At 73.8% G+C, this 56,668-nt stretch carries 49 protein-coding genes (1 of these 49 cut by a window edge); 25 read left to right on the forward strand and 24 right to left on the reverse strand.

The genetic code is table 11. The features are described from left to right. The 4 genes from H488_RS33675 to H488_RS33690 all read right to left on the reverse strand — a co-directional run. The coding region (locus H488_RS33675) for a glycoside hydrolase family 3 N-terminal domain-containing protein (protein WP_017834648.1) at positions 1 to 2,333 on the reverse strand (2,333 nt) is incomplete at its 3' end. Positions 2,334 to 2,362: 29 nt separating this feature from the next. Next, positions 2,363 to 3,277: a carbohydrate ABC transporter permease gene (locus tag H488_RS33680; protein WP_081615855.1), complete on the reverse strand. Its 915-nt coding sequence runs from the start codon at positions 3,275 to 3,277 to the stop codon at positions 2,363 to 2,365. Positions 3,278 to 3,281: 4 nt separating this feature from the next. Beyond that, positions 3,282 to 4,187, reverse strand: a complete 906-nt coding sequence (locus H488_RS33685; protein WP_017834650.1) for a carbohydrate ABC transporter permease — start codon at positions 4,185 to 4,187, stop codon at positions 3,282 to 3,284. After that, the gene (locus H488_RS33690) at positions 4,187 to 5,536 is read right to left on the reverse strand and encodes an extracellular solute-binding protein (protein ID WP_081615857.1); all 1,350 of its coding nucleotides are present in this window, start codon (positions 5,534 to 5,536) and stop codon (positions 4,187 to 4,189) included. Before H488_RS33690 ends, H488_RS33685 begins: the two co-directional genes overlap by 1 nt. 192 nt (positions 5,537 to 5,728) lie before the next feature. On the opposite strand from H488_RS33690, the gene H488_RS33695 reads away from it, so the two are divergent. Next, positions 5,729 to 6,769: a LacI family DNA-binding transcriptional regulator gene (locus H488_RS33695; RefSeq protein ID WP_017834652.1), complete on the forward strand. Its 1,041-nt coding sequence runs from the start codon at positions 5,729 to 5,731 to the stop codon at positions 6,767 to 6,769. Here H488_RS33695 and H488_RS33700 read toward each other — a convergent pair. The 6 genes from H488_RS33700 to H488_RS33725 form a co-directional block, all read right to left on the reverse strand. Continuing rightward, positions 6,756 to 7,973, reverse strand: a complete 1,218-nt coding sequence (locus H488_RS33700; RefSeq protein ID WP_017834653.1) for an MFS transporter — start codon at positions 7,971 to 7,973, stop codon at positions 6,756 to 6,758. The genes H488_RS33695 and H488_RS33700 overlap by 14 nt on opposite strands. Before the next feature lie 127 nt (positions 7,974 to 8,100). Next, the gene (locus H488_RS33705) at positions 8,101 to 9,078 is read right to left on the reverse strand and encodes an AEC family transporter (protein WP_017834654.1); all 978 of its coding nucleotides are present in this window, start codon (positions 9,076 to 9,078) and stop codon (positions 8,101 to 8,103) included. 19 nt (positions 9,079 to 9,097) lie between these two features. After that, entirely contained in the window at positions 9,098 to 10,426 is a 1,329-nt protein-coding gene (locus H488_RS33710) for an enolase C-terminal domain-like protein (protein WP_017834655.1), read from the reverse strand. After that, on the reverse strand, positions 10,423 to 12,048 hold the full coding sequence (locus tag H488_RS33715; protein WP_017834656.1) for an aldehyde dehydrogenase (NADP(+)): 1,626 nt from the start codon (positions 12,046 to 12,048) through the stop codon (positions 10,423 to 10,425). Before H488_RS33715 ends, H488_RS33710 begins: the two co-directional genes overlap by 4 nt. A 49-nt stretch (positions 12,049 to 12,097) precedes the next feature. After that, the gene (gene kdgD, locus H488_RS33720) at positions 12,098 to 13,045 is read right to left on the reverse strand and encodes a 5-dehydro-4-deoxyglucarate dehydratase (protein ID WP_017834657.1); all 948 of its coding nucleotides are present in this window, start codon (positions 13,043 to 13,045) and stop codon (positions 12,098 to 12,100) included. 132 nt (positions 13,046 to 13,177) lie between these two features. Next, complete coding sequence (locus H488_RS33725) at positions 13,178 to 14,062, reverse strand: LysR family transcriptional regulator (RefSeq protein ID WP_017834658.1); 885 nt, start codon at positions 14,060 to 14,062, stop codon at positions 13,178 to 13,180. 163 nt (positions 14,063 to 14,225) lie between these two features. Between H488_RS33725 and H488_RS33730 the strand changes: the two genes are divergently transcribed. The 4 genes from H488_RS33730 to H488_RS33745 are packed head-to-tail and all read left to right on the forward strand — an operon-like array spanning position 14,226 to position 17,844. Further along, entirely contained in the window at positions 14,226 to 15,227 is a 1,002-nt protein-coding gene (locus H488_RS33730) for a Bug family tripartite tricarboxylate transporter substrate binding protein (RefSeq protein WP_017834659.1), read from the forward strand. A gap of 14 nt (positions 15,228 to 15,241) precedes the next feature. Next, complete coding sequence (locus H488_RS33735) at positions 15,242 to 15,850, forward strand: tripartite tricarboxylate transporter TctB family protein (protein WP_229587592.1); 609 nt, start codon at positions 15,242 to 15,244, stop codon at positions 15,848 to 15,850. A gap of 39 nt (positions 15,851 to 15,889) precedes the next feature. Beyond that, the gene (locus H488_RS33740) at positions 15,890 to 17,443 is read left to right on the forward strand and encodes a tripartite tricarboxylate transporter permease (protein ID WP_017834661.1); all 1,554 of its coding nucleotides are present in this window, start codon (positions 15,890 to 15,892) and stop codon (positions 17,441 to 17,443) included. Then, positions 17,440 to 17,844: a universal stress protein gene (locus tag H488_RS33745; protein WP_017834662.1), complete on the forward strand. Its 405-nt coding sequence runs from the start codon at positions 17,440 to 17,442 to the stop codon at positions 17,842 to 17,844. The genes H488_RS33740 and H488_RS33745 overlap by 4 nt, the downstream gene beginning before the upstream one ends. 74 nt (positions 17,845 to 17,918) lie before the next feature. Here the strand turns inward: H488_RS33745 and H488_RS33750 are convergent, their stop codons facing one another. Beyond that, positions 17,919 to 18,917 (reverse strand): LacI family DNA-binding transcriptional regulator, encoded by a 999-nt coding sequence (locus tag H488_RS33750; RefSeq protein ID WP_031283663.1) that lies wholly within the window; start codon positions 18,915 to 18,917, stop codon positions 17,919 to 17,921. A gap of 153 nt (positions 18,918 to 19,070) precedes the next feature. Between H488_RS33750 and H488_RS33755 the strand changes: the two genes are divergently transcribed. The 9 genes from H488_RS33755 to H488_RS33795 all read left to right on the forward strand — a co-directional run bounded on the left by H488_RS33755 (position 19,071) and on the right by H488_RS33795 (position 29,247). Then, the gene (locus H488_RS33755) at positions 19,071 to 20,273 is read left to right on the forward strand and encodes a Gfo/Idh/MocA family protein (protein WP_017834664.1); all 1,203 of its coding nucleotides are present in this window, start codon (positions 19,071 to 19,073) and stop codon (positions 20,271 to 20,273) included. Further along, positions 20,270 to 21,535: a dihydrodipicolinate synthase family protein gene (locus H488_RS33760; RefSeq protein ID WP_017834665.1), complete on the forward strand. Its 1,266-nt coding sequence runs from the start codon at positions 20,270 to 20,272 to the stop codon at positions 21,533 to 21,535. Before H488_RS33755 ends, H488_RS33760 begins: the two co-directional genes overlap by 4 nt. Next, a complete protein-coding gene (locus H488_RS33765; RefSeq protein WP_017834666.1) occupies positions 21,532 to 22,431 on the forward strand; it encodes a sugar phosphate isomerase/epimerase family protein in 900 nt (299 codons plus the stop codon). Before H488_RS33760 ends, H488_RS33765 begins: the two co-directional genes overlap by 4 nt. A 13-nt stretch (positions 22,432 to 22,444) precedes the next feature. Beyond that, positions 22,445 to 23,641 (forward strand): glycerate kinase, encoded by a 1,197-nt coding sequence (locus tag H488_RS33770; protein WP_017834667.1) that lies wholly within the window; start codon positions 22,445 to 22,447, stop codon positions 23,639 to 23,641. Between the two features lie 163 nt (positions 23,642 to 23,804). Continuing rightward, on the forward strand, positions 23,805 to 24,761 hold the full coding sequence (locus H488_RS33775) for a carbohydrate ABC transporter permease (protein WP_017834668.1): 957 nt from the start codon (positions 23,805 to 23,807) through the stop codon (positions 24,759 to 24,761). After that, positions 24,754 to 25,698: a carbohydrate ABC transporter permease gene (locus H488_RS33780; RefSeq protein WP_017834669.1), complete on the forward strand. Its 945-nt coding sequence runs from the start codon at positions 24,754 to 24,756 to the stop codon at positions 25,696 to 25,698. Before H488_RS33775 ends, H488_RS33780 begins: the two co-directional genes overlap by 8 nt. 110 nt (positions 25,699 to 25,808) lie before the next feature. After that, a complete protein-coding gene (locus H488_RS33785; RefSeq protein ID WP_017834670.1) occupies positions 25,809 to 27,197 on the forward strand; it encodes a Gfo/Idh/MocA family protein in 1,389 nt (462 codons plus the stop codon). Then, positions 27,194 to 28,159 (forward strand): NAD-dependent epimerase/dehydratase family protein, encoded by a 966-nt coding sequence (locus tag H488_RS33790; RefSeq protein ID WP_017834671.1) that lies wholly within the window; start codon positions 27,194 to 27,196, stop codon positions 28,157 to 28,159. The genes H488_RS33785 and H488_RS33790 overlap by 4 nt, the downstream gene beginning before the upstream one ends. Continuing rightward, positions 28,156 to 29,247, forward strand: a complete 1,092-nt coding sequence (locus H488_RS33795) for a mandelate racemase/muconate lactonizing enzyme family protein (RefSeq protein ID WP_017834672.1) — start codon at positions 28,156 to 28,158, stop codon at positions 29,245 to 29,247. The genes H488_RS33790 and H488_RS33795 overlap by 4 nt, the downstream gene beginning before the upstream one ends. A gap of 79 nt (positions 29,248 to 29,326) precedes the next feature. Here the strand turns inward: H488_RS33795 and H488_RS33800 are convergent, their stop codons facing one another. The 4 genes from H488_RS33800 to H488_RS33815 form a co-directional block, all read right to left on the reverse strand. Next, a complete protein-coding gene (locus H488_RS33800) occupies positions 29,327 to 30,391 on the reverse strand; it encodes a M24 family metallopeptidase (RefSeq protein ID WP_017834673.1) in 1,065 nt (354 codons plus the stop codon). Further along, positions 30,388 to 32,412: a DUF6807 family protein gene (locus H488_RS33805; RefSeq protein ID WP_017834674.1), complete on the reverse strand. Its 2,025-nt coding sequence runs from the start codon at positions 32,410 to 32,412 to the stop codon at positions 30,388 to 30,390. The genes H488_RS33800 and H488_RS33805 overlap by 4 nt, the downstream gene beginning before the upstream one ends. Positions 32,413 to 32,511: 99 nt before the next feature. After that, entirely contained in the window at positions 32,512 to 33,786 is a 1,275-nt protein-coding gene (locus tag H488_RS33810; RefSeq protein ID WP_043739617.1) for an ABC transporter substrate-binding protein, read from the reverse strand. A 148-nt stretch (positions 33,787 to 33,934) separates the two neighbouring features. Next, positions 33,935 to 35,068 carry an L-talarate/galactarate dehydratase gene (locus tag H488_RS33815; RefSeq protein ID WP_017834676.1) on the reverse strand — a complete coding sequence of 378 codons (1,134 nt, stop codon included), beginning with the start codon at positions 35,066 to 35,068 and terminating at the stop codon, positions 33,935 to 33,937. A 215-nt stretch (positions 35,069 to 35,283) separates the two neighbouring features. Between H488_RS33815 and H488_RS33820 the strand changes: the two genes are divergently transcribed. The 3 genes from H488_RS33820 to ligM are packed head-to-tail and all read left to right on the forward strand — an operon-like array spanning position 35,284 to position 38,495. Beyond that, a complete protein-coding gene (locus tag H488_RS33820; RefSeq protein WP_017834677.1) occupies positions 35,284 to 36,156 on the forward strand; it encodes a methylenetetrahydrofolate reductase in 873 nt (290 codons plus the stop codon). 17 nt (positions 36,157 to 36,173) lie between these two features. Beyond that, positions 36,174 to 37,028, forward strand: a complete 855-nt coding sequence (gene purU, locus H488_RS33825; RefSeq protein ID WP_035923823.1) for a formyltetrahydrofolate deformylase — start codon at positions 36,174 to 36,176, stop codon at positions 37,026 to 37,028. Between the two features lie 57 nt (positions 37,029 to 37,085). Next, a complete protein-coding gene (gene ligM / locus H488_RS33830; protein WP_017834679.1) occupies positions 37,086 to 38,495 on the forward strand; it encodes a vanillate/3-O-methylgallate O-demethylase in 1,410 nt (469 codons plus the stop codon). Here the strand turns inward: ligM and H488_RS33835 are convergent. Genes H488_RS33835 through H488_RS33845 form a run of 3 tightly spaced genes read right to left on the reverse strand, consistent with a single transcriptional unit; the run spans position 38,492 to position 41,756 of the window. Next, complete coding sequence (locus tag H488_RS33835) at positions 38,492 to 40,609, reverse strand: bifunctional anthranilate synthase component I family protein/class IV aminotransferase (RefSeq protein WP_017834680.1); 2,118 nt, start codon at positions 40,607 to 40,609, stop codon at positions 38,492 to 38,494. The two genes, ligM and H488_RS33835, sit on opposite strands and share 4 nt — an antisense overlap. 7 nt (positions 40,610 to 40,616) lie before the next feature. Continuing rightward, positions 40,617 to 41,327, reverse strand: a complete 711-nt coding sequence (locus H488_RS33840; protein WP_017834681.1) for a FadR/GntR family transcriptional regulator — start codon at positions 41,325 to 41,327, stop codon at positions 40,617 to 40,619. Between the two features lie 45 nt (positions 41,328 to 41,372). Further along, positions 41,373 to 41,756, reverse strand: coding sequence for a hypothetical protein (locus tag H488_RS33845; protein WP_017834682.1), 384 nt, complete (start codon positions 41,754 to 41,756; stop codon positions 41,373 to 41,375). A 136-nt stretch (positions 41,757 to 41,892) separates the two neighbouring features. Between H488_RS33845 and H488_RS33850 the strand changes: the two genes are divergently transcribed. Both H488_RS33850 and H488_RS33855 read left to right on the forward strand, forming a co-directional pair. Then, a complete protein-coding gene (locus H488_RS33850; protein WP_017834683.1) occupies positions 41,893 to 42,213 on the forward strand; it encodes a putative quinol monooxygenase in 321 nt (106 codons plus the stop codon). Positions 42,214 to 42,295: 82 nt separating this feature from the next. Continuing rightward, positions 42,296 to 43,093, forward strand: coding sequence for an IclR family transcriptional regulator (locus tag H488_RS33855; protein ID WP_017834684.1), 798 nt, complete (start codon positions 42,296 to 42,298; stop codon positions 43,091 to 43,093). A gap of 21 nt (positions 43,094 to 43,114) precedes the next feature. Here H488_RS33855 and H488_RS33860 read toward each other — a convergent pair whose 3' ends face one another. Continuing rightward, positions 43,115 to 44,713, reverse strand: coding sequence for a GMC family oxidoreductase (locus tag H488_RS33860; RefSeq protein ID WP_017834685.1), 1,599 nt, complete (start codon positions 44,711 to 44,713; stop codon positions 43,115 to 43,117). Continuing rightward, the gene (locus H488_RS33865; protein ID WP_017834686.1) at positions 44,710 to 45,324 is read right to left on the reverse strand and encodes a hypothetical protein; all 615 of its coding nucleotides are present in this window, start codon (positions 45,322 to 45,324) and stop codon (positions 44,710 to 44,712) included. The genes H488_RS33860 and H488_RS33865 overlap by 4 nt, the downstream gene beginning before the upstream one ends. Before the next feature lie 130 nt (positions 45,325 to 45,454). Here H488_RS33865 and H488_RS33870 point away from each other — a divergent pair, with 130 nt between their 5' ends. Next, positions 45,455 to 45,892, forward strand: coding sequence for a GNAT family acetyltransferase (locus H488_RS33870; RefSeq protein WP_017834687.1), 438 nt, complete (start codon positions 45,455 to 45,457; stop codon positions 45,890 to 45,892). Between the two features lie 7 nt (positions 45,893 to 45,899). Here the strand turns inward: H488_RS33870 and H488_RS33875 are convergent, their stop codons facing one another. Continuing rightward, the gene (locus tag H488_RS33875) at positions 45,900 to 46,826 is read right to left on the reverse strand and encodes a DUF5996 family protein (RefSeq protein ID WP_017834688.1); all 927 of its coding nucleotides are present in this window, start codon (positions 46,824 to 46,826) and stop codon (positions 45,900 to 45,902) included. 207 nt (positions 46,827 to 47,033) lie between these two features. Between H488_RS33875 and H488_RS33880 the strand changes: the two genes are divergently transcribed. Then, positions 47,034 to 48,494, forward strand: coding sequence for an MFS transporter (locus tag H488_RS33880; protein ID WP_017834689.1), 1,461 nt, complete (start codon positions 47,034 to 47,036; stop codon positions 48,492 to 48,494). A gap of 187 nt (positions 48,495 to 48,681) precedes the next feature. Next, positions 48,682 to 50,262, forward strand: a complete 1,581-nt coding sequence (locus tag H488_RS33885; RefSeq protein WP_017834690.1) for an alpha/beta hydrolase — start codon at positions 48,682 to 48,684, stop codon at positions 50,260 to 50,262. Positions 50,263 to 50,472: 210 nt separating this feature from the next. Here H488_RS33885 and H488_RS33890 read toward each other — a convergent pair whose 3' ends face one another. Beyond that, complete coding sequence (locus tag H488_RS33890; protein WP_017834691.1) at positions 50,473 to 51,435, reverse strand: DMT family transporter; 963 nt, start codon at positions 51,433 to 51,435, stop codon at positions 50,473 to 50,475. A 93-nt stretch (positions 51,436 to 51,528) separates the two neighbouring features. On the opposite strand from H488_RS33890, the gene H488_RS33895 reads away from it, so the two are divergent. From H488_RS33895 to H488_RS33905, 3 genes are all read left to right on the forward strand, one after another. Beyond that, positions 51,529 to 52,704, forward strand: coding sequence for a PQQ-dependent sugar dehydrogenase (locus H488_RS33895; RefSeq protein WP_017834692.1), 1,176 nt, complete (start codon positions 51,529 to 51,531; stop codon positions 52,702 to 52,704). Positions 52,705 to 52,890: 186 nt separating this feature from the next. Next, the gene (locus tag H488_RS33900) at positions 52,891 to 54,072 is read left to right on the forward strand and encodes a glycosyl hydrolase family 8 (protein ID WP_017834693.1); all 1,182 of its coding nucleotides are present in this window, start codon (positions 52,891 to 52,893) and stop codon (positions 54,070 to 54,072) included. A gap of 118 nt (positions 54,073 to 54,190) precedes the next feature. After that, positions 54,191 to 55,366, forward strand: coding sequence for a DUF418 domain-containing protein (locus tag H488_RS33905; protein WP_017834694.1), 1,176 nt, complete (start codon positions 54,191 to 54,193; stop codon positions 55,364 to 55,366). Between the two features lie 54 nt (positions 55,367 to 55,420). Here the strand turns inward: H488_RS33905 and H488_RS33910 are convergent, their stop codons facing one another. Next, positions 55,421 to 56,473: a siderophore-interacting protein gene (locus H488_RS33910; protein WP_017834695.1), complete on the reverse strand. Its 1,053-nt coding sequence runs from the start codon at positions 56,471 to 56,473 to the stop codon at positions 55,421 to 55,423. Then, positions 56,470 to 56,668: the 3' end of an ABC transporter ATP-binding protein gene (locus H488_RS33915; RefSeq protein WP_017834696.1), read on the reverse strand. Its footprint extends 767 nt past the window's final position; 199 of the gene's 966 nt are visible here — the last part of the coding sequence; its start codon lies off the right edge, out of view; its stop codon occupies positions 56,470 to 56,472. Before H488_RS33915 ends, H488_RS33910 begins: the two co-directional genes overlap by 4 nt.

The following is a 56,668-nucleotide window of genomic DNA, read 5'->3' on the forward strand; positions in this document are numbered from 1 at the left end:
GGAGGTAGTTGTAAAACCCGTTCGAAAACGGGGGTCGTGAGGACGCGGTCGGCGTCCTCCACGTCCCGGACCGTGCCGGTGACCGTGAACCGGCCCTCGAGGGGCAGGTCCTCGCTGGAGGTGCCGGCGCGCAGGACGAACTCGCCCGGCTCCACGATCCGGCGCACGGCCCGGCCCGTGAACGAGGTGCGGTCGGCGTGGACGGAGAAGACCACGCGGGCGCTCTGCCCGGCCTCCAGCGCGATCTTGGCGAAGCCGACGAGCATCTTCAGCGGCCGGACGACCTGGGCGACGGGGTCGCTCAGGTACAGCTGGACGACCTCCTGGCCGGCCCGGCCGGAGGTGTTGGTCACGGTGACCGCGGCCTCCACGGTGCCGTCGGTGCCGATCTCGGCCGCGGACAGCTCGAGCGCGTCGTAGGAGAAGCTCGAGTAGCCGATGCCGTGGCCGAACGGGTACAGCGGCCGAGGGTCCAGGTTGGAGACGCCCTCCGAGTATCCGCCCAGGGCGGGGGTCAGGTAGGTGCCGGGCTGCCCGCCCACGTGCCGGGGGATCCCCACGGGCAGCCGCCCGGAGGGGTTCACCCGCCCGGAGAGCACTCCGGCGACGGCGTGCCCGCCCTCCTCGCCGGGCATGAAGGCCTGCACCACGGCCGCGCAGCGGTCGTCGAACGCGCCGAGGCTGTAGGGGCGGCCCGTCACGAGCACGAGGACCACCGGGGTGCCCGTGGCGAGCACGGCCTCGACGAGCTCGGCCTGCCGGCCGGGCAGGGACAGGTCCACGACGTCGCAGCCTTCGCCGGAGGTGCCCGTGCCGAAGAGCCCGGCGAGGTCGCCCACGGTGACGACCGCGAGGTCGGCCTCCTCGGCCGCGGCCACGGCCTCGGCGATGCCGCTGGTGTCGGGGTCGGTGAAGTCGACGCCGCGGGCGTGCCGGAAGGTGGTCCCCCCGTCCGCGAACTCCTCGGCGAGGGCGTCGACGATCGAGGTGATCTCGATGCCGGTGCCGGACTCCCCGAAGCGGGACAGGACGTGGTTGGTGAAGCTGTAGCAGCCGAGGAACGCGCGGGGCTGCCCGGCGCTGGGGCCGATGACCGCGACCTTCCGGGCGGTGTCGCGGGCCAGCGGCAGGACGCCCTCGTTCTTGAGCAGGACGACGGACTCCTCGGCCATGCGCCGGGCGAGCCGGCGGTTCGCCGGGGAGTCGAGGTCGACGGCCCCGCCCGCGGTGCCGGGGTCGAAGCCCGGATCCAGCAGGCCCAGCTCGACCTTCTGCGTCAGCACCCGCCGCACCGCGCGGTCGAGCAGGGACTCGTCGAGCGCGCCGTCGCGCACGGCGCCGGCGAGGTCCGCGAAGCAGCCGGTCTCGGGCAGCTCCACGTCCATCCCGGCCGCGAGCGACTGGACGCCGGCGTCGCGGGGGTCCGCGGCGACGTGGTGCATGGACTCCAGGAAGCTCACGGCCCAGTAGTCGGAGACGACCGTGCCCTCGAAGCCCCAGGTCTCCCGCAGGAGGGTGGTGAGCAGCTCGGGGTCGGCGACGGGCGGGACGCCGTCGACGTCCGCGTAGGAGTTCATCACCGCGCCGGCCTGCCCGAGCTTGACGGCCATCTCGAAGGGCACGAGGACGACGTCGCGGAACTCGCGCGGTCCGATCGAGACGGGGGCGTGGTTGCGCCCGGCGCGGGAGGTGGAGTAGCCCGCGAAGTGCTTCAGGGTGGCGATCACGCCGGCCTCCTGCAGCCCCCGGACGTACTCGGTGGTCAGGGTGCCCACGAGGTAGGGGTCCTCGCCGACGGTCTCCTCGACGCGGCCCCAGCGGTAGTCGCGGACGACGTCGAGCACGGGGGAGAGGCCGAGGTGGACGCCCACGCCCTTCATGTCGGCGCCGATGTGCCGGGCCATGGTGCGGACCAGCTCGGGGTCGAAGGCGGCGCCCCAGGCGATCGCGGCCGGGTAGCAGGTGGCCCCCAGGGTGGTGAACCCGGTGAGGCACTCCTCGTGGGCGATGGCCGGGATCCCGAGCCGGGAGGTCTCCACGACCTGGCGCTGCAGGGTGCGCAGGTGCTCCACCCCGTCCGCGGCCGAGATCGGCGCGCTGCCGAAGGCCCGGGTGATGTGGCCGAGACCGTGCGCGATCGCGGCCTCGAAGGTCGAGCGGTCGTCGGCGAAGGCGGACTCCATGGGGGCCGCGCCGCCCGTGGCCTCCTCCGGGTCGGGGCGCAGCCAGTAGCTGCCGAGCTGACCGGCCTTCTCCTCGAGGCTCAGCTCCTGCAGCAGGGCGTCGACGCGTTCGGCGACGGGGCGGGCGGGGTCGTTCCAGGGTGCTGTCATGGGGGTGTTCTTTCTGCTCGGTGGGCGCGTCACTTGCCGAAGCCGGCGGTGAGCCCGGCGACGAGGTGCCGGCGCCCGAAGACGTAGAGGACGAGGATCGGCAGCGCCGAGAGGACGACGGCGGCCAGGACGGCGGGGATGTCGGCCTGGAACTCCCCCTGGTAGGTCCACAGGGACAGGGGCAGCGTGCGCTTCGCGGAGCTCTGCGTGAGGATCAGCGGGAACAGGAAGTTGTTCCAGCTGTTGAGGGCGTTGTAGACGCCCACGGTGGTGATGGCGGGCAGGCTCAGCGGCAGCACGAGCGTGCGGAAGACCTTCCAGTCGCCGGCGCCGTCGAGGGTCATGGACTCGTAGAGCTCGTTGGGGATGTCCCGCATGAAGTTCGTCAGGATCAGGACCGTGATCGGGATCCCGGACGCGATCCCGGGCAGGATCAGGGCGGCCAGGGTGTCGTAGAGGCCGAGCTGGACGATGATCAGGTAGATCGGGATGATCGTCGCCTGGATCGGGATGGCGATGCCCAGCAGGAACAGCCGGTTCGAGAACACGGCCAGCCCGCTCCGGCTGCGTACGATCACGTAGGACGCGAGCAGGGACAGGAACACGATCCCGGCCACCGTGAACACGACCACGACCACGCTGTTGAGGAAGTACTGGACGAACTGGTTCTGCAGGACCGTGGCGTACGGTGCGAACGTCGGGGACGAGGGCAGCAGCGGGTTCGTGGAGTAGTAGTCCTCGCGGGGCTTCAGGCTCGTGATCGCGATGTAGTAGATCGGGATGATGATCGCGCCCAGCCACAGCCAGCCGCCGACGGCCGCCGGGATGTTCGGGAGCCCCCGGCGCCGGCGGGCGGGACGGGCGGCCGCCGGCCGGGCGTCCGGGCGGGGCGCGCCCCCGGGCCGCGTGCGCACGGGAGGGGTGTCCGTGGTTCGTGTGCTCATGGGACTACGCACCTTCCGCCTGGCTCTCCATCTTTTCGGCCCCGGTGAGCCGTTGCAGGCCGAGGGCGAGGGTGAGCCCCACGGCGACGAGGATGACCGCCAGGACACTGGCCTCGCCCATCTGGTTGCTGCGGAATCCGGTCAGGTACATGTCCAGGGGCAGGATCCGGGTCGCGGTGCCGGGCCCGCCGCCGGTGAGGGCGAAGACGAGGTCGAAGTAGGTCAGGGAGCCGACCAGCATCAGCGTGGAGGACGTCACGATGGTGTACTTCAGCTGCGGCAGCGTGATCGAGAAGAACTGCCGCACCGTGCCCGCGCCGTCGATGGTGGCGGCCTCGTACATGGTCCGCGGGATCTGCCGCACCCCCGCCTGGTAGAGCAGCGAGTGGAAGGGGATGAAGGACCACGAGATGACGACGACGACGACGTAGAACGCCAGGCTCCCGTCACCCAGCCAGTCCTGCCGCAGCAGCGCCGCGTCGAACGCCCGCGACAGCCCGAAGTTCGGGTCGAGCAGGGCCTTGAAGGCGATGCCGATCGCCGCGGCCGAGAAGAGCATCGGCAGGAAGTACAGGACGGAGAGGAACTCCCGGTACCGCTGGCGGCCGGCCATGAACACGCCGAGCAGCAGGCTCAGCGGGAACTGCACGGCGTAGCTCAGCAGCGTGAGCTGGACCGTCAGCACCATCGCCTGCCGCGAGACCGGGTTCTCGAGCACGGACACCCAGTTCTCGCCCCCGGTCCACTGCGGGGTGCCCAGGCCGTCCCACTCCATGAAGGACAGCACCAGGACGCCCAGCAGCGGACCGATCGCGAAGATGCCGAAGAAGACCAGGGCGGGCGCCAGCATCCAGTTGCTGGGGCCGGCGCCCGCCCGGGCCCTCCGCCGGGTGGAGGAGCGCACGAGCATCAGAGCGTCCCGTTCATCGCGGTCTGGAACTCCTCGGGGCTCATCTCGCCGGCGAAGACCTGGCTGAGGTTGGTCAGCAGGGCCTGTCCCTGGTCGGCCGGGAGCGCCTGGTCCCAGGAGAGCTGGAAGTTCGGCGCGTCCTGGACCATCGAGTAGGCGAAGTCGAGGTACTCCGGGTGCTCGGTCTCGGCGATCCTGTCCTCCACGCCGTCCACGGCGGGGATCAGCCCGGCGTCGAAGAGCGTGTCGACCGCGGCGTCGTCGAGGTTCATGTCGTCGAGGTACTCGAGGGCCGTGGCCTGCTCCTCCTCGGACGCGTCCGCGGACACGGCCCAGAAGTTCGCCGGGTTGCCCACGATGTTCTGCGGGTCGCCCTGTCCGCCCTCGATCTCGGGGAACGTGGTGTAGCCCAGGTTGCCCTCGGCGGTCCACTCGGGGGCGTCGGTGAGGAAGCTGGAGTAGACCCAGCTGCCGTGCAGCATCATGGCCGCCTGGTCGGTGTGCACGAGCGCCACGTCGGCGCCCGCGTCGGCCACCACGGATCCGTAGGCGTCGCCGAAGCCGCCGGCCTCGACGAGCTCCTGGATCTTCTCCAGGGCCTGGGTGATCGCCGGGTGCGACCACGCGTCCTCCTCGCCGTCCACGACGGCCTGGAACACCTCGGGCCCGCCGATCCGGTCGGTGAGGTACTGGATCCACATCAGGTACGGCCACTGGCTGGAGCCGGCCACGGAGATCGGCGTGACGCCCTCGGCCTTGAAGGCCTCCACGGCGTCCAGCATCTCCTCCCACGTGGTGGGGACCTCGACGCCGGCCTCCTCGAAGAGCTTGGTGTTGTAGTACAGGATGACGGGCTGGGTGTTGTTGTTCGGGACGGCGTAGAGCTTCCCGTCCACCTTGCCGGTCTCCAGTACGGAGTCGAGGGCGCGCTCCTCCATCTCGGGGATCTCCCCGGTCAGCTCCACCACGCTGCCGTTCTCGACGTAGCTCTCCAGGGTGTCGCCGCCCCAGTTGTAGATCAGGGTCGGCGCGTTGCCGGAGCCGACGCTGGTGCGGATCTTCTCCTTGAAGGCGTCGTTCGCGAAGTACTCGGCGGTGATGGGGCTGTCGCCGTTGGCGTCGTTCCACGCCTGGAAGGAGCTGCGGAACGTCTCCTCGGCGCCGCCGGTCAGCGTCCAGGCGCTGGCGCCGCCCTCGCCGCCCCCGCCGCCGGGCTGGGCCCCGGCGCTGCACCCGGCCAGGGTCAGGGCCGCGGCGCCCACGAGCGCGATGCGGGACAGCGAGCGGGGGGAGAAGGGGCCCCGGTGCGCGCCGGCGGGCGCGGGGCGGAGGCTGCGGTGGGTGGTCATGGCGTTCTCCTCGTCGTCGAGCAATGCATTGCGCCTACGAAACTTTTCGTGTAGCGTTTCGTTGCGAGAAGAGTAAGTGGCCTGTTTCACACCCGTCAACCCCCTGGTGTGACCGGGGCCACTGCGGCGAAGTGCGTCGAAACGTTTCGCCGTGCGCCCGTGACCCGCCCGCGTCCGAGGAGATCGTCCCGCATGAAGAGAACCACGCTGAGCCAGGTGGCCGCCCAGGCCGGCGTCTCCAAGGGCACGGTCTCCAAGGTGCTCAACGGACGCCCCGACGTGGGGGAGGACACGCGGGAGCGGGTCCGGGCCGCGGTCGCCGACCTCGGCTACACGGGCTCGGCCGCCCGCCGGCCCCGGACGGCCATCGTGCTCGTCTTCGACACCCTCGAGAGCAACTACTCCCTCCAGGTGATGGCCGGCGCCGTGGACGCCTGCGGCCGCGCCGAGGCCGACCTCATGCTGAGCACGCTGCCGAGCCTGGAGCAGGGCGACGTCCCCCCGTTCTCCGAGGACTGGTTCGCCCGCTGCGGCCGCACGGGCGAGACCGCGGTCATCGCCGTGACCACCCCGCTGACCGCGGAGCAGGTGGCCGCCGCGGCCCACGCGCAGGTCCCGCTGGTGGCCATCGACCCCGTGAACAGCCTGCCGTCCACGGTCCCCAGCATCGGCTCCACCAACTGGGCCGGCGGGCACGAGGCCACCACCCACCTCCTGGGGCTCGGGCACCGCCGGATCGGCCACCTCAGCGGCGCCGGGGGCTCGGTCCCGGCGCGCGAGCGCCTGGCCGGCTACCGCAGCGCCCTGGAGGACGCCGGGGTGCCGCACGACCCCGGGCTCGTGACGGGCGGCGGGTTCAGCTACGAGGCGGGCTTCGCCGGCGCCCAGGAGCTGCTCGAGCTCGAGGATCCGCCCACGGCCCTGTTCGCGGCCTCCGACGAGGCCGCCCTCGGCGCCTTCGAGGCCGCCCGGCAGGCGGGGCTGCGGGTGCCCGAGGACCTCAGCGTGGTCGGCTTCGACGACACGCTGCTCGCGCGCTGGGCCTCGCCCAAGCTGACCACGGTGCGCCAGCCCCTGCACGCCATGGGCGAGATGGCCGTCGAGCGCGCGATCACCCTGCTGGCCGGCGGGTCCCGCCGGGTCCACCCGCTCCAGCTCCAGACCTCGCTCGTCGAGCGCTCCTCCACCGCCGCGCCCCGGGGCGCGGCGGACGGGGTGGTCACTCCCGGATGAGGCGGGCCCGGCCGGCCTGCCAGCCGAAGACCGCCGCGAGCGTGCCGACCGCCGCGAACATGACGCCCGCCGCGGCGAAGCCCCCGGTCCAGTGCAGCAGCTGCCCCACCAGGAAGGTGCCCGAGGAGCCCACGCCGTAGCCGACGCCCTGCATCATGCCCGAGAGCCGCACCGCCATGTGGCTGCTGCGGGTCCGCAGCGCGATCATCGTCAGGGCCACGGCGGTGAGGCTGCCCTGGCCCAGCCCCAGCAGCCCGGTCCAGACCCAGATCAGCTGGAGGGGCCCGAAGATCGAGAGCACGAAGCCGCCGCCGGCCATGAGGGCCACCGCGGCGTTGAGCACCCGCTGGTCGGCCATCCGCGCGGCCAGGACCGGGGCGAAGAGCGAGCCCGTCATCTGGAGCAGGATGGACACGGCCACGATCAGCCCGGCGGTGGCACCGTCGATCCCGCGGTCCCGCAGGATGGGGGCGAGCCACGCGAAGACGCTGAAGGACATCATCGCCTGGAAGACCATGAACAGGGTGATCTGCCAGGCCACCGGCGAGCGCCAGGGGCCGGGCCCGTCGGTCCCTGGCGGCGGGGGGCCGGGCGCCCGGCGGCGGAGCGCCACCGGCACGAGCAGCGCCACCACCACGGCCGCGGGCACCGCCCACACCGCCAGGGAGCCCCGCCAGGAGCCCGTGGCCTGGAACACCGGGTAGGTGAGGCCCGCGCCGAGGGCGGCGGACGCGCAGATCGCGGTGGTGTAGAGCCCGCTCATCAGGCCGATCCGGTGGGCGAAGTCCCGCTTGACGATGGACGGCAGCAGCACGTTGCCCAGGGCGATCGCGGCGCCGCACGCGACCGTCCCCGCGAGCAGCAGCGGCAGGGCGCTCGCCCCGGGCAGGGGCAGCCCGCGGGCCACCAGGCCCAGGGTCAGGACCACCATCGCGCCCAGCAGCACGTTCTCGGACCCGAACCGGCGGGCCAGGCGCGGCGCGAACGGCGCGAAGACGCCGAGCAGCGTCACCGGGGCGGTGGTCAGCACGGTGACCGCCCACCCGGGGAGGCCGGCGGCCGCGGTGATCTCCGGGAGGATCGCGGAGAAGCTGGAGAAGACCGTGCGCAGGTTCAGGCCCACCAGGACCACGCACACGGCGAGGTAGACGAGCGCCCGGCGGGACGTGGGGGCGCTCGGCGGATCGGCGCTCGGGCTCGGCACGGGGAGGTCTCCTCGGGGCTGGCGGGCAGGCCGGCCCCGCGAGGGGCGGCCCGGACAGGCTCCACGGTACTGCGACAGCGCTCCGACCCCGTGCAGCGCCGGTGCCGTGCACGCGGGGCGCCCCGGGTCAGTGCAGGAGCAGGCCGGCGAGGAGGACGGCCGGGAAGGAGAGGAACGAGCTGAGGAGGATGATGTCGCGGGCGGCGTTGGCCGGCATCCGGAACTGGGACGAGAACAGGAACACGTTCTGGGCCGTGGGCAGGGCCGCCATGACGACCACGCCCAGCAGCTCGGTGCCGCCCAGGCCGAACCCGAACCTGCCGATCGCCCACGCCAGCACGGGCATCGCGACCACCTTGACCAGCGTCCCGCCGAGCACGTCCGGCACGAGCGCGCGGTTCCGGAACGGGCGCTGCCCGTGCAGTCCCATCCCGAACAGCAGGAGCAGCAGGGGGACGGACGCCTGGCCGAGCATCTCGAGGGGGGCCCACAGCACCTCGGGCACCTCCAGGCCGGTCGCGGAGAGCAGCACTCCGGCCGCGGTGCCGACCGTGACGGGGTTCGCCACCGACCGCACGATCGTGCGGCCGGTCGAGGTGCTCGTCCGCCCGGGGGCCGCCGTCCGGATTGCCGCTCCCGGACCGGCACGGCGCGACGGGCGGGTGGCCCAGGAGAACACGAGCAGATAGAGCGGGGCGATCACCAGCAGCTGGGCCAGCAGCACGGAGACCACGGGCGCGGCGCTGCCCACCGCGTAGAGCGCGATGGGCAGCCCGATGTTCCCGGCGTTCACGTAGGAGGAGGCCATGGCGCCGACCGCCGTGCGGGCCGCACCCCGGCGCAGCACCAGGCCGCTGTACAGGGCGAAGAGCGCACCCGCCACCGCGGCGGCGGCGAGGGCGATCGGGGTGTAGACCCCGAGCACGGCCCCGAGGTCGGTGCCCGCCACGAGCACCACCATCAGCGCCGGATTGGTCAGGTAGTAGATGACGGGGGTGAGGCCCGCACGCATGGTGCGGGCCTCACCGGGCAGCAGCGCGGCGGTGGCGAAACCGACGGCCGTGAGCACGGCCACCACGCCGAAGCCCAGCAGCACCCCCGTCATCCGGCCGCTCCTCTCCGGCTCAGCGGACCAGGCAGGGGCGCTTCGGGTCGAAGCTCCAGCCCTCGATGAGGTACTGCATGGCCGCGGCGTCGTCGCGGGCGCCCAGCCCGTGCTCGAGGTAGAGCTCGTGGGCCTCCGCCAGGCGCTCGCGGTCCAGCTCCACGCCGAGGCCCGGGCTCGCGGGCACCCGGATCTCGCCGTCGCGGATGCGCAGCGGCTCCCGGGTGAGGCCCTGGCCGTCCTGCCAGATCCAGTGCGTGTCCAGCGCGGTGATCTCGCCCGGTGCCGCCGCACCCACGTGGGTGAACATGGCCAGGGAGATGTCGAAGTGGTTGTTGGAGTGGGAGCCCCACGTCAGCCCGAACTCGTGGCACAGCTGGGCCACGCGCACGGAACCGGCCATCGTCCAGAAGTGCGGGTCCGCCAGCGGGATGTCCACGGCGCCGGCGCGCACCGCGTGGGACATCTCGCGCCAGTCGGTGGCGATCATGTTCGTCGCCGTCGGCAGGCTGGTGGCCCGCCGGAACTCCGCCATCACCTCGCGGCCGGAGAACCGGCCCTCGGCGCCGCACGGGTCCTCGGCGTAGGCGACCACGCCCTGCATCCGCCGGCCCAGCCGGACGGCCTCCTCGAGCAGCCAGCCGCCGTTGGGGTCGAGGGTGACCCGGGCCTCGGGGAACCGCTCCTTGATCGCCGTGACGGCGTCGACCTCGAGGTCGCCGGCCTGGACGCCGCCCTTGAGCTTGAAGTCCTTGAAGCCGTACCGCTCCCGGGAGGCCTCGGCCAGGCGCACGATGCCCTCGGGGGTCATCGCCTCCTCCCGGCGCACCCGCTCCCACTGGTCCGCGCCGTGGGGCTCGCGCAGATACGGCAGGCCGGTGCTGTCCGGGTCGCCCACGAAGAACAGGTAGCCCAGCATGGGCACCGAGGCGCGCTGCTGCCCGTCGCCGAGCAGCTCGGCCACCGGCACGCCCAGGAACTGCCCGTGCAGGTCCAGGAGGGCGGACTCGATGCCGGTCACGGCGTGCACGGCGGTGCGCAGGTCGAAGGTCTGCAGGCCGCGCCCGCCGGCGTCCCGGTCCGCGAAGGCCGCGGCGACCCGGCGCAGCAGGGTGCGGAACAGCGCCACGGGCTGCCCCGCCAGCAGCCCGGCAGCCTCCTCGATCGTGGCGCGGATCGCCTCCCCGCCCGGGACCTCGCCCAGGCCGGTCCGCCCGTCGGAGTCCGTCACGATCACCACGTTGCGGGTGAAGAACGGCCCGTGGGCGCCGGAGAGGTTGAGCAGCATGGAGTCGTGCCCCGCGACGGGCACGACCTCGAGCCGTGCGACGGTGGGCTGGGCGCTCATGCGCGGTCTCCTTCCTGGGGGCCGGCCAGCTGGATGCGGCCGTCGACCCGGCGGTTGAGGTGCCACGGGTTGTCGTCCTGCACGGGCGCGGGCAGCAGGGCGGCGGGGATGTTCTGGTAGGCCACGGGGCGGAGGAACCGTTCGATCGCGAGCGTGCCCACCGAGGTGGTCCGCGAGTCGGAGGTCGCCGGGAACGGGCCGCCGTGGACCATCGCCTCGCCCACGTCCACGCCGGTCGGCCAGCCGTTGGCGAGGATCCGGCCCACCTTGCGCTCCAGCACCGGAAGCAGCGGGGCCGCGGTGGGGACGTCCTCCTCGGACAGGAACAGGCTCGCCGTCAGCTGGCCCTCCATCCGGGCCGCCGCGGCCACCAGCTCCTCCGCGGAGCCGTAGCGGATCGCCAGGGACGAGGCGCCGAAGATCTCCTCCTGCAGCACCGGGTTGGTGAGGAAGGCGGGGACCTGGGCGCCGAAGACCACGGGGGCGGGGGCGTTCTCGGTGGGGCCCTCCTTGCCGCGGGCCACGATCTCGACGTCCTCCTGGGAGCCCAGGGCGTCGATGCCCTCCCGGCAGGAGCGGGCGATGCCGGGGGTGAGCATGGTCGCGCCCTCGGCGTCGGCCAGCACGAGCCCGACGGCAGCCAGGAACGCGTCGCCGGCCTCTCCCTCGGGCACGAACAGCAGACCCGGGTTGGTGCACAGCTGCCCGGAGGAGCCCGTCAGGGAGGTGACGTAGGCGCGGGCGAACTCCTCGGCGTCACCGCGCAGGGCGGAGTCGAAGAGGAAGACGGGGTTGATGGAGCTCATCTCGGCGTACACCGGAATGGGCTCGGGACGGGCCGCAGCCGTGGCCATCAGCGCCGTGCCGGCGCCGCGGGACCCGGTGAACCCGACGGCCTTGATGGCCGGGTCCCTGACCAGGGCCTGGCCGATGCTCGCGCCGGGACCGTAGATCAGCGAGAACACCCCCGGGTGCAGGCCGCTCTCGCGGACCGCGTCCGTGAGGGCGCGGCCCACGATCTCTCCCGTGCCGGGGTGGGCGTTGTGCGCCTTGAAGACCACCGGGCAGCCGGCTGCCAGCGCGGAGGCGGTGTCGCCGCCGGCGGTGGAGAAGGCGAACGGGAAGTTGCTGGCCCCGAACACGGCCACCGGGCCCAGCGGGACCTTGCGCTGGCGCAGGTCCGGGCGGGGCAGGGGGGTGCGCTCCGGCAGGGGCGGCTCGATGCGCACGCCGCGGTGGTCGCCCTGCCGCACCACACGGGCGAACAGCCGCAGCTGCCCGGTGGTGCGCGCCAGCTCGCCCTGCAGGCGGGGCTTCGGCAGTCCGGTCTCGGTCGAGGCGCGGTCCACCAGCTCGGGGCCGGCGGCCTCGATGTTGGCGGCGACCTTCTCGAGGAAGCCCGCGTGGGTCTCGGGGTCGAGGCTGCTGAAGGACTCGAAGGCCTCTTCGGCGGCCGCGGTGGCCTGGGCGAGCTGGGCCTCGTCGACCAGGGAGTACGCGGGCTCGAGCTCGGCGTTGGTCGCCGGGTCGATGCCGTGGGTGGTGCCGCCGGTGCCGACGACCTGGCGGCCGGCGATGATCGAGTGGCCGGAGAGGGTGGTGGTCTGGGTGCTCACGGACATGGGTTTCCTTCGCTGTCTGTGCGTGCGGTCTCTTGGGGAGAGGCTGGTGTCAGGCCCGCTGCAGGGTGTCCGCCGGGGTGCCGGTGGGGAGGGCGTCGATGAGGGCGGTGAGGTCGGCGAGGTCGGTCTCGGTGAGGTCCTGCAGCGGGGGGCGGACCCCGCCGGCGTCCCGGCCCACGGCCTTGAGCCCGCCCTTGACGATGGAGACCCCGTAGCCCTTCACCCGGTCGCGGATCTCGATGTAGGGCAGCACGAACCGGTTGAGCTTGTCCGTGACGGCGGCCCGGTCCTGGGCGCGGACGTCGGCGTAGAACTCCAGGGCGAACTCGGGGACGAAGTTGTACATCGCCGAGGAGTAGGTGCTCATCCCCAGCTGCAGCAGGGGCAGGGCGAAGGTCTCCGCGGTGGGCAGCCCGCCCAGGTAGAACAGGCGGTCCCCGTTGGTGGCGTAGACCTTGGTGAGGTGCTCGATGTCGCCGACGCCGTCCTTGAAGCCGATGAAGTTCTCGTGCCGCTCGGCCAGCCGGGCGATCGTGGCGGCGGAGTAGATGGCGTTGGCCCGGTTGTAGGCGATGACCCCGAGGTCGGTGGCCTGGCACACGGCCGAGGCGTGGGCGAGCAGGCCCTCCTGGTCGCACTCGGTGAGGTAGGGGGGCAGCAGCAGCAGGCCCTCGGCCCCGGCGGCGGACGCGTCGGCGGCGTTGCGCACGGCCTGGGCGGTGTTGCCGGCCGCCGGGGCCAGCACGGGGACCCGGCCGGCGACCTCGTCAACGGCCGCGGCCACCACGGTGGCGGTCTCCTCGGGGGTGAGGGAGAAGCCCTCCCCGGTGCCGCCGGCGGCGAAGAGCCCGGCCACGGGGTAGGAGGCCTGCCAGGACAGGTGCTGGCGGTAGGCGCTCTCGTCGAAGAGCAGGTCCTGGTCGAACGCGGTGACGGGGAAGGACAGCAGGCCGTCCTTGAGCTTGTCCGCCAGTTCCCGGGGAGTGTGTGTGGCCACGGTCGTCGTCCTTCGCATGGGTCGAGGTGAGGCGTTCTGCCTGTGAATCACGTCTCACCCTAGGGAGGACTTTTGATGCTGTCCAAGGCCGTTTTTGAATGGAGTCATGCACTGAGGGCATCGATGCTGTGCTCAGTGCGGCTGGGTGCGCAGGAGGTCGAGCAGGTGGTGCAGGGCGGGATTCTTCGAGGTGCGGTCCCACAGGGCGTGCAGCTCGACGGAGCCCGAGGAGCTGCTGGCCAGCCGGTGGTAGGACACGCCGTCGATGCCGAGCAGCCGGGCGGACTCCGGGACGAAGGCGATTCCTCGCCCCGCGGCCACGAGCGCCACCATGGTGAGGACCTGGCTGACGGTGTGGACGACGTTGCGGTGCTCCACCTCCACGAGCCGCACCACGTGGTCGTAGAAGTACCGCGCCTTGGTGGGGGAGTGCATGATCAGCGGGAGGTCCTTGAGGTCGGCCGACGTGACGGGCCGCCTGAGGGTGCTCAGCGGGTGGTCGGCCGGGGCGGCGACGTACAGGTCCTCGGCGAGCAGCAGCTGCGACTCGAAGAGCTCCGTGTCGAAGGGCGGGCGGGCGAGCCCGAGGTCGAGGTCGCCGTTCTCGAGCGCCTGCAGCTGCTCGCCGGTCACCAGTTCCTGCAGGTCGACGTCGACGTCCGGCAGCACCCGCTCGATCTCGCTGAGCAGCGGTCCCAGCAGGCTGAACCCGGAGGCCGCCGTGAAGCCGATCCGCAGCACCCCCGAGCGCCCGGCGGCGATCCGGCGCGCCAGCAGCGGCGCCCGGTCGGCGGCGACCACCAGCTTGCGGGCCTCGACCAGGAACGCCCGCCCGGCGGCCGTGAGCGCCACCCGGCGGTTGTCCCGCTCCAGGAGCTCGACCCCCACCGTCTTCTCGAGCTTCTGGATCTGGCGGCTCAGGGGAGGCTGCGTCATGTTGAGCCGCACGGCGGCGCGGCCGAAGTGCAGCTCCTCCGCGACGGCGATGAAGCTCCGTGCCTGATCGAGTGTGAACATCATGTCCTCCGGGTATTACTCAATGCACGAATTGGCTTGGACAGGCATCATCATCCCTCTTTAGGCTCGGGAACCGATCCGCTTGTGATGCCACTCACAGGGGTGCGAGTCCTCTCGCGCCCCGGTCGGGCGGTTCCGATCCCTCACCCCTTCAGGAGAACCCATGAAGAACACCTCGTTCCGCACGGCGCTCGTCGGCGTCACCGCAGCGACCTCGCTCCTCGCGCTCAGCGCGTGCGGCGGCAACGTCGGCGGGGGCAGCAGCGCCTCCGGGGCGGACTTCCCGACGGATCCCATCACCCTGACCGTCGGCCAGGCCGCCGGCGGATCCACCGACCTCATCGCCCGCGCCGTGTCCGACGCCGCCGCGGAGGACCTCGGGGTCCCGATGCCGGTCGTGAACAAGCCCGGCGCCAACGGCGCCCTCGCCACCCAGGAGGTCGCCGGCGCGTCCCCCGACGGCCAGAACCTGGTGCTGCTCAACGCCTCGCTGATCACCATCACGCCGCTGGCCGTGGGCGAGGAGGAGGCCGTGTCCCTGGACGACGTCGAGGTGCTCAAGGGCCTGTCCCAGGACGACTACGTGATGGTCGCGAGCAAGGAGTCCGGCTTGGAGTCCCTCGAGGACGTGCAGGGCGCCTCGGGCTCGTTCAGCTACGGCACCACCGGCGTGGGCACCGGCTCCCAGCTGGCCCAGACCGTGCTGTTCGCGCAGGCCGACATCACCGGCACCGAGGTGCCCTTCGACTCCGGCTCCCCGGCGCTGACCGCCGTGCTCGGCGACCAGGTGCAGGTCGCCACCGTCCAGCTGGGCGAGGCCAAGCCGCAGATCGACGCCGGCGAGGTGACGCCGATCGTGGTGTTCTCCGAGGAGCGCAACGAGTTCCTGCCCGACGTGCCCACCGCCGTCGAGTCCGGCTACGACGTCCCCGTCTCCCAGTACCGGGCGGTGGCCGCTCCCGAGGGGCTCCCGGACGACGTCAAGGCGCGGCTGGTCGAGGCCTTCGACGCCGCCGTGCAGTCGGAGGCCTACCAGGACTTCAACGAGCAGAACCTGCTCACCCCGTGGGAGGTCTCCGGCGAGGAGGTCGAGGCGGAGTGGACCGAGCTCGCCGAGCGCTACGAGCAGCTCGTCGAGGAGCACGACATCTCCCTCGCCGAGTAGGGACCGGCGCCGCCATGACCACCACCACGGCCCTGCCGACCACTACAGCCAGGAGCGACTCCATGAAGCAGTCCCGCCCGGACGGCACGGCCTCCGTCGCCGACGTCCTCCACGACCCGGAGACGGCGGTCGAGGAGCTCACCCCGGAGCAGCTCGCCGCCCGGTGGGAGGCCGAGGGCCCGCCGCCCGGCGGCCGCGCGGCGGCCCTCGGCTCGACCCTGGCGGTCACGGTGCTGGCGGCTGCCGCGGCCGTGCTGTCCCTGCGCATGGGACTGGGCACACCGCAGCAGCCGGCCCCCGGCATGTGGCCGTTCGTGGTGAGCGTCGTGGCCGTCGTGATCGGCCTGTCCCACCTGGTCCTGGGCCGGCGCGGAGGAGAGGGGGAGAAGTTCACCCGGGAGTCGCTGCTGGCCGCCTGCGGGCTCGTGACCCTCGTGGGGCTGGTGCTGCTCATGCCCGTGATCGGCTTCGAGATCCCCGCCCTGCTCCTGTCCTTCGTCTGGATGAAGTTCCTGGGCGGCGAGACGTGGCGGGCCGCGGCCCTGTACTCCGCGCTCGTCGTCGTCGCCTTCTACCTGATCTTCATCACCGCCCTCGGCACGTCGATCCCGCACCTGTTCTGACGGCCGCCGCCACGGCGGCCACCGACCAAAGGCTCCCGCATGGACTTCCTGCAACCCGCCCTGGACGGCTTCGGCGTCGTCCTCCAACCGACCAACCTGCTGTACTGCCTCCTGGGCGTGACCATCGGCATGCTGATCGGCGTGCTGCCCGGCCTGGGCCCCGCCGCGACCATCGCCATCCTGCTGCCGCTGACCTACGGCATCGAACCGGTGACGGCGATCATCATGCTGGCCGGCATCTTCTACGGGGCCCAGTACGGCGGGACCATCACCTCCGTGCTGCTCCGGCTGCCCGGCGAGGCCAGCTCCGTGGTCACGGTCTTCGACGGCTACATGCTGGCCAAGCAGGGCCGCGCCGGCACCGCGCTGGGCATCGCCGCGATCGGCTCCTTCATCGGCGGCACCGTCGCGATCGTCGGCCTCACCTTCCTGGCCCCGCTCGTCGCCGGCTTCGCCCTCGACTTCGGTCCGCCCGAGTACACCGCGCTCGCCCTGCTCGGCATCCTGCTGGTGGCCACCATCAGCAACGGCAACAAGTCCAAGGCGCTGATCGCCGCGTGCTTCGGGCTGCTGCTGGCCACGGTCGGCCGCGACGTCTTCACCGGAGCCGAACGGCTCACGTTCGGCAACCTCAACCTGGCCGACGGCATCGACTTCGTGCCCGTGGCCATGGGGCTGTTCGGCCTCGGCGAGATCCTGCACAACCTGGAGGAGCGCCACCGTGCGGCCAAGGCGCCCGACAAGGTCTCCAACGTCTGGCCCTCCCGGGCGGACCTCAAGCAGTCGTCCGGGGCCATCGGCCGCGGCTCGGTCCTGGGCTTCTTCCTCGGCATCCTGCCCGGCGGCGGCGCCACGATCTCCTCGATGGCCGCCTACGCCATGGAGAAGAAGCGGGCCAAGCAGCCCGAGCGCTTCGGCAGGGGCGCCATCGAGGGCGTCGCCGGCCCGGAGACCGCCAACAACGCGGCGGCCACCAGCTCCTTCATCCCCCTGCTCACCCTGGGCATCCCGGCCAACGCCACGATGGCCCTGATGTTCGGCGCCCTGCTCATCCAGGGCGTCACGCCGGGCCCGCAGCTCGTCCAGCAGGACCCCGAGCTGTTCTGGGGCGTGGTCAACTCCATGTACGTCGGCAACATCCTGCTGCTGATCATGTCGATCCCCCTCATCGGGGTGTTCGTGCGCATCCTCCGGGTGCGGGGCGCCATCCTCGCCCCCATCACCGTGCTGATCACGATGCTGGGCGCCTACACGATCAACAACTCGATGTTCGACGTCATGCTCGTCGTGGTCTTCGGCGCCGTCGGCTACCTCATGAAGAAGTTCGGCTTCGAGCCCGGCCCCCTGGTGCTGGCCTTCGTCCTCGGCTCCCTGCTGGAGTCCAACCTGCGCCGCTCCCTGCTCGTCTTCGAGGGAGACGTCACCGGGTTCTTCACCCGCCCCATCTCGGCGACCCTGCTGCTGCTGTTCGTGCTCGTCGCCGTGCTGCCCGTCATCCAGTCCGCCCTCCGCCGTCGCAGCGCCTCCGGGACGTCCCCCGCGGGACCGTCCGTCGAGGACTCCGACCGCACCCCTGTCAAGGAGAACGCATGAGCATCCTCGTCGGTTACGTCCCCACCCCCGTCGGCGAGGCCGCCGTCCGCGCCGCCATCGAGGAGGCCCGGCTGCGGGGGGAGCGGCTGCTGATCGTCAACTCCGTGCGCGAGGGCGCCCTGGCGGACAAGTCGGTCGCCTCCGACGACGACCTGCGCCGCGTCACCTCCGCCGCCGAGTCCGCCGGTGTCCCGCACACCGTGCTCCAGCCGTCCCACCGGGACGACCTCGCCCAGGAGATCCTCGACCTCGCCCGCGAGCACGACGTGTCCCGGATCGTCATCGGCCTGCGCCAGCGCTCCCAGGTGGGGAAGTTCATCATGGGCTCGCACGCCCAGCGGATCCTCCTGCAGTCCGACCGGCCGGTCCTGGCCGTGAAGGCGGGGGAGGCGCACCTCTGAGCCCCTGCCCCGCACGGCCGAGGGCGCCGCCGTCGGACAGGAGTCCGGCGGCGGCGCCCTCGGCCGTGCGGGGGTCAGGCGCTCTCGCGCCGCACGATCTCGCCCACCACGTGCTCGATCCGGACCTGGTCGTGGCTCAGGGCGATGTCCGCGGCGGTCTCCCCGATCTGCTCCAGGGGGAAGCGCACGGTGGTCAGGCCCGGGGAGAAGTCCCGCAGGTTGGGGATGTCGTCGAAGCCGGCCACCCGCAGGTCGTCCGGCACCACGAGCCCGGCGTGCCGGAAGCCCGCGATCGCGCCCAGCGCCATGACGTCGTTGCCGACCACGACCGTGAGCCCGCGCACGGCGTCGGCCCCGAGCCGGTCCACCAGCGCCCGTGCGGCCTCGTAGCCGCCCTGGCTGTTGAAGTCCTCCGTGACCTCGGCCTCCGGCTCCAGGCCCGCCCGCTCGAGGGCCGCGCGGAAGCCCGCCCGGCGCTCCGCCGCGCTGGCGAGCTCGTCCGGCCCGCCGAGGAAGGCGAAGCGGGTCCGGCCCGTCCCGATCAGCATGTCCGTCAGGTCGTCGCCGGCGCTGCGGTTGTCGATGGTGACGGCGCCGGCGCCCTCGAGCCAGGCCTGGCCGATGGTCACCACCCGGCCGCCGTTCTTCTGGTAGCGGGTGAGCTCGGCGAGCAGCCGGGGGTCGATCTCCCGCCGCCGCGAGCCCGCCATGATGATCGCGTCGGTGCGGTGGGACGCGAAGGCCGCGACGGCGTCGAGCTGGTCGGTGCCGTCGGTCGCGGCCAGCAGCAGCTGGTGCCGGTCCGTGCGGGCCCGGCGCTGCACGCCCTTGGCGATCGAGGAGAAGTAGGGGTCGGCGATGTCGTGGACCACGAGCCCCACCAGTCCGGTGGTGGACCGCGCCAGCGCCTGCGCCTGGGCGTTGGCCACGTAGCCGAGGGACTCCGCGGCGTCCCGGACGCGCTCCGCGATGTGCTCGGCCGGCCGGCGGTCCGATCCGTTGAGCACCCGGGAGGCCGTGGCCAGGGACACCCCGGCCTCCCGGGCCACCTGGGAGAGGGTCACTGCGCTCATCGTCCGGTCCTGCTTCCTCCTCACCGCATCCGGTGGGCGTCTCGCCCCCGCGCCGGGGAGTCCGGGACCGGGAACGTGTTGACAGTCACACTGAGCCAACCCTAGAGTGGAAAGCGCTTTCCTACAAATTTCCCGAATTCTCTGGAGTTGATGATGTCCGAGCCCCGAGTTCTCCGCATCGCCATGAACGGCATCACCGGCCGCATGGGCTACCGCCAGCACCTGCTGCGCTCGATCCTGCCCATCCGGGACCAGGGAGGAGTGACCCTGCCGGACGGCACCCGCGTGACCGTCGAGCCGATCCTCGTGGGCCGCAACGAGGCCAAGGTCGCCGAGCTGGCGCGCCGGCACGGCGTGGAGCACTGGACCACCGATCTCGACGCGGTCATCGAGGACCCCACCGTGGACGTGGTCTTCGACGCCTCCATGACCAGCCTCCGGGCCGAGACCCTCAAGAAGGCCATGCGCGCCGGCAAGCACGTCTACACCGAGAAGCCGACCGCCGAGACCCTGGACGAGGCGGTCGAGCTGGCGCAGATCGCCCAGGAGCGCGGCGTCACCGCCGGCGTGGTCCACGACAAGCTCTACCTGCCCGGTCTCGTGAAGCTGCGGCGGCTCGTGGACGAGGGCTTCTTCGGCCGGATCCTGTCCCTGCGCGGCGAGTTCGGCTACTGGGTCTTCGAGGGCGAGCACCAGGAGGCCCAGCGCCCGTCCTGGAACTACCGGCGCGAGGACGGCGGGTCCATGACCGTCGACATGTACTGCCACTGGAACTACGTCCTCGAGGGCATCGTGGGCCCGGTCCGGTCCGTCACCTCGACCGCCGTGACGCACATCCCCGCGCGGTGGGACGAGCAGGGCCACGAGTACCCGGCCACCGCGGACGACGCCGCCTACGGCGTCTTCGAGCTCGAGACCCCGGACGGCGACCCCGTGGTCGCCCAGATCAACTCCTCCTGGGCCGTGCGCGTGTACCGCGACGAGCTGGTGGAGTTCCAGGTGGACGGCACCCACGGCTCGGCGGTCGCCGGGCTGAACAAGTGCGTGGCCCAGCAGCGGGCCCACACGCCCAAGCCGGTCTGGAACCCGGACCTGCCCGTCACCGAGTCCTTCCGCGACCAGTGGCTGGAGGTGCCGGCCAACGCGGAGCTGGACAACGGCTTCAAGGCGCAGTGGGAGGAGTTCCTGGCCGACGTCGTAGCGGGCCGCGAGCACCGGTTCGGGCTGCTCTCCGCCGCGCGCGGGGTGCAGCTGGCCGAGCTTGGCCTGCGCTCCTCGGCCGAGCGCCGCACCATCGACATCCCGGCGATCGAGCTCTCCCCGGCCGAGCGGCGCACCGCCGAGGCCGTCCGGTGAGCGCCGTGCTCCTGCCCGACGGCAGCGGATCCCGCACCGAGCACGTGCTCTCCGGGCCGGGGAGCTGGACCCGGCCGCAGGCGCCCCTCACCGCGCGCAAGGCCTACGCCGCCGCGCACGTGGTGCCCCTGGTGCTCGCGGACAACACCCCCGGGGCGCCGGCGCAGCTGGACTGGGACGCGACCCTGGGCTTCCGCCACGACGTCTGGTCCTACGGGCTGGGCGTGGCCGACGCCATGGACACCGCCCAGCGGGGGATGGGACTGGACTGGCCGGCCACCCAGCAGCTGATCCGGCGCTCGACCGCCGAGGCCTCGGCGGCGCTGGCCACCGGCAGCCCGGCCCTGGCGGGCAGGACCGTCCGCGACCTCATCGCGTGCGGGGCGGGCACGGACCAGCTGGACCCGGCGGGCGTCACGCCCGGCGAGAACGGGCTGCGCGCCGTGCTCGAGGCCTATCGGGAGCAGGTCGAGGTGGTCGAGGGCGCCGGGGCGAAGGTCATCCTGATGGCGTCCCGCGCACTGGTGCGGGCCGCCCGGGACGCCGACGACTACCTGCGGGTCTACTCCCAGCTCCTGGGCGAGGCCCGGCACCCGGTGGTCCTGCACTGGCTCGGGACGATGTTCGACCCGGCGCTGGCCGGCTACTGGGGCAGCGACGCGGTGGACACGGCCACGGAGACCTTCCTCGAGCTCATCCGGTCCCACCCGGGGCAGGTCGACGGCGTCAAGGTCTCCCTCCTGGACGCCGCGCACGAGACCCGGCTGCGGGCGGCGCTGCCGGAGGGGGTCCGCCTCTACACCGGCGACGACTTCAACTACCCCGAGCTCATCGACGGCGACGGCACCCGGCACTCCGACGCGCTGCTGGGGATCTTCGCCGGCATCTACCCGGCGGCGTCCACCGCGCTGCAGGCCTACGACGCCGGGGAGCCCGGCCGGGCGCGGGCGATCCTCGACGCCACGGAGGAGCTCGGGCGCCACGTCTTCAGTGCCCCGACCTTCTACTACAAGTGCGGCATCGCGTTCCTGTCCTGGCTCAACGGCAGCCAGCCGGGGTTCCAGATGGTCGGCGGACTGCACTCGGGCCGCTCCGTGCCGCACCTGGTCGAGGTGTTCAGGCTGGCCGACCGGGCCGGGCTCCTGCTCGACCCGGAGCTCGCCGCGCGGCGGATGAGCACCTTCCTCGACGCGGCGGGCCTCGGCGCGCCGGTCCTCGCACCGGCTCTCGTGCCGGCCGGCAGCACCGGAGGTGCGGCATGAGCGCGGACTTCCAGCTGTCGCTGAACACGGGCACCACCCGCGGCCTGACCCTGCAGCAGGCGGTGGACGCCACCGCCCGCGCCGGGCTGGGGCACATCGGCGTGTGGCGCGACCGCGTGGCCGAGGCAGGGCTCGAGAACGCGGCCCGGATCATCGAGCAGGCCGGGCTGCAGGTCTCCAGCCTGTGCCGCGGCGGCTTCCTCACGGCGGCCGACGAGGCCGGGCAGCGGGCCGCGCTCGAGAGCAACCGGGCCGCCATCCGGGAGGCCCAGGTCCTGGGCACGAGCGAGCTGATCATGGTCGTGGGCGGCCTGCCCGCCGCCGCCCACGTCCTGGGCGGCGAGGGCGACCGGGGCGACAAGGACGTCGTGGCCGCCCGCGAGCGCGTGGCCGAACGGCTGGCCGAGCTCGTCCCCTACGCCCTCGAGCACGGGGTGCGCCTCGTGCTCGAGGCCCTCCACCCCATGTACGCGGCCGACCGGGCCGTGCTCTCCACGCTCGGGCAGGCCCTGGACCTCGCCGCCCCGCACCCGGTGGACGCCGTGGGCGTGGTGGTGGACACCTTCCACGTCTGGTGGGACCCCGGGCTGGAGACCCAGATCGCCCGGGCCGGCGCGGAGGGCCGGCTGGCGTCCTACCAGGTCTGCGACTTCAACCTGCCGATCGCCTCCGACGCCCTGCTCTCCCGCGGGATGATGGGGGACGGGGTGATCGACTTCGGCACGATCGGGCGCTGGGTCGCCGCCGCCGGCTACACGGGCCCGGTCGAGGTCGAGATCTTCAACCAGGAGATCTTCGACCAGGACCCGGACGTCGTGCTCGCCGTGATGAAGGAGCGCTGGGAGTCCCTGGTGCTGCCGTCCCTGACCGGCGCACCCGCCCGCGCCACCGCCTGACGTGGGGCCGCACGTGCTCGGCGAGCGGCCCCGGGTGGTCGTGGCCCCGGACAAGTTCAAGGGGTCGCTGACGGCGGCCGAGGCCGCCGCCGTGCTCGCGGCCGGGGTGCGTGAGCACCGGCCCGGGGCCCGGATCCGGGCGGTGCCCCTGGCCGACGGGGGCGAGGGCACCGTCGACGCCGCGGTGGCGGCCGGGGCGCGGCTGCGCCGCACCCTCGTCCGGGGCGCCGTGGAGGGCAGAGTGCGGGCGCGCTGGGCGCTGCTCACGGCGCCCTCCGGCGCCACCACCGCGGTCGTCGAGTCCGCCCAGGCGAGCGGGCTGGACCAGGTGCGCCCGAGTCCGGCGACGGCCCGGGCGGCGCACAGCTACGGCTGCGGCCAGCTGATCCGGGCGGCGCTGGACGCCGGGGCGACCGACGTCGTCGTCGGGCTCGGCGGCTCGGCGATGACGGACGGGGGCTCGGGCGCCCTGCGGGCGCTCGGCCTGGACGTCCTCGACGACGACGGCGCGCCCGTCCCCCTGGGCGGGGAGGGGCTGCTGTCCGCCGCCCGCCTGGACGTCTCCGCCCTGGACCCGAGGCTGCGCACGGTGCGGCTGCGGCTGGCCGTGGACGTGCAGAACCCGCTGCACGGCCCCGACGGGGCCGCGCACGTCTTCGCCCCGCAGAAGGGCGCGAACCGCGATGCCCGGCGCGAGCTGGACGCCGCGCTCCGGCGCTGGGCCGGGCTGCTGGCCGGTCTCGAGGGCGCCCGTCCGTTCCTGCTCCCGGGGGCCGGCGCCGCCGGCGGCTTCCCGTCCGGCTTCCTGGCCCTGACCCCGGCGACGCTCGAGCGCGGCTTCGACCTCGTGTCCTCCCTCGTGGGGCTCGAGGAGCAGCTCGAGGACGCGGACCTGCTCGTCGTCGGCGAGGGGTCGCTGGACGCCCAGTCGCTGCAGGGCAAGGCGCCGCTCGCCGCGGCCGCGCTGGCCGCGGCCCGGGGGGTGCCCGTCGTGGCCGTGGCCGGGCGGCTGGGCCTGTCCGCGGAGCAGCTGCGCGGCGCGGGGGTCCTGGCGGCGGCCTCGCTCGTGGGCGTCGCGCCGTCCGTCCGGGCCGCGCAGGACGAGGCGGAGCGCTACGGCCCGCCGGCGACGGTCGAGGCGCTGCGGCTCCTGGCCGGGCTCCCGTCCGACGGCGGGCCGGCCCCGCGACGGGCGCCGACACAACCGTAGATTGTGGTTGACGTCACAGGAACCGGCCACTAGCCTGGACGCAACGCAGCTCTGGAAAACGCTTTCCCACACGCTTCGAGGAGATACCGATGACAACGACGCACATCGACACCGAACCGCTCCGGGTCTCCCGGGCGCGGCTGCGCCGAGGGGCGGTCCCGGCATGAGCGTCGTCGAGGAGCTGACCCGGGAGGGCCTGCCCGGGAAGCGGGCCAAGCGTGCGGCCGGCCGGCGGAAGCCCCGCGCCGACAGGCGGGACAACAAGGCCGCGGCGGTCTTCCTGGCACCGTGGATCGTGGGACTGGTGGTCATCACCCTGGGCCCCATGCTGATGTCCCTCTACCTCTCCTTCACCGACTACAACCTCATGCGGGCGCCCGACTGGATCGGGACGGAGAACTTCTCCCGGATGCTCGCGGACGAGCGGCTGCACAACTCGCTGCAGGTGACCTTCACGTACGTGCTCGTCGGGGTGCCGCTGCAGCTCATGCTGGCCCTGGCGATCGCCATGGTCCTCGACCGGGGCCTGCGCGGCCTCGCGTTCTACCGCTCCGTCTTCTACCTGCCCTCGCTGCTCGGCTCCTCGGTGGCCATCGCCATCCTCTGGAAGCAGCTCTTCGGCACCACCGGACTGGTCAACCAGCTCCTGGCCCTCGTGGGCATCGAGGGCATCGGCTGGATCGCCGACCCCCGGACCGCGCTCGGCAGCATCATCCTGCTGCACGTGTGGACCTTCGGGGCGCCGATGATCATCTTCCTCGCGGGCCTGCGCCAGATCCCCACCATGTACTACGAGGCGGCCTCCATCGACGGCGCCGGGAAGATCACAAAGTTCTTCCGGATCACGCTGCCGCTGCTGAGCCCGATCATCTTCTTCAACCTGGTGCTGCAGATCATCCAGGCGTTCCAGTCCTTCACGCAGGCGTTCATCGTCTCCGGCGGCCGAGGAGGTCCGTCCGACTCGACGATGTTCTTCACGCTGTACCTGTACCAGACGGGCTTCGGCCGCTTCGACATGGGCTACGCCGCGGCCATGGCCTGGCTGCTGCTCCTCATCATCGGGGCGTTCACCGCCCTCAACTTCATCGCGTCTAAGTATTGGGTGTTCTACGATGACTAATTCGACAATCGCCGACAGCGCCGTCCGGACGGCCGACCAGGACCTCGTCCCGGCGCAGACCGAGGGCTCGCAGAGCGCCCCGGCGCCGAAGCCCCGCGGTCCGGGGACCCGGGCACGGATCCGCTCCCTGCTCAAGCACCTGGCGCTGATCCTCACCGGCGGCGTGATGATCTACCCGCTGCTGTGGATGGTGGCCAGCTCCCTGCGCCCCGACGACATCATCTTCCGCGAGCCCGGGATCCTGCTGCAGACGCTCGAGACCGCGAACTACTCGGACGGGTGGGGCGCCCTGTCCAGCCCGTTCAGCGTGTACCTGTTCAACTCCGCGGTGGTGGTGCTCGGGTGCATCATCGGCAACCTGGTCTCCTGCTCCATGGCGGCCTACGCGTTCGCCCGGCTGGAGTTCCGCTTCAAGAAGCCGGCCTTCGCCCTCATGCTCCTCACGATCATGCTGCCGTTCCACGTGGTGATCGTGCCGCAGTACATCATGTTCTCCCAGATCGGGTGGGTGAACACCTTCTGGCCCCTGATCGTGCCGAAGCTGCTCGCCACCGACGCGTTCTTCGTGTTCCTCATGGTGCAGTTCATCCGCGGCATCCCGAAGGACATGGACGAGGCGGCGCGGATCGACGGCGCCGGGCACGCCCGGATCTTCGGGCAGATCATCCTGCCGATGATGGTCCCGGCCCTGGCCACCACCACGATCTTCACGTTCATCTGGACCTGGAACGACTTCTTCAGCGCCCTGATCTACCTGACCGACCCGAACATGTTCACCGTCCCCGTGGCGCTGCGGGCCTTCGTGGACGCCTCCGGGGAGTCCTCGTGGGGATCCCTGTTCGCGATGTCGATCGTGTCCCTGCTGCCGGTGTTCATCGCCTTCCTCGTGGGACAGAAGTTCCTCGTGAAGGGCATCGCCACCACGGGCATCAAGTAGCCGGCGACGGGCCCCGCGCAGGGGCCCCGGTGTCCCCGGCCCGCCCGGGCCGGGGACACCCGGCCGCCGGCCCCCACCCCCGCACACCCCTCCAGAACCAGGAGCAACCGATGGACAGCGCAGAGCACAGCGGCACGGACGGCACGGCACGGCAGGGGAGGCGGACCCGGTACGTCCTGGTCGGCACCGGCAACCGGTGCGAGATGTACCTCCGCTCCCTGCTGGACGACCACGCCGACGTCGCCGAGCTGGTGGCGGTGGGCGACACCAACCCCGGGCGGGCCGAGCACTACCGCCGGCTCGCCGAGGAGACCTCGGGCGTCCGGATCGGCGTCCTGGACCCCGCGGAGCTCACCCGGACGATCCGCGAGCAGGGGATCGACCGGGTCATCATCACCACCCCCGACCTCACCCACGCCGACTACATCTGTCAGACGCTGCGCGCCGGGGCGGACGCCGTCGTCGAGAAGCCCCTGACCGTGGACGCCGAGGGCTGCCGCCGGATCACCGCGGCCGTCGAGGAGACCGGCCGCCACGTGGTGGTCACCTTCAACTACCGGTACTCCCCGCGCAACACCGCCCTCAAGGACGTCGTGCAGTCCGGGGCGATCGGCACGGTCACCTCCGTGGACTTCAGCTGGATGCTCGACACCGTGCACGGCGCCGACTACTTCCGCCGCTGGCACCGGCAGAAGGAGAACTCCGGCGGGCTGCTGGTGCACAAGTCCTCCCACCACTTCGACCTGGTCAACTGGTGGCTGGCCGACACCCCGGAGCGGGTCTTCGCCTCGGGCGGGCTGCGGTTCTACGGCCGGGACAACGCCGAGGCCCGGGCGCGCGCGGGCGCCCCCGCACGGGATGTCGACGGGGGCGACCCCTTCGCCCTGGACCTGCGCACCGACGAGCGGCTGAGCCGGCTCTACCTCGACCACCAGCACCACGACGGGTACCGCCGGGACCAGGACGTGTTCTCCGACGGGATCAGCATCGAGGACAACCTGGCCCTCGTGGTCGACTACGCCCGCGGCGCCACCCTCTCCTACTCCCTCAACGCCCACTCCCCGTGGGAGGGGTACCGGGTGGCCGTCAACGGCACCGAGGGCCGGGCCGAGCTGGAGGTCGTCGAACGGGCGGCGGTCCTGCCGGCGAGCGGTGGCTCCCCGGTGGACCCCTCGGTCACGGTGGGCCCCCTCCGGGGCGGTGCCCGCAGCCGCGGCGAGCGCCTGACCGTCCAGCGCCACTGGGGCGCCGCCGAGGAGGTCGTCATCAGCAACGGGGCGGGCAGCCACGGCGGCGGGGACCGGCTGCTGCTGGCCGACGTCTTCCGCGGCCCCGGCGAGGACCCGTACGGGCGGCCCTCCGGCTACCGGGACGGCGTGGCGGCGGTGGCCGTGGGCATCGCCGGCAACCGCTCCCTCGAGTCCGGGCTGCCCGTCCGGATCGCCGAGCTGGACCTGGGGGCGACCTCCGGGGCGAGCCGGAGCGAGGTCCCGGCATGAGCCGCGTCCTCGTCACCGGCGGCGCGGGCCGGCTCGGCCGCAGCGTGGTCGCCGGGCTGGCGGAGGCTGGCTACGACGTCCTCAGCGTCGACCGGTCCCTGCCCGCGGACCCCGCCGGCTCCCACCCCGCCGTGGAGCACCGCGGCGCGGAGCTCACCGACCCGGACGCCGTGCACGCGCTGATGCGCGCGGTCCGCCCGGACGCCGTGATCAACCTGGCGGCCATCGCCGTCCCGTTCAGCGCCCCCGAGCACGTCATCCTGCAGACCAACGCGGTGATCGCGCACAACGTGGCCGGCGCGGCGACCGAGGCCGGAGTGCGGCGGATCGTCATGGCCAGCAGCCCCACGGTGCTGGGCTACGGCTCCCCGGCGGGCTGGCTGCCGCCCGCCCTCCCGCTCACCGAGGAGACCCCGCCCCGGCCGTGGCACGCCTACGGGCTGTCCAAGCACGTGGCGGAGCAGGTGGCACAGATGTTCGCCGCCGCCCGGGGCGAGGCCGTGCGCTACGCGTCCTTCCGCCCCTGCTACGTGATCGCCCCCGAGGAGTGGGAGGGCGCCCCCACGCAGCAGGGCCACACCGTGCGGGAGCGGCTCGACGACCCCGCGCTCGCCGCGCCGGCGCTGTTCAACTACGTGGACGCCCGGGACGTCACGGCCTTCCTGGAGGCGCTGCTGGAACGGATGGGCGCGATCCGCAACGGCGACACCTTCCTGGTGGGCGCCGCCGACGCCCTGGCCCGGCGCCCGCTCGCGGAGCTGCTGCCCGAGTTCGTCCCGGGCAGCGAGCAGCTCGCCGCGGGGCTGACCGGGACGGCCCCCGCCTTCAGCATCGACAAGGCCCGCCGGGTCCTGGACTGGGAGCCGGCGCGCAGCTGGCGCACCGAGCTCCGGGAGGAGCCCGTGGCCGCCGCGGCCGGGGAGCCCGCGGGCGCCGGCCGGCACGGGAAGGACACCGCATGAGCATCGCCGCCCTGCACACGGAGCTCATCACGGCCCGGCTGCCGCGCAGCTGGGGGCCGGAGGCCCCGCAGAACCACGTCGTGGCCGTCACGGTCGTGGCCGACGACGGCGCCACCGGCACCGGCTTCTCCTGGACCCCGACGATCGGGGCGACGGCCGTCAAGACGCTCCTCGACGACGACCTCGCGGGCTTCGTGCGCGGGCGCACCGAGAACCCCGAGGCCCTCTGGGACGACGCCTGGAAGCACCTGCACGAGGGCGGCACCGGGCTGACCGGGGTGGCGCTCGCGGGCGTGGACCTCGCGCTGTGGGACCTGCGGGCGCGCCGGGCCGGGGTCTCGATCACCGCGCTGCTGGGCCGGCGGCAGGAGAGCGTGGCCGTCTACGGCTCCGGCGTGAACCTGCACTACACCCTGGAGGAGCTGCAGGAGCAGGTGCGCCGGTGGGTCGCCGCCGGCTTCGGCGCGGTCAAGATCAAGGTGGGCAGGGCCGACCTGCGCGAGGACGTGGAACGCGTGGCGGCCGTCCGCGAGCTGCTCGGCCCGCACCGCGGGCTCATGGTCGACGCCAACCAGCGGTGGGACCTGCCCACGGCGCGCCGGGCCCTGGACGCCCTCGCCGAGTTCGGGCCGTCGTGGCTGGAGGAGCCGCTGCGCGCCGACGACCTCGAGGGCTACCGGCAGCTGCGCCGGTTCAGCCGGGTCCCCATCGCCCTGGGGGAGAACCTGCACAACGTCTACCGCTTCCGGGACTTCATCACGGCCGGCGCCGTGGACGTCGTCCAGCCGAACATCGTCCGGGTGGGCGGCATCACGCCGTTCCGGCGGATCGTGGAGCTCGCGCGCACGCACAGCGTGGGGATCGCCCCGCACCTGCTGCCGGACCTCTCCGGGCAGCTGGCCCTGACCCTCGCCGAGCCCACCACGGTCGAGGTCGTGGAGGACGCCGGGTTCGCGGACCTCGGGATCCTGGACGGGCCGTCCCCGGTCCTGGTGACCGGCTCGCGGCTGGAGACCCGGGACCTGCCCGGTCTCGGGCTGGCGCTGCGGCAGCAGGTGCTGCCCGCCCTGGACGGTGCGCGTCCCTGAGCACCGGAGCCCGGACCGCCGGAAGGCCCGCACCCCCGGGGTGCGGGCCTTCCGGCTCGGTGCGGGCGGACGGGGGCGGTCAGCGCTCCAGCACGGCCGGGCGGTCCCGGCCCCGGACCCGGACCACGGGCCAGCGCGGGTCCACGGACAGGGGCACGACGCCGCCGGGACCCAGCAGCACCGTGTCCTCGATCTTCGTGCCCGGCGCGGACGGGTTCCACGTGAAGGCCTGGTGCTCGTGCACGAGGTCCGGCACCCCGGGGGCGAGCCGCGGGTCCCGCCCGGCGTACCCGGCGGGCCCGCCCTGGTGGTGGCGGGTCCACTCCTCGGCGTCGAAGCCGTGGCGCGGATAGGCGTGACGGAGCACCGGCAGCAGGTCGGCGAGGGGCAGCCCGGGGCGCAGCGCGTCGAGGACGTCGGCCTCGACCTCCGCGATCCTCGCCTCCGCGTCCGTCTCGGCGGGCTCGGCCGGGCCGAAGCGCACCCAGCGGGTCGCATTGGCGATGAGTCCGCCGCGGCGGGCGCAGACGACCGCCATCGCGCGCCGGCCCAGCGGTCCGGCGGTCGGCAGGGGGTGGCGGTGGGGCAGGCGGTCGGCGCCCCCGCACAGCACCACGACGGGTTCCGCGCCCGCGCGCACCAGGCCGGCGGTCAGCTCGGCGGCGAGCTCCCGCTCGGTGGTGCGCGGCGTCGCCCGGGTCAGCGCCCCGGTCAGCACCGCCGCGGCGTCCCGGCACAGCTGCGCGTAGCGCTGCGCCTCGCCGGGGAGCAGCGAGGCCCGCGCCGCCCGCAGCGGTGCGGCGACGCACTCCTCGGCGGCCACGGCCATCGCACGCGCCCCGGGGAACCAGTCCTCCGGCGCCGTGAGGGACCCGTGCCAGGGCACCTCGTGCAGCCGGACGCCCGCGGGCAGCTCCTCGGCCACCAGGCGGGCGGCCTCGTTGGCGGAGGTCACGACCTCGTCGCCGTCCCGGTGCACCAGGACCGCGGCCACCGGCGGACCGGCGAGCGAGACGTGCACGCGCGCGCCGTCGAGGTACCAGGACACGGCGGAGTGGCTCTGCAGCAGCACGGCGTCCACCCCGTGCGCGTCCAGCACCCGCAGGACCCGCCGGCGCTTCTCCGCCCGCTCCGGGGCGCTCACGCGGTCCGGCCCCGGGCCGCGTCCCCGAGCAGGGCCTCCACCCGGGAGGTGTCGAGACGGCCGTCGACGACGAGCACGCGCACCTCCCGCTCGACCGGCCGGTCCGTCGTCGTCGTGACGGGCGCGTCCCAGGCCAGGGCGAGGCCCACCCCCGGGTACCCGGCGTGCCGGACGAACCAGGGGTCGGCCGAGTCGTCGCCGCGCCGCAGGATGAGGGTCGCGGGGCGCCCCGCGAACTCGGCGGAGAAGGCGAGCCACGGGGAGGTGCTGCCGTGCACGGCCTGCTCGCCCGCCGCGTCCGCGGTGAACACGTCCGCGTCGGTGCAGGCGGGGAGCCGCCAGAAGAATCCTCCGTAGCCGCCGCCGGCCCGCCCGTTGGAGCCGGGGCTGCCGAGCAGCACCGGGTGGTCGCCGGCGGGGGAGAGGCGGAAGCGCAGGCCGAGCTCCCAGGCGCGCTCGTGCACGGGCCGGAACGTCCAGCGGCGCTCCTCGGTCAGCACCGCGGCGCCGTCCGGGCCCGTCCAGGCGAGCTCCTCGTCGAGGCGGTCGTCGGCGTGGTGCGCCGCGACCCGGAGCACACGGCCGTGGTCCTCCCGCCACACGTAGCGCTGCGCCTCCCGGGTGTAGGTGCGCCCGCCCCAGAAGTTGAGGCCGTCCACGTCCTGGAGCGCCGTGCCGACCCCCAGGTGCCAGACGTGGTCCAGGGGCTGCTGGTCCGTGAGGACGACGCCGCCGAGGGTCCGCACGGGGTGCAGGAACGGGCGGGGGGAGGAGGTCGGGGCGACGTCCTCGCCCGTGCGGACCTGCGCCACCTCGCGCTCGCCGAGGAGCACGCTCCCGCTCGTGGCGGGTTGCGCCCAGGGGGCGCCCAGGCCGGCGAAGTCCGACTGCGCCCTGACCGCCCGCGCCGCCCAGTCCTCGATCCCGTCGAGGACGGCGCGCGGCGCCGTCCCGTCCTCCTGGTGCCAGCGGACGTGCTCGGGGGCGATCGGGACGGGGTCCGGGGCGCTGCGGACGGCGTCCAGCACCCGCACGAAGGCCCCCGTGGCGACCAGCGGGCACAGCAGCGCGGTGCCCCGGGCCCGGGCGTCGATCAGGTTCTCGAGCAGGTTCGTGCGCCCGGACTCGACAACCCGCGTCCCCTCCGGGCCGGTGACGGTCAGCCGGTCCTGGGTGTAGTGCAGGACGGCCTGCCCCTCCGTGCCCTCCACGGTGATGAACGGGTCCTGCTGCTCGGCGGCGCACAGGGTCAGGGCACACGTGACCGGGATCCCGGCCGCGGTGCGCACCCGGACCACCGAGGTGTCGTCGGACTCGATGGCGTTGGCGCGGTAGAGCTCGGTGCTCAGCTCGGCGACGTCCTCGCGGGTGCGGGCGCCGGCGAGGTGCAGGGCGGTCATCACCGCGTGGGCCAGCGGGTTGGTGACCACGCCGTCCACCACGTCCACCCCGCCGATGCGGCGCCGCCCGGCCCACGGGGACCGGGTGAAGTAGTCGGTGTCCCGGGACCACAGCCCCGTGGCGCCCACCGCGCGCAGCCGCCCGATCTCCCCGCTGGCGAGCAGTCGCTCGACGACCTCCAGGGAGTGGGAGCCCAGGCTCTGGAAGCCCACCTGGACGAGCCGGTCCGCCGCCCCGGCGGCCTCGAGGAGGCGGTCGAACTGGTCGAGGCTGGCCACGGGGGGCTTCTCGAGCAGGACGTCGGCCCCCATCCGGAGGGCGGCCAGGGCGAGGTCGAAGTGGGTGTCGATGGGGGTGGAGACCACCACGACGTCCACGTCCGGGCCGGCGTCCTCCAGCTGCGCCAGGTCGCCGAACATGGGCACGTCCGGTCCGAGCACCCCGTCGTCGTCGACCCGCCGGTCGACGGCCGCCACCAGGCGGACACGGCCCTCCTCCTCGAGCCGGCGGATGTTCGCGAGGTGGCGTCCGCCGAAGCCGCCGATCCCCACCAGGCAGACGCGCACGGGTCCCTCCGGCGCGGTGCGGGCGGCGGGGGCGGACACGGTCTGGGTCTGCACAGGTTCTCCTGGATTCGGCGGGCGGGTTCGGCTGTCGGAGGCAGGTGGAGCCGCGGGCGCCGGACGGTGCCGTCCGGCGCCCGCGGAGTGTGCGGGGGGTCAGCTGATCGCCGACTCCATCTCGGACATCATGCGCTCGGCGGCCTCCTCGGGGGTCGAGCGCTCGAAGAGCACGTCGAGCTCGTAGCGGTAGATGATCTCCTGCAGGGTGCTGAAGCCCAGCGGCGGGACCGGCAGCGCCTCGCCCAGCTCGGGCTGGATCTCCTCGACGAACTCCGCGGCCGCGGTGTCCGCCTCGCTGAGCTCGGGCAGCACGGCCTCGCGCACCGTCTCGTTGGCGGGCAGGCCGCGGTCCGCGAGGTTGATCTTGCCGGCCTCCTCGCTGTTGACCATGAAGTCGATGAACGCCTTGACCTCCTCGGGGTGCTCGGTGCGGGCGGAGGCGGACATGAACATGGCCGACTTCTGGAAGAGCTGCGCGCCGCCCTCGGTGCCGTCGGTGCTCGGGAAGCGGAGCGGAACGAGCTGGTTGCCGGACGCGGCGTTGAGGGCGCTCAGCTGGTTGGTCCACCACATGCCCATGGCCGCGCCGTTGGTGCCGGTGAGCGACTGGTCGGGGCCCGGCTCCTGGTCCTCCGTGACCACCGAGGCCGGGGGTAGGGCGCCGTCCTCCATCATCTGGTGCCACATGCCCAGGTAGCCGGCGGCGTCGCTCGCCTCGAAGCCGAGCTGCCCCTCGGGCGTGGTGAGCTCCTTGCCCTGCTGGCGCAGCCAGATCTGGAAGCCGGCCGGCTCGTTCGGGCCGCTGGTGCCGTGGACGTCCGTGTTCTCGGCGATCTGCTGGGAGACCTCGGAGAAGTCGTCCCAGGTCCACGTGGAGTCGTCCGGCAGCTCGACCCCGGCCTCCTCGTAGATGGTGGGGTTCGCCATCATCGCCATCACGTTGACGCCCGTGGCCACGCCGAAGAGGCCCTCCTCGGTCCGGCCGCTGTCCACGACGCCCTCGTCGAGCTCGGCGACGTCCACGTCGGAGAGGTCCAGCAGCGCGCCGTTGTCCGCGTACTCGCGCAGGTACTTCTCGTCCATCTGGATGATGTCCGGGGCGTCGCTGGAGGCCGTCTGCGTGGCCAGCTTGTCCCAGTAGCCGCCGAAGTCGCCGTACTCGCCCACGATGGTGACCCCCGGGTTCTGCTCCTCGAAGGCGTCGATGATCTCCTGCGTCTGCTGGTGGCGGGTGTCCGAGCCCCACCAGGCGAAGCGCAGCTCGACGTTGCCGTCGGCGTTCGCATCGTCGGCGCCGCCGCAGCCGGTCAGGGCCAGCGCCGACACGCTGAGGACGGTGGCGGCCTTCGCGAGGGTTCCCGTTCGCTTCATGCTGATCATGTCTCCTATGGGTCGAGGCAACGCCTTCTGGAAAGCGTTTTCCCGAGCGTAGCTGTGACCTGCCTCACGGGTCAAGGGCTCGCTCGGATTTCGTCGGCCGTGTCGCGCCGGCGCCCGCCGGGGGCGCCGGCCGCGGTGCCTACGACCGGCCGAAGGCCACGCTGTCCGTGGTCCAGGCGCGGGCCTGGCCGCTGAGCGTGACGCCCAGCCCGGGGCGGTCCGGGACGAGCATGCGCCCGTCCCGGGTCTCCAGGCGCTCCTCGAAGAGGGGGTCGAGCCAGTCGAAGTGCTCCACCCACGGCTCGCGCGGATAGGCTGCCGCCAGGTGCAGGTGGATCTCCATGGCGAAGTGGGGGGCCAGTCCCAGTCCGCGCTGGTCGGCCAGGGCGGCCAGGCGCAGGAACTGGGTGATGCCGCCCACGCGCGGGGCGTCGGGCTGGATGATGTCGCAGGCCCGGGCGTCGATGAGCCGGACGTGCTCCGCGACGGAGGCGAGCATCTCGCCGGTGGCGATCGGCGTGTCCAGGGCCGCGGCCAGCTGGGCGTGGCCCTCGGCGTCGTAGGCGTCCAGGGGCTCCTCGATCCAGACGAGGTCGAACTCCTCCAGCCGGCGGCCCATGCGCAGGGCCGTGGCGCGGTCCCACTGCTGGTTGGCGTCGACCATCAGGGGCACGTCCGCGCCGATGTGCTCGCGGACGCCCGCCACGCGGCGCAGGTCCTCGGCGGAGTCGGGCAGGCCCACCTTGATCTTGATCCCGCCGATGCCCTCCTCGAGGGAGCGGGTGGCGCGGTCCCGGACCTCGTCCAGGGAGGCGTTGAGGAACCCGCCGGAGGTGTTGTAGGTCCGCACGGAGTCCCGGTGGGCGCCCAGCAGCTTGGCCAGCGGCAGCCCGGCCCGCTTGGCCTTGAGGTCCCAGAGGGCCACGTCGATCGCGGCCAGCGCCTGGGTGGCCACTCCGGAGCGGCCCACGGAGGCGCCCGCCCAGAGCAGCTTGTCGTACACCCTGGCGATGTCGTTGGGGTCCTCGCCGATCAGGCCCTCCGCCACCTCCTTCGCGTGGGCGTACTGGGCGGGGCCCCCGGCGCGCTTGGAGTAGCTGAAGCCCATCCCGGTGTGCCCCTGCGCCGTGCTGATCTCGGCGAAGAGGAACACGACCTCGGTCATCGGCCGCTGCCGGCCGGTGAAGACCTTGGCGTCGGAGATCGGGGTGCTCAGCGGCAGGGTGGCGGTGGAGAGCTGGACGTGGCGGACGGTGTCCGGGGTGTACGGCATGGCGGGATCCTCGAGGGTCTCGGCGTCGGCGGTCAAAATGAATAGTACAAATAAATAACTTGTATGACTAGTATCCCGGGAGCCACCCCGGGGTGCCCGACCCCGAAACACTCTGTACATAGTTATTGTGACCTGCAACACTGGCGGCGAGACCGTGTGAACCCCACGCCCGCGCCGCGCCCTCCGGGCACGCGCCGCGGAAAGGATGTGGACCGATGCCGATCGACCCGCCCCACGCCGGACCGGCCGCCGCGCTGCTCCGGGACTTCTCCCTCGAGATGACGGGCAAGGACGTGCCGGCCCTGGAGGAGGCCGCCGCCGTGGTCCCTGCGGGGACCCGGATCAATGTGACCTTCCTCGGCAACGAGGACCTGGGCATGCGCGTGGCCGCGGCCCGCGCGGTGCGCGAGCACGGCTTCGTCCCCGTGCCCCACCTCTCGGCGCGGAGGCTGCGCTCCCAGGGCGAGCTCGAGGAGTTCCTCGCGGCGCTCGCGGAGGTCGGCGCCGCCGAGCACGTGTTCGTGGTGGGCGGGGACCCCGAGACCCCCGAGGGCCCCTACCCGGACTCCCTCTCCGTCATCCGCACCGGGGTGCTCCCACGGCACGGCGTGTGGGGGGTGGGCGTCAGCGGCTACCCGGAGGGCCACCCCGGCATCGACGACGCCGCCCTCTGGTCCGCCCTGACCGACAAGACCGCAGCGATCCGCGAGCAGGGCCTCGAGCCCGAGATCATCACCCAGTTCGGCTTCGACAAGGACCCGGTCCTGGAGTGGCTGGCCGAGGTGCGCCGCCGCGGCGTCGACACCCCGGTGCGGATCGGGGTGCCGGGGCCGGCGGGCGTCCGGCGGCTGCTCGGCTACGCGCGCCGCTTCGGCGTGGGCACCTCGGCGGGCATCGTCCAGAAGTACGGCTTCTCCCTGACCAACCTGCTGGGCACCGCGGGCCCGGACCGCTTCCTGCGCGACCTCGCCGCCGGCCTCGACCCCGCCGTCCACGGGCAGGTGCTGCTGCACTTCTACACCTTCGGCGGGCTGCGGGCCACGGCCGAGTGGGTCCGCGAGTTCGGGACGGACGGGGGGACCCCGTGAGCGCGGCCCGCCCGTCCATGCTCCGCCCGGACCACGCCAGCCTCGTGGTGCACGGCCGGGACCAGCCGGGGATCGTCGCCGTCGTCACCGAGGTCCTCGCCCGGCACGGGGCGAACATCGTGGCCCTCGACCAGCACTCGGACGACCCCGAGGGCGGGGCGTTCTTCCAGCGCACCGTCTTCCACCTGCCCGGCTACCCGGCCCTGCGGCCGGCGCTCGAGCAGGACCTCGGCGCGGCCCTCGCGGACGGGTTCGAGCTGGAGTGGCGGTTCACGGACCTCTCGGTGCCGCGGCGCGTGGCGATCTTCGCCTCGAAGTCCGACCACTGCCTGCTCGACCTCGTCTGGCGCCAGCGCCGGGGCGAGCTGCCCATGACGATCTCCATGGTCGTCTCCAACCACCCCGACATGGCCGAGGACGTCCGCGGCTTCGGCATCCCCTTCTTCCACGTCCCCACCCAGGACAAGGCCGCGGCCGAGGCGGAGCACCTGCGCCTGCTGCAGGGCAACGTCGACCTCGTGGTCCTCGCCCGCTACATGCAGATCCTGTCCTCCACGTTCCTGACCGAGGTCGGGGTGCCGGTGATCAACATCCACCACTCGTTCCTGCCGGCCTTCATCGGGGCCGAGCCGTACCGCAAGGCCAAGGAGCGGGGCGTGAAGATCATCGGCGCCACCGCGCACTACGTCACCGAGGACCTCGACGAGGGCCCGATCATCGAGCAGGACGTGGTCCGGGCCTCGCACCGGGACTCCGCGCAGGAGCTCGCCCGCCGCGGCGCGGACGTGGAGCGCCAGGTGCTCTCCCGCGCCGTGCTGTGGCACTGCCAGGACCGCATCATCCGGCACGACCGCCAGACCATCGTGTTCTGACCCCCGCCCCGGCCGCGCCGTCGCGGCCGGGACACCACCGCAGAGAAGGAGTCAACCGTGGCACCCCGCACTCTCCAGGACGTCCTCGACGCCTCGAACGGCACCGTCGAGCTGCTCCGCAACTCGCAGATCGGCGCGTACGTCTACCCCGTGGTCGCGCCCGAGTTCCACAACTGGCGCAGCGAGCAGAAGGCGTGGCGGGAGACCGCCGTGCTCTACGACCAGTCCCACCACATGGACAACCTGTTCATCCGCGGCAAGGACGCCCTGCGACTGATCTCGGACACCGCGATCAACAGCACGAGGACGTTCCCCGTGAACAAGGCGAAGCAGTACGTGCCCACCACCCCGGCCGGCCACGTCATCGGCGACGGCATCCTGTTCCACCAGGAGGAGGACGAGTACGTCTACGTGGGCCGCGCCCCGGCCGCCAACTGGCTGCTCTACCACGGCGAGACCGGCGGCTACGACGTCGACATCGAGGTCGACCGCCGCTCCCCGTCCCGCCCGATGGGCAAGCCCGTGGTCCGGAAGTACTGGCGCTTCCAGATCCAGGGCCCCAGCGCGTGGCAGATCATCGAGAAGCTCAACGGCGGGCCGCTCGAGCAGCTGAAGTTCTTCACCATGGACCGCATGAGCGTGGGCGGCGCCCGGGTGCGCACCCTGCGCCACGGCATGGCCGGCGCCCCCGGCCTGGAGATCTGGGGCCCCTACGAGTCCTACGACCAGGTGCGGGCCACGATCCTGGAGGCCGGCGCCGAGTTCGGCATCGTGCCCGTCGGCGCCCGGGCGTACCCCTCGAACACCCTCGAGTCGGGCTGGATCCCGTCCCCGCTGCCGGCGATCTACACCGGGGAGGGCACGGCGGACTACCGGAGGTGGCTCGGGGCGGACAGCTACGAGGCCACCAACGCGCTCGCCGGCAGCTTCGTCTCCGAGAACATCGAGGACTACTACCTCACGCCGTGGGAGCTGGGCTACGGGTCCTTCGTGAAGTTCGACCACGACTTCATCGGACGCGACGCCCTGGAGCAGGTCGACCCCTCGACCCAGCGCCGGAAGGCGACCCTGGCCTGGAACGCCGAGGACATGACGAAGATCTTCGCCTCCCTGTTCGACACCGAGGGCCCGGACTACAAGTACTTCGACCTGCCCCTGGCCAACTACGGCTCGTCCAACTACGACGCGGTGGTCGACGCCGACGGCCGCACGGTGGGCCTGTCCATGTTCACCGGCTACAGCTACAACGAGCGCAAGGGCCTGTCCCTGGCGACCATCGACCCGAACGTGCCCGAGGGCACCGAGCTGAAGGTCGTCTGGGGCGAGCCGGACGGCGGCAGCCGCAAGACCACCGTGGAGCCGCACGAGCAGCTCGAGGTCCGTGCCGTGGTCAGCCCCGTGCCCTACTCCGAGGTGGTCCGCAAGGACTACCACGGCGGGTGGCGGACCGCCTCGGCGAAGGGCTAGCCGAGGAGCGGTCCGAGGGCGCGCAGCACGGGCCCGGGCTCCCACCGCCCGAGGCCGTCGACCGCCCCGACGGGGTGCACGCCCGCCACCGAGTTGGTCACGAACACCTCGGTGGCGCGGGCGAGCTCCGCCCACGCCACCGGGCGCTCGCGGACGTCCGTGCCGGCGGCGCGCAGCGCCGCCAGCACGCGGGCGCGCACCACCCCGGGCAGGATCCGTCCGTCCGCGGGCGGGGTGAGCACGGCGCCGTCGACGACGACGAAGACGTTCGCCCGGCCCGTCTCCAGGAGCATGCCGTCCGCGTCCACGAGCAGCGGGTCGCAGCTGCGCGACCACAGCCCGGGGACCGGCTCGTGGGCGAGCACCCGGCGGTCCGCCCACTTGTGCCCCCCGAGGCCGCCGGGCAGCCGGACGGGGACGAGCCGCCACGGCGGCACCGGCTCCGGGGGGAGGGCCGTGGCCGTGACCGTCACGGTCACGGCGCCCCCCGGGGCGGGCACGGCCGTGATCCGCAGCCGGTGCGGACCGGGCAGCGCGGCGGCCCGGTCCAGCACCTCGCCGCGGACGCCTGCGGGCAGGGCCGCACCGCAGCAGGCGAGGCAGCTGGCGCCGAGCCGGGCGAGGTGGGCCTCGAGGTCCACGGGCGCGCCCTCGCGCACGAGCAGCGTGGTGAACACCCCCTCCTCCCGGGCCGGCGGGAGGACCGGCAGGGCCGGGAGGAGCTCGAGCACGGTCGCGGGCCGGTGCCCGTCCCAGTCCCGCCGGAGGTCCTCGTCCAGCACGGCCCCGACGGCGTCGAGCAGGGGCACCGCCTTCACGAGCGTCTCGTGCGCCTCGTCCGCGGGGTCGGAGTCGGCCACGATCCCGCCGCCCACCCCGAGCCGGACCCGGTCGCCGGTGAACTCGAAGGTGCGGATCGCCACGTTGAGCACCAGACCGGCCGGGCCCGCGCGGCCGATCGCCCCCGTGTAGATCTCGCGGGCCGCGGGCTCGAGCGCGTTGACGATCTCCATGGCCCGGATCTTGGGCGCACCCGTGCAGGACCCCGGGGGGAACGTGGCCCGCAGCAGCGCCCCGTCCCCCAGCCCCGCGGGCAGCCGCCCGTGCACGTCCGCCACCAGGTGGTGGACCCCGGTGTGCGGCTCGACCCGGGGCGTGGCCGGGGCGCGCACCGACCCGGGCACGCACGCCCGGGAGAGGTCGTTGCGCATCAGGTCCACGATCATGACGTTCTCCGCCCGGTTCTTCGCCGAGCCGTGCAGCGCCGCGGGGTCGCTCGCGGCCGGTGCGGTGCCCTTGATCGGGGACGTCAGGACCGTGCGCCCGGTGCGGCGCAGGAACAGCTCCGGGGACAGGCTCGCCACCGCGGCCCCCTCCGGGAGGCGCAGGAACGCGGCGAAGCGCGGGGCCAGGGCCTCCTGGCCGGCGCAGAACAGGTCCAGCGGGTCGCCCCGGAAACCGGCCTCGAGACCGCGGCAGACGTTGGTCTGGAAGACGTCGCCGTCGCGGATGTGGCCCAGCACCGCGGTCACGGCGGCGGCGTGCGCGGCGGCAGAGGCGTCGGCCGTGAAGGGCCCGCACCGGTAGGGCGCCGGTGCGTGCGGGGCGTCCGGCGCCGTGCGGGCGAGCTCCCGCGCGGCCGCCACCCGGGCCGGGTCCGTGCCCGGCAGCCACTCGAGCACCCAGACGCCGTCCGCGGCGCGGTGGCGCAGGACGTGGTCGTAGTACCCGAGGTGGTGGTCCGGCAGCCGCGCGGGGCGCGGCGGGGCGGTGGGGAGCCGCTCGAGGCGCCGGGCCAGCTGGTAGCCGAGGTAGCCGATCCAGCCGCCGCCGAAGGCCGCCTCCTGGGGGTCGTCCGGCGGGGGATCCCCCTCCGGGGTGGCACCCGGCAGCGGGGCGTCCGGCAGCGGGGCGTCCGTCAGCGGGACCCGGGCGTCCAGGGCCGCGAAGGGGTCCTCGCCGGCGCCCAGCACCCGGAGCGGCCGCACGCCGATCACGGTGTCGCCGCCGGACCAGTCGCCGAACAGCCCCACCAGCCCGGGCTGGTCCCGCAGGGCCCGCAGCATCTGCACCGGGGACAGGCGGACCCCGGTGAGGACCTCCTGCGTCGTCACGGCCGCCTCAGCCGTTCCCCGGGGCGGTCGCGGACGGCCCGTCGCCCGCCTCCGCCTCGAGCCGCCACCGGGAGTTCGCCAGGTGCGCGCGCATCGCCGCCGACGCGGCGAGCGGGTCGCGGGCCCGGATCGCGTCCAGGACCGACCGGTGCTCGGCGGCGACCCGGGCCGCGCGCCCGCCGCCGGGGGCGCCGTCCAGCCGGCGCGGCGGCATGGTGATCATGGCGGGCCCGAGGCCGGTCAGGGCGTCCACGTAGTACGGGTTCCCGCTGGCCTCCGCCACGGTCCGGTGGAACTCGAAGTCGTTCTCCAGGGACGCGGCCGGGTTGTCGACCTCCTCCTCGGACCGCGCCAGGGCGTCCTCCATCCGGGCGAGCTGGTGCTCCTCCCGCGCCGTGGCCGCCAGCGCCGCGGCCTCGGACTCGACCCCGGTGCGGAAGGCCAGCAGGCGGCGCCGGTCCTGCAGGGTCCGCACCGGCCGGCTCGTCCCGCCGGGCGCGGCCGGAGGGGTCAGCACGAAGCTTCCGCTGCCCCGCCGGGTGTGCACGAGTCCCTCCGCCTGCAGCCGGGCGACGGCCTCGCGCACCACCGTGCGGCTGACCCCGTGCTCCGCGATCAGGGTGCTCTCGCTGGGCAGGCGCTCGCCGGGGGAGATGCGCCCGTCCACGATGCGCGCCCGGAGGTCGTCCACGAGGGTGGAGGTGAGGTTGCGGCTCATGGGGACATGATCCCACCCCGGGAGCGGCCCCCGCAGCCCGGGGCGTCAGGGCCGGCGGCCGACCTCCTCGACCACGCTGCGCCCCGTGCCTGCCCTGGACTCCCAGGCCCAGGTCTCGTGCAGGCGCACCCTGCCGTCCCCGAGCACCTCGATGCGGGACGTGCACGCCCCGCCGGCGGTCTCCCCGGCACGGTCCAGGTGCGAGTAGCGGAAGCTCAGCCCGTCCCCGGCGCGCGTGCCGACGAGGAAGCCCCGGCGCACCGAGCCGCCCGCGTACTCGGCCCACACGAGGTCGTCCTCCTGGTGGTAGTCGAAGACCGTGTCGGAGCCGACGTCCCCGTCGGCGGCGTTGGACACGCCCACGAACGTCCTCCCGTCGAGGTCCACGGCGTCCGGCGCGGTCGGCGGGGTGCGGTGCAGATCGGTCATGGGTCCACCGTACGGTGCGCCGGGCGCCGTCGTTATCGGTCCGCGATAACCTCCCTTGGCGGGCCCTTCCACGGGCCGCGACACTGGCACCGAGAGTCCCGGGGTGAACCGGGACGTCCGCGAGAGGGGAGCAGGGATGATCTTCATCGTCGTCAAGTTCAAGGTGAAGCCGGAGTGGGCCGACCGCTGGGTCGAGTTCTCGAAGGAGTTCACCGAGGCCACCCGCGCGGAGCCGGGCAACCTGTGGTTCGACTGGTCCCGCAGCGTGGAGGACCCGCACGAGTTCGTGCTCGTCGAGGCCTTCGCGGACGACGGCGCGGGCCCGCACGTGAACAGCGACCACTTCAGGAAGTTCACGGCGGAGGCGCCCCAGGCGCTCGTGGAGACCCCGCAGATCATCAGCGAGCAGATCTCCGCCTCGGGCTGGAACCGGATGGGGGAGATCACGGTCGGCTGACCGTCCGACGGCGCGCCGCCGGCCCGGGAGCGAGGCTCCCGGGCTGTTGGCATGTGCAACCCGGCACGCCACAATGTGAGGCATGACCGCACGCGACACCGGCATGGCCTCCGTCCAGAAAGCCTTCGCCCTCCTGGACGTGGTCGCGCGGGACCCCCGCGGCGCCACGGCCAAGGACATCAGCACCGAGCTCGGGATGCCGCTGCCCTCGGTCTACCGGCTGCTGCAGACGCTCGTGGCCTCCGAGCACGTGGTGCACCTCCGGGACCAGCGCCGCTACGGCCTGGGCTACAAGCTGCACGCGCTCGACGCCTCGCTGCGCCAGCAGGTCGCGACCCCGGCCACCGTGCAGCGCGCGGTGCGGGAGCTGCACGGGAGCGCCGACGCCGCCGCGTACTTCGCGGTCTACCGCGGCGACGCCGTGGTGGTGGCGCACGTGGTCGACTCCCCGCGCCGGCCGCGCATCGACCCCATGGACTTCGGCTTCACGGGCGGCGCGCACGCCACGGCCTTCGGCAAGATCCTGCTCTCCCGCATGGACGACGACGAGGTGGCGGACTACCTCGGCCGCCACGGGATGCGCCCCCTGACGGACCGCACGCTCACCACGCCGGACGAGCTGGGGCGCGAGCTCGGGCGGGTGCGCGCGGAGGGCGTCGCCGTGGAGCGCGAGGAGTTCGTGCCCGGCGCCTCGTGCCTGGCCGCGCCGGTGGTCGACTCCGCCGGGCGCACCCTGGGCTCCGTGGCCGTATCCCTGCGGCCCACCGACTTCGAGCGGCGGCACCGGGCGATCGCGCCGGTCCTGCGGGACGCCGCGGACCGGGTGGGACGGGCCCTGCGCGCCGCGGAGGGCTGCCCGGTCCGGTCCGCGACCGGCTGAGCAGCCCTCCACGTCCGGCGGCTACAGGTGGCGTCCCGCCAGCTGCTCGGCGATGTAGTCCGCCTGCCGGGCGGCCAGGGCCACGATCGTCAGCGTCGGGTTCGCCGCCGCGCCGGTCGTGAACAGGGAGCCGTCCGCGACGAACAGGTTCGGCACGTCGTGGGTCTGGCCGAACGCGTTGGTCACCCCGTCCTCGGGGCGCTCGCTCATCCGGGCCGTGCCCATGTTGTGCGTCGACGGGTAGGGCGGCGTGTGGTGCACGGAGGTCGCGCCCACGGACTCGTAGAGCAGGGACGCCTGCTGATAGCCGTGGTTGCGCATCGCCACGTCGTTCGGGTGGTCGTCGAAGTGCACGTTGGGCACGGGCAGTCCCAGGTGGTCCGTCACGGAGGAGTTGAGGGTCACCCGGTTGCTCTCCTGCGGCATGTCCTCGCCCACCACCCACATCCCGGCGGTGTTCTCGTAGCCGTCCAGCAGGGCCGTGAACTCCGGCCCCCAGGAGCCGGGGTCCACGAAGCTGGCGAGGAAGGCGGGGCCCAGGGAGATCGTCTCCATGTAGTAGCCCCCGGCGAAGCCGCGGTCGACGTCGTGCCGGGACTCGTCCGCCACGAGCCCGGCCATCGTCTCGCCCCGGTACATGTGCACCGGCCGGTCGAACTGCGCGTAGATCGAGCCCGTGGTGTGCCGCATGTAGTTGCGGCCCAGCTGCCCGGAGGAGTTCGCGAGCCCGTCCGGGAACAGCGGGGAGCCGGAGAGCATGAGCAGCCGGGGCGTCTCGATCGCGTTGCACGCCACCGCCACCAGCCGTGCCCGCTGCCGCTGGACCCGGCCCTCGCCGTCGACGTAGAGCACGCTGTCGACCAGGCCCTTCTCCGTGTGGGTGATCTGCACGGCGTGGCAGTCCGGACGCAGGTCGAGGTTCCCGGTGCGCAGGGCCTTGGGGATCTCCGAGACGAGCGTGGACCACTTCGAGCGGTTCTTGTCGCCCTGGAAGTTGAACCCGTCCTGGACGGACGCCGGCCGCCCGTCGTAGGGCTCCGCGTTGGTTCCGTAGGGGCCGGTCGCGTAGTGCCGGTAGCCGAGCTTCTGCGCGCCCGCGGCGAGCACCTTGTAGTTGTTGTTCGCGGGCAGCGGCGGCCGGCCGTGGCGGTGGGTGCTGCCGATCTTCTGCTCGGCCCGGTCGTAGTACGGGGCGAGGTCCTCCAGGCCGATCGGCCAGTCCAGGAGGTTGGCGCCGTCGACGCGCCCGTAGACGCTGCGCGTGCGGAACTCGTGGGCCTTGAACCGGGGCGTGGCCCCGGACCAGTGGGTGGTGGTCCCGCCGACGGCCTTGACGATCCACGCCGGGAGGTTGGGGAAGTCCCGGGCGATCCGCCACGACCCCGTGGTGGTGCGCGGGTCCAGCCAGGCCATCTGGTGGAAGGCCTCCCACTCGTCGTTGACCCAGTCCTCGCTGGTCAGGTGCGGCCCGGCCTCGAGGAGCACCACCTTGACGCCCTTCTCCGTGAGCTCGTGGGCGAGGGTGCCTCCGCCGGCTCCGGAGCCGATGACGACGACGGCGGAGTCGTCGTCGAGCTCGATCCGTGCGGCGCGCTGCTGGTCCTGGGGCGTGGTGGTCATGCGGTCTCCCCGTGCTCGATGACGTCCGACCCCTTGAAGAGGTCGCTGAAGGGCTGCTCGGTGGTCTCGGAGGCGCCCTGCTGGTCCAGGTTCCACCCCTCCTTGGGGGCCGCGGTCGCCACCGGGTAGCCGAGGGGCCCGCACTCGGCCAGCTCCTCCTCGGACTCCTCGACGCGCGGGTCCGGCAGCCAGTCGAGGTCGTCGAAGCCGCGGTGCAGGTAGCCGCCCTTCGAGAAGGACTCGCCCTCGTAGCCCAGGGCCTCCCACACCTCGTGGTCGTCGTAGAGGTGCAGCACGGTGGTGCGGCGGATGAAGCCGAAGAACTCGAGGTCGGCGATCCGCTTGAGCACCTTCAGCGCGGCGTCGTCGGACAGCTCCACGAACGGTGCGTCGCTGAGCGAGTTCAGGGTCAGCAGCCCCTGGGTCAGGGCCATCCGGAACCACGTGGAGTCCTCGGCCTCGGCGGCGATCTTCTCCGCCATCCGTTCGTACGGGCCGTCGGGGATCCGGGGGTGGGGGAACGCCACCCGGATGACGCGGGTGAGGGTGCGCTTCGCCTCGTCCGTCAGGGCGAGGGCGTTGAGAGCGGAGTACTTCGCGGGATAGACCATGGGTCTCCTCCTCGTCGGCGGTGACGGGTGTGTCTCAGAGTGTGAGCCAGCGCACGTCCGCGGGCCAGGTCCGTTATCGCAGGACGAGAATCGGCGCCCGTGAGAGCATGGGCCGACCGAAGGAGGCCGTGTGATCGTCGAACGACTGCCGGAGCACCTGCACGAGGACGCCGTGTCCCTGTGGGAGGAGGCGGGGCTGACCCGCCCCTGGAACGACCCGCGGGCGGACCTGGACCGGGCGCTCGCCGGCCCGACCTCCACCGTCCTGGCCGCCGTCGAGGAGGGGCGTCTCGCCGGCACCGCCATGGTGGGCCACGACGGCCACCGGGGGTGGGTGTACTACGTGGCCGTGCACCCGTCCCGCCGGGGCCAGGGGCTCGGCCGCGAGCTGATGGTCGCCGCCGAGGGGTGGGTGGCCGGGCGCGGCATCCCGAAGATGCAGCTCATGGTCCGCAGCACGAACACGGGGACCCGGGAGTTCTACGAGCGGATGGGCTACGCCGTCCAGGACACCGTGGTGCTCGGGAAGTTCTTCGACCCCGAGCGGCAGGCCCGGCAGAGCGGCTGAGCCCGGCTCAGCGCAGGGGGTCGGTGACGCCCTGCGGGCAGTCGTGGCGGGCGAAGTCCCAGGCGCTGCGGCGCGCCCCCGCCCGGTAGGCGCTGTCCCAGAACTCCAGGACGGCGCCGTGCGGATCGGGCAGCGCCCGCACGTCGTCGTAGCGCAGGACCGCGAGGTGGCTGCCGCCGCGCTCGCGCCAGGACGCGGCGGCCGGCCGCAGGGGCTCACCGGCCAGCCCGTCGGGCTCCGGGGCGGTGTAGGAGTAGAAGGCCGGTTCCGGGAACGTGGGGTCCCCGAACCAGAACCCGGAGCTGATGACCTCCCGGGAGTAGGCCTCCCGGGTGACGGGGTCCGTGCCGGGCGGGGGATCCACGAAGCGGTCCGCGAAGCGGGTCACGGCGATGTCGAACGTGTGCCAGAAGTGGTGCACGGGGCTGGTCTTCCCGGACCAGCCGGCCGCGAACTCCTCCAGCAGCAGGTTCACCTGGCCGAGGACCTGCCAGTAGCGGGTGACGGCGGCGGTGTCGTAGGCGGCGTGCTCGGTGTCGGCGCCGAACGGGCGCCCGGAGTCGGGCAGGTCGAACGGGTGGGGACGGGCGATCGTCACCTCCACCCCCACCGCCTCCAGGGCGTGCAGGACCCGGGCGTGGAACTCGGCGACGGACAGCCCCGGCAGGGCGAAGGAGTGCCGGGCCCCGGCGGCGGTGCTCACGTCGAGGCGGTGGTCCAGGAGGTCGAGGTCGACGGCGAAGACCGGGTCCCGTCCCATCGGCCGGGTGGTGATGCCGCGGCCGGTCAGGTGGAACGGCACGTTCCACCAGTGGTTGCGCCGCGGCGCGGACGCCAGCCGCACCTTGCCGACCACCTGCGCGAACCGGTGGAGGGTGTCCAGGGTGTCCCGCCAGGACTCGTAGGGCATCTCGGGGAACGCGACGTGGGTCATGGTGGCCTCCTGCGCCCCAGTGTGCTGCCCCACCGGGCGGTCCGTCCAGGGCGCCCGGGGCCGCGGGCACGGGACCGGGGGTCCTCCCGGTGGGACACTGGGCGGGAACGATCCGGTGACGGCGCGGGGTGCTCCGGCGGGGCCCCGTGCCCGACCCCGTGCCGGACCCCGGGACCGACCCCGGTACCGAGGAGGAACGAGCTGCCCATGGTGCGATCCTCCGGCGACGGCCCTCCGTCCGAGCCGCTGGCCTGGGGTGAGCGGCGGGCTCGCTGGGTGCTGGCCGCCACCGTGCTCGGCTCGGCCCTGACGTTCATCGACACGACGGTGGTGAGCATCGCCCTGCCGTCCGTCGCCGCCGACCTGGGCGCGGGGAGCACCGGCCTGACCTGGGTGGTCAACGGGTACACGCTGACCCTGGCCGCCCTGGTCCTGCTCGGCGGCTCGCTGGGGGACCGGTACGGCCGGCGCCGGATCTTCCTGATCGGCGTCGGCTGCTTCGCCGGGGCCTCCGCGCTGTGCGGCCTGGCCCCGGACGTCACCGTCCTCGTCGCCGCGCGGGCCGTCCAGGGGATCGGCGGCGCCCTCCTGGTGCCGACCGCGCTCGCGATCCTGCAGGCCTCCTTCGCCCCGGAGCACCGCGCCCGCGCCATCGGCGCCTGGTCGGGGCTCACGGGGGTGGCCTCGGCCGTGGGGCCGTTCGCGGGCGGCTGGCTCGTCCAGACCACCTCGTGGCGGTGGGTGTTCCTGGTCAACCTCCCGGTGGCGCTCGCCGTGGCGCTGATCGCCCGCCGGCACGTCCCCGAGTCGAGGAACCCGGCGGCGTGCCCGCAGCTGGACGTGCCCGGCGCGGCGCTGCTGGTGGCCGGTCTCGGGGCGCTGACGCTCGGGCTGACCACCGCGTCCGGCGACGACCCGTCGGTGCCGGCGGCGGGCGGGGCGCTCGCGGCCGGGGCCGTCCTGCTGGCGGCGTTCCTGCTCCGGGAGCGGCGTGCGAGGTCCCCGCTGCTGCCGCCCGCCCTGTTCCGCCGGCGCCTGTTCGTGGCGGCGAACGTCATCACCTTCGTGGTCTACGCCGGCCTGGGCGCGGTCTTCTTCGTCCTCGTCGTCGCCCTCCAGGTGGGAGCCGGGTTCTCGCCCGTGGCCGCCGGACTGGCCCTGCTGCCCGTCACCGTCCTGATGCTGCTGCTCTCGCCGTCCGCGGGCGCCCTGGTGCACCGGGTGGGTCCGCGGGCGCCCATGACCGCCGGGCCGCTGATCGCCGCGCTCGGGGTGCTCCTGCTGGGCCGGGCCGGGCCCGGGGCGCACTACCTCCTGGAGGTGCTGGTGCCGGCCGCGGTGTTCGGCGCCGGGCTGACCCTGCTGGTCACGCCGCTGACCGCCACGGTCCTCGGCGCGCTGCCCACGGAGCAGGCCGGGCTGGCCAGCGGGGTCAACAACGCCGTGGCGCGCACGGCGGGCCTGCTCGCGGTCGCGGCGATCCCGCTGGTGGGCGGGCTCGGGGAGACCGGTCTCACCGACCCGGCCCGGCTCCGTGCGGGGTTCCCCGTGGTCATGGGGCTGTGCGCGGGCCTGCTCGCGGCGGGCGGGCTGCTGTCCGCCGTGGTCCTCCAACCGCCCGCGGCGCGGGGCGGGCCGGGAGGCCTTCGCGCCACGACACATCCTTGACCGCCCGATCGGCGCGCTCCTAGCCTGAAGCCCCTGGTGGGACGCCGGTGGGGTGCGGAGGCCGGGGCGCGGGGGCGCCCGGTGCCCGGGCGGGCCGCGAGGCCGGTGGCAGGATCCTGACGTGCGCGTCCGCGCTCGTGCTCGCGCACCGGCGTCCGGCCGGTCCGACCGAAAGCAGTGGTGAGCCATGCGTGCTCCCGAGAACGACCACCGCCCCGCCTCCGGCCCCGGTCCCCGCGACCGGAGGCGCCGGCGCACGCGCCGGGCGGGCTCCGCACTGGCCCTGGCCGTGCTGCTGGCGACCGCTCCGGCGGCCGGGGCGGCCACGGTCGCCGCACCGCCGCCAGGCGTCCTCGTCACCGCCCAGGTGCCGCCCGGGCTCGAGGAGTTCTACGCCCAGCAGCCCGTCTGGACCCCGTGCGGGGCGGCGGCGGAGTGCGCCCTGGTGCAGGTGCCGCTCGACCACGAGAACCCGGCCGCAGGGCAGATCCAGCTGGCGGTCACCCGGGTGCCGAGCACGGACCCCGCCGCCCGGCAGGGCTCCCTGCTCGTCAACTTCGGCGGCCCGGGCGGATCCGGGACGGCTTCGATCGAGGCGTGGGCGGCCGGACTGGACCCGCGCGTCCGGGCCGCGTACGACATCGTGGGCTTCGACCCGCGGGGCGTGGGCAGCTCCACCGCGGTGGAGTGCCTCGACGACGCCGCAATGGACGCGAGCCGGGCCACCACGGTCGACCCCGACACCCCGGAGGGCCTGGCCCAGGCCGTCGCGGCGGCCGAACGGTTCGCCGCGGCGTGCGCGGCGAACACCGGCCCGCTGCTCGGCGAGGTCGACACGGTCAGCGCCGCCCGGGACCTGGACATCCTGCGGGCGGTGCTCGGCGACGACGAGCTCGACTACCTCGGCTACTCCTACGGCACCCTGCTCGGCGCCACGTACGCCGACCTCTTCCCCGAGCGGACGGGACGGTTCGTCCTCGACGCGGCCATGGACCCCTCCCTCGACGGCTCCGGGCTGATCCTCGGCCAGGCCGCCGGCTTCGAGCGTGCCCTGCGCGTGTACGTCGAGACCTGCCTCCCGCAGGACGGGTGCCCGTTCGAGGGGACCGTCGACGAGGGGCTGGCCGAGATCGAGGCCCTGCTCCGGCAGGCCGAGGCGCAGCCGCTGCCGACCGCCGACGGTCGGCCGCTCACCGTGGACAATGCGGTCAGCGGGCTCATCAAACCGCTCTACGATCCGCGCATCTGGTGGTTCCTGACCCAGTCCCTCACGCTGGCCACGGAGCACGGGGACGGGACGGGACTGATGCTCCTCGCGGATCTGGCGTACGGCCGGGGACCCGACGGCACCTACGCCAACTCCAGCGCGGCGAACATCGCGATCAACTGCCTCGACCGTCCCGAGGACGACGATCCCGCCGCGATGGCGGCGCTGGACGCGCAGCTGCAGGAGGCGTCCCCGACCCTCGGCGACTGGTTCAGCCACGGGGAGGTCACCTGCGGGGCCTGGCCGCACGAGCCCGTCGGCGTGCCCGCCCCGATCGACGCCGCCGGTGCCGGGCCCATCCTGGTGGTCGGCGGCACGGGGGACCCGGCCACGCCCTACGCGTGGTCGCAGGCGCTGGCCGAGCAGCTCGAGGGCGGGCACCTGCTGACCCGGGTGGGCGAGGGGCACGGATCCTACGCGACCGGCAACCGGTGCATCGACGAGACGGTCACCGCTCATCTCCTCGAGGGCGTGCTGCCCGCGGAGGAGCGGATCTGCTGAGCCGGAGGGCCCGCGGCGGAGCGGGCAGAAAGCGGCCGGTACGAGATCGCCCCCGCACCGGCCCAGCCACCAGGGAAACCAGGAAGATCCGGCGGCCTCGCCCCATCCTACTGAGACGCCGGTCACGGATCACCCCTTGATTTTCCCGACCGCGTGCGAACCGGCGCGGACCGCCGCCGCCGATCGACCAGGAGGACGCCCGGCGGCAGCTCATGAAGAACCATGACGGGCTCCGCGGCCGCTGCGGCGTGGAGCGACTCCGCCCGGGCGGGACCGGCCGGCGTCCCCGCGGCGGAGCCCGGCGCGGGGCAGGCCCGGCAGCTGTCCCGCCAGGGACGCGACGAGGGCCAGGCCGAAGCCCGCGGCCTGGAGGCCCGTGAGCGTCTCGTCCAGCAGCAGGAGGCCCAGGGCCGCGGCCGTCACCGGAGTCAGCGGGATCAGCAGGGTCAGGCTCGTGGCCGGCACGCGCCGGCCGGCGTGGAACCACGCGGCGTAGGCAATGGCGCCGCCGGGCAGCGCCAGCCAGGCGTAGCCGAGCACGGCCGGCAGGTCCAGGACGAAGGCGCCGGTGTCCAGCAGGGGCACGAGCGGGGCGATCATCAGACCGCCCAGGGTCAGCTGCCAGCCGGTCGCCGCGAGCCCGCTCATGCCGTCGGGCAGACCCCACCTGCGGGTCAGGACCACCCCGGCGGCCATGACCGCGGTCCCGGCGAAGGCCGCGGCGAGCCCGAGGGCGTCCAGGGTGACGGTCCCGGCGAACACGGCCACGGACACGCCCGCCACCGCGGCGAGGGCCCACAGCATCCGGGGCAGCGGCGTGCGCTGCCGAAAGGCCAGCAGCAGCAGGAGCGCGGCGACCAGGGGCTGGGCGGAGCCCACGACCGCGGCGAGACCGCCCGGCAGGCGGTAGGCGCCGAGGAACAGCAGGGGGAAGAACGCCCCGAAGTTGAGCAGCGCGAGCACCGCGAACCGTCCCCACCAGTCCCGCGGCGGCCGCTGCCGGGTCAGGGCGAGCAGCAGCAGCCCGGCGGGGAGGGCCCGCAGGAGGGAGGCGGTCATGGGCCGGTCCGGCGGCAGCAGCTCGGTGGTGACCACGTAGGTGGTCCCCCACACGACCGGCGCCACGGCGCCCAGGAGGATCAGCCGGGCACGACCGGCCGGGGCGTGGTCCACCGGCGCACCTCCGATCCGCTCCGCGCCCCGTCCGGGGCAGGATGCCCCGATCCTACGGGTCCGGCCCGGTGCCGACCGGAGTAGATTGCCACCATGGACATCCGCGGGGGGATCGTGAGCACGCTGTCCGTGTTCGTGCTGCTGCTGAGCGCCTGCGCCCCGGAGGGTGGCGGGACCGTGGCCACCGGCGAGCGCCTGGGCGCCCCGGCGGACGCCCCCGCCCTCGACGTCGAGGTCGTCGTGGACGAGCTCGAGCTCGCGTGGGACGTGGCCCGCACCCCGGAGGGGACCGTGCTGGTCACCGAGCGGGGCGGCCGGCTGCTGGCCCACGACGAGCAGGGCACGCGGGAGGTCGCGGCCGACCTGGACGACCTGTTCGTGGGCAGCGAGGCCGGGCTGATGGGCCTGGAGGTCTCCCCGGACTTCGGGCGGACCCGGGAGATCTTCCTGTGCCACGCGACGCGCACCGGGGGCGGCCGGCCGCAGGACGTGCGGGTCACCCGCTGGCGGCTCGACGAGGGCGCCGCGGCGGCCGAGCGCACCGGGACGGTCGTCGACGGCCTGCCCATCAGCTCCGGCCGGCACAGCGGCTGCCGGCTGCGCTTCCTCCCGGACGGCACGCTCCTCGTGGGCACCGGGGACGCCGCGCAGGGCGCGAACCCGCAGGACCCCGACTCGCTCGGGGGCAAGACGCTGCGGCTGCACCCCGACGGCACGGTCCCGGAGGACAACCCGTTCGCCGACCGGGACGGGCCCGGGGCCGCCGTCCACACCCTGGGCCACCGCAACGTCCAGGGCCTGGCGGTGCAGCCCGGGACGGGCACGGTGTGGTCGGCTGAGCACGGCCCCGGCACCGACGACGAGATCAACGTCCTGGAGCCCGGCGCCAACTACGGGTGGGACCCGGCGCCCGGCTACGACGAGTCCGTGCCCATGACCGATCTCGAGGAGTTCCCGGACGCGCTCCCGGCCGCGTGGTCCTCCGGGCGCCCGACGGTCGCCCTCAGCGGGGCCGCCTTCCTCGAGGGGGACCAGTGGGGGGCGTGGGAGGGCGCCCTGGCGGTCGCGGAGCTGAAGAACACCGGCGTGGGGGTCTACCGGGTCGAGGACACCGCGGTCACCGGGCTGACCCGCATGGCGGAGCTGGAGAACGACTACGGCCGGCTGCGCTCGCTGACCCTCGACGACGAGGGCGCGCTGTGGGTCACCACCTCCAACGGCGACGACGACGCCGTCCTGCGCGTCACGGCGAGCGCCGGCGACTCCTGAGCGGGGCGCACGACACGCCGGAGGGCGCCGGTGCCGCCCGCCCGCCGGGCGGCTCCGGTTGACTGACGCCTGACACCGTCCCCCGAACGGCCCCCGCGGAACGGTCCCCCCGGTGACGCGGCCCCCGACCTCGTCACGATCCCCCTCCCGCACCCCACCCCCCTCTCGGGCCCAGGGAGTTCCCCCATGCACCGCCGCACCCTTCTCGCGCTGGGCGCCGCCCTCGCGACTGTCCCCGTCGCCGCCCCGACGACCCCCGCACAGGCAGGAACCACGCTCAGCCCGAGCAGCACGACGCAGCGGCAGCTGGACGCCGCGATCCGCACGCTGTGGGCCGACTGGACGTCGCTGCTGCGGCACGACGCGGCCCGCGGCTGGTGGGCCGTCCGTGCCGATGCCCAGAACGGGGCCAACCCCTACGTCGCGGAGGGGCAGGGGTACGGGCTGATGCTCAGCGCCCAGCTGGCGCCCCTCGACCCCCGGGCCCGCGGCTACGTCGACGGGATCACCCGCTACGTCCTGGACCACCCCTCCCGGATCGACCCGGGCCTGCACGCCGCCGAGCAGGACGACCGCATGGTCTCCCACCACGGCCGGGACAGCGCCACCGACGGCGACCTGGACCTCGCCATGGGGTGGCTGATGGCGCACCAGCGGTGGGGCTCCGGGGGGACGTACGACTACCGGCGGCTGGCCCTGACCCGCATCGCCGCGATCAAGCGCTCCCTGATCTCCCCCACCACCGGGCTCGTCGAGCTCGGGGACTGGTCCAACGGGGCCTGGCAGAACGTCTCGCGCCCGAGCGACTGGATGATCGGGCACTTCGGGGCGTTCCACCGCGCCACGGGGGACGTGAGCTGGGCAGCCGTCTGGGGGCGGCACCTGGCCGCGGTCCGGCGCCTGCAGTCGGTCCACGCTCCGCGCACCGGCCTGCTCCCGGACTTCACCGTGGGCTCCGCCTCGACCATCGCCCCCGCCCCGGCCCACACCCTGGAATCCGGCCACGACCGGCACTACTACTACAACTCGTGCCGCGTCCCGCTGCGGCTGGGGGCGTCCCGGCACCCGGAGGCCCGGGCCGCCGCGGCCCGCATCTCCGGCTGGGCGCGGACGAAGTGCGGCGGTGATCCTGCCCGGCTGCCCTCCGGCTTCACCCTGGACGGAGCGACGCTGCCGGGCGGGGGCTACCAGGACCTCGCGTTCATCGCGCCCCTGCTCGTGGGTGCCCGCTGGGGCGGCGACCAGGCCTGGCTCGACGCCCTGGGCCGCTGTCTGGCGGCCCGCACGGAGTTCACGTCCTACTACTCCAGCTCGATCCAACTGCTGTCCATGGTGAGCGTCTCCCGCGCCTACGCCCTCCACCCCTGAGCCGGCGCGGCCCGCCGTCCGGCGCGTCGCCCCCGCCCGGTCGACGGCGGACCGTCGCCCCGCCGGGCTCCGCCCCGGGGCGGATCCGCCGCGTGCCGGGGCCGGGCAGAGTGGACCCATGCCCGCTCCCGCCCCCTCCCGCATCGCGGCCCTCGACGTGGCCCGCGGTCTCGCGATCCTCGGCACGCTCGCCACCAACATCTGGATCTTCAGCCACCAGGGCGGCTTCCTCGGCTACCTGACCGATCCGCTGGCCGGCACCGACGGCGGAGCGGCGCGCGCTGCCCAGGCGCTGCTGATGGCCGCGGCCAACGGCAAGTTCCTGGGCCTGCTGATGCTCCTCTTCGGGATCGGCCTCGCCGTCCAGCACGCCTCCGCCCGGCGGCGCGGACTCGCGTGGCCCCGGTCCTACCGGGTGCGGGCGGGGATCCTGTTCCTGGACGGGCTGCTCAACTACCTGCTGATCATCGAGTTCGACGTCCTGATGGGCTACGCGCTCACGGGGATGGTCGTGGCGTGGCTGGTGACCACCTCGGAGCGGGTGCAGCGCGGCGTCGTCCTGGCGTGCGCCGCCGCGCACGTCGCGGTGATCGGCGCGCTGACGGCCGTCCTCCTCGTCGTCCCCGCCGGGGACCCGGCCGAGGCACTGGCCCGGCCGAACCCCTACGCCGACGGCACGTGGTGGGAGCTCGTGCTGCTGCGGCTGGATGCCGTCGTCCTGTTCCGCGCCGAACCCGTCCTGATCCTCGGACTGGGGGTGGTCATGTTCCTGGCCGGGCGGTTCCTGTGGCTGGCCGGTCTCCTCGTCCCGGACGGGGGCCGGTGGCGGCGGCGGCTCATGGTCCTGGGCCTGGGGGCCGCCCTGCCCGTGGACCTCGGCCTGAACGTCCTGGGCGGTCAGGCCGGTGCCTTCTTCGCCCGCTACACCACCGCCCCGGTCGTGGCGCTGGGTCTGCTGGCCCTCGTGGCCCACCTCGGTGTGCGTCGCCCCGGACAGCCGCCGTCCTGGGCCGCACGGAGGCTGGCAGAGGTCGGCCGGACCGCCCTGAGCTGCTACCTGCTGCAGAACCTCCTGGCCTCGGCGCTGTTCTACGGCTGGGGCGCGGGCCTGGCCGTGGCCGCGGCCCAGCACCGGCTGCCCGCCACGGTGCTCGGCTGGCTGCTGGTGTGCGCCGCCGTGCTGGTCTTCGCGCACCTGTGGCTGCGGCGCTTCCCGCGCGGCCCGCTGGAGGAGCTCACAGCGCGCGCCGCCGGCGCGCGCCGGGCCCCTGCGGCCGTGGCCCGCCAGAGCTGAGACCTCGGACCCCGGCGTCGGCTCCGGCGGCCGGGCGGCCCGGCGCGCGGCCGCTCAGGACTCCGCCTGCCCCTGCCGCCAGTAGCCCATGAAGGAGACGTGCTCCTTGGGGATGCCCGCGGCGTCGACGCACAGCCGGCGCAGCGCCTTGACGGTGCCGGACTCGCCGGCGAGGAACACGTAGGGGGCGTCGGCGCGCGCGGGGGCGGCCACCGACCAGGCCCGGGGCTCCGCGGCGTTCTCCGCGACCGCCAGGGCGGGCGTCCCGCGGCCGCGCTGCGGGCGGCGGCCGGCCAGGACGTCGTCCACGGCTCCGCCGGGCAGCTCGAGCAGGCGCGCGAGGCGCACCGCGGCCCGGTGCCCGTGCCCGGCCGGCTCGGCGCCCCCGGCGCGCGGCAGGACGTGCAGCCGGACGTCCGGAAGGTCCGCGGGCAGGCGGTGGGCGGCGACGTCCTCGGGGTGCGGGACCTCGAGCACCACGTCGAGGCGGGGGCGGGTCCCGCCGGCGGGCAGCCCGTGATGGGCGTCCGTGAACTCCTCCGCGACGGACATCAGGGCCGGGGCTGCGGTCTCGTCCCCGACGGCGAGCACGCGCTGGGCGCCGCCGTGGTCCCACGCCGCCCAGGGCCGCTCCTGGGGACCGGGTCCGAGCAGGTACACGCGCTCGCCGGGGGACACGGCGGCCGCCCACCGGCTGCCCGGGCCGTCCTGGGCGTGCCCGCCGTGCACCACCACGTCGATCACGAGCTCCGGGACCACCATCCCGCAGAACGTGGTGCGCCGGACGCCGCGCACGGTGTAGGTGCGCATCCACCCGCGCTCCTCGGCGGGCCGGGCGAACCAGCCCTCCCGCAGCCCCAGGGACAGGTCCGCCCGCTCGGGCTCGCGGCCGGGGGGCGGGACCAGCAGCTTGATGTAGGCGTCCCGGCACCGGGTTCGGTCCCCGGCCCCGATGAGCGCGGGGGACAGGCCGGCGAGCTCCGGGCCCGCCAGGGTGATCCGGCGGAAGGACGGGCACAGCTGGGTCACGGACGTCACGGCGGCCTCGACGCACAGCACGGGGTCCGCGCGGGCACCGGTGGCCTCGGGGGTGGGGATGACGGTCACGGCAGGGTCCTTCCGATCTCGGCGGCGGCCCGGGGCGCGGGCTCCAGGGCCACGGGTGCGGCGGGCGGTACGGGGTGGGAGCCCTCGCGGGCCCGCCCGCGGGGCAGGACGACGGGCCGGCCGCCCACGGGGTCCCGCGCGACGTCCGCCCGGAGCCCGAAGACCTCGGCCAGCAGCTCGGGGGTGAGCACCTCG

The sequence above is a fragment of the Kocuria sp. UCD-OTCP genome, from assembly GCF_000349605.1.
In the GTDB taxonomy this organism is placed as follows: Bacteria; Actinomycetota; Actinomycetes; order Actinomycetales; family Micrococcaceae; genus Kocuria; species Kocuria rosea.

Coding starts and splice junctions, on each gene's coding strand:
- H488_RS33680 (WP_081615855.1), bottom strand. CDS start 3,277: ATGAGCACACGAACCACGGACACCCCTCCCGTGCGCACGCGGCCCGGG.
- H488_RS33685 (WP_017834650.1), bottom strand. CDS start 4,187: ATGCTCGTGCGCTCCTCCACCCGGCGGAGGGCCCGGGCGGGCGCCGGC.
- H488_RS33690 (WP_081615857.1), bottom strand. CDS start 5,536: ATGACCACCCACCGCAGCCTCCGCCCCGCGCCCGCCGGCGCGCACCGG.
- H488_RS33695 (WP_017834652.1), top strand. CDS start 5,729: ATGAAGAGAACCACGCTGAGCCAGGTGGCCGCCCAGGCCGGCGTCTCC.
- H488_RS33705 (WP_017834654.1), bottom strand. CDS start 9,078: ATGACGGGGGTGCTGCTGGGCTTCGGCGTGGTGGCCGTGCTCACGGCC.
- H488_RS33710 (WP_017834655.1), bottom strand. CDS start 10,426: ATGAGCGCCCAGCCCACCGTCGCACGGCTCGAGGTCGTGCCCGTCGCG.
- H488_RS33715 (WP_017834656.1), bottom strand. CDS start 12,048: ATGTCCGTGAGCACCCAGACCACCACCCTCTCCGGCCACTCGATCATC.
- H488_RS33725 (WP_017834658.1), bottom strand. CDS start 14,062: ATGTTCACACTCGATCAGGCACGGAGCTTCATCGCCGTCGCGGAGGAG.
- H488_RS33730 (WP_017834659.1), top strand. CDS start 14,226: ATGAAGAACACCTCGTTCCGCACGGCGCTCGTCGGCGTCACCGCAGCG.
- H488_RS33735 (WP_229587592.1), top strand. CDS start 15,242: ATGACCACCACCACGGCCCTGCCGACCACTACAGCCAGGAGCGACTCC.
- H488_RS33740 (WP_017834661.1), top strand. CDS start 15,890: ATGGACTTCCTGCAACCCGCCCTGGACGGCTTCGGCGTCGTCCTCCAA.
- H488_RS33745 (WP_017834662.1), top strand. CDS start 17,440: ATGAGCATCCTCGTCGGTTACGTCCCCACCCCCGTCGGCGAGGCCGCC.
- H488_RS33750 (WP_031283663.1), bottom strand. CDS start 18,917: ATGAGCGCAGTGACCCTCTCCCAGGTGGCCCGGGAGGCCGGGGTGTCC.
- H488_RS33755 (WP_017834664.1), top strand. CDS start 19,071: ATGTCCGAGCCCCGAGTTCTCCGCATCGCCATGAACGGCATCACCGGC.
- H488_RS33765 (WP_017834666.1), top strand. CDS start 21,532: ATGAGCGCGGACTTCCAGCTGTCGCTGAACACGGGCACCACCCGCGGC.
- H488_RS33775 (WP_017834668.1), top strand. CDS start 23,805: ATGAGCGTCGTCGAGGAGCTGACCCGGGAGGGCCTGCCCGGGAAGCGG.
- H488_RS33780 (WP_017834669.1), top strand. CDS start 24,754: ATGACTAATTCGACAATCGCCGACAGCGCCGTCCGGACGGCCGACCAG.
- H488_RS33785 (WP_017834670.1), top strand. CDS start 25,809: ATGGACAGCGCAGAGCACAGCGGCACGGACGGCACGGCACGGCAGGGG.
- H488_RS33790 (WP_017834671.1), top strand. CDS start 27,194: ATGAGCCGCGTCCTCGTCACCGGCGGCGCGGGCCGGCTCGGCCGCAGC.
- H488_RS33795 (WP_017834672.1), top strand. CDS start 28,156: ATGAGCATCGCCGCCCTGCACACGGAGCTCATCACGGCCCGGCTGCCG.
- H488_RS33810 (WP_043739617.1), bottom strand. CDS start 33,786: ATGAAGCGAACGGGAACCCTCGCGAAGGCCGCCACCGTCCTCAGCGTG.
- H488_RS33815 (WP_017834676.1), bottom strand. CDS start 35,068: ATGCCGTACACCCCGGACACCGTCCGCCACGTCCAGCTCTCCACCGCC.
- H488_RS33820 (WP_017834677.1), top strand. CDS start 35,284: ATGCCGATCGACCCGCCCCACGCCGGACCGGCCGCCGCGCTGCTCCGG.
- purU (WP_035923823.1), top strand. CDS start 36,174: ATGCTCCGCCCGGACCACGCCAGCCTCGTGGTGCACGGCCGGGACCAG.
- H488_RS33840 (WP_017834681.1), bottom strand. CDS start 41,327: ATGAGCCGCAACCTCACCTCCACCCTCGTGGACGACCTCCGGGCGCGC.
- H488_RS33845 (WP_017834682.1), bottom strand. CDS start 41,756: ATGACCGATCTGCACCGCACCCCGCCGACCGCGCCGGACGCCGTGGAC.
- H488_RS33850 (WP_017834683.1), top strand. CDS start 41,893: ATGATCTTCATCGTCGTCAAGTTCAAGGTGAAGCCGGAGTGGGCCGAC.
- H488_RS33855 (WP_017834684.1), top strand. CDS start 42,296: ATGACCGCACGCGACACCGGCATGGCCTCCGTCCAGAAAGCCTTCGCC.
- H488_RS33860 (WP_017834685.1), bottom strand. CDS start 44,713: ATGACCACCACGCCCCAGGACCAGCAGCGCGCCGCACGGATCGAGCTC.
- H488_RS33865 (WP_017834686.1), bottom strand. CDS start 45,324: ATGGTCTATCCCGCGAAGTACTCCGCTCTCAACGCCCTCGCCCTGACG.
- H488_RS33875 (WP_017834688.1), bottom strand. CDS start 46,826: ATGACCCACGTCGCGTTCCCCGAGATGCCCTACGAGTCCTGGCGGGAC.
- H488_RS33880 (WP_017834689.1), top strand. CDS start 47,034: ATGGTGCGATCCTCCGGCGACGGCCCTCCGTCCGAGCCGCTGGCCTGG.
- H488_RS33885 (WP_017834690.1), top strand. CDS start 48,682: ATGCGTGCTCCCGAGAACGACCACCGCCCCGCCTCCGGCCCCGGTCCC.
- H488_RS33895 (WP_017834692.1), top strand. CDS start 51,529: ATGGACATCCGCGGGGGGATCGTGAGCACGCTGTCCGTGTTCGTGCTG.
- H488_RS33900 (WP_017834693.1), top strand. CDS start 52,891: ATGCACCGCCGCACCCTTCTCGCGCTGGGCGCCGCCCTCGCGACTGTC.
- H488_RS33905 (WP_017834694.1), top strand. CDS start 54,191: ATGCCCGCTCCCGCCCCCTCCCGCATCGCGGCCCTCGACGTGGCCCGC.